55 protein-coding genes, 1 other RNA gene and 1 pseudogene (2 of these 57 only partly in view) are annotated in these 56,047 nt (G+C 64.7%); 36 read left to right on the forward strand and 21 right to left on the reverse strand.

Annotated elements, in window-relative coordinates:
• From mltG to cysE, 21 genes are all read left to right on the forward strand, one after another.
• Positions 1–964, forward strand: the 3' portion of a protein-coding gene (mltG, locus tag H1S04_RS11500) for an endolytic transglycosylase MltG (protein ID WP_181745725.1). It extends 209 nt beyond the left edge of the window; the window shows 964 of its 1,173 coding nt (coding positions 210–1,173); the start codon falls outside the window, past its left edge; its stop codon occupies positions 962–964.
• A 123-nt stretch (positions 965–1,087) separates the two neighbouring features.
• Positions 1,088–1,531, forward strand: coding sequence for a hypothetical protein (locus H1S04_RS11505; protein ID WP_181745726.1), 444 nt, complete (start codon positions 1,088–1,090; stop codon positions 1,529–1,531).
• 322 nt (positions 1,532–1,853) lie between these two features.
• Complete coding sequence (locus H1S04_RS11510) at positions 1,854–2,198, forward strand: permease (RefSeq protein WP_255435589.1); 345 nt, start codon at positions 1,854–1,856, stop codon at positions 2,196–2,198.
• Positions 2,149–3,495 (forward strand): DNA-packaging protein, encoded by a 1,347-nt coding sequence (locus H1S04_RS11515; RefSeq protein WP_181745728.1) that lies wholly within the window; start codon positions 2,149–2,151, stop codon positions 3,493–3,495. Before H1S04_RS11510 ends, H1S04_RS11515 begins: the two co-directional genes overlap by 50 nt.
• Positions 3,496–3,586: 91 nt before the next feature.
• The gene (locus H1S04_RS11520; RefSeq protein WP_181745729.1) at positions 3,587–4,777 is read left to right on the forward strand and encodes a phage portal protein; all 1,191 of its coding nucleotides are present in this window, start codon (positions 3,587–3,589) and stop codon (positions 4,775–4,777) included.
• A gap of 1 nt (position 4,778) precedes the next feature.
• A complete protein-coding gene (locus H1S04_RS11525) occupies positions 4,779–5,009 on the forward strand; it encodes a hypothetical protein (protein ID WP_181745730.1) in 231 nt (76 codons plus the stop codon).
• 48 nt (positions 5,010–5,057) lie between these two features.
• Entirely contained in the window at positions 5,058–5,540 is a 483-nt protein-coding gene (locus tag H1S04_RS11530) for an HK97 family phage prohead protease (RefSeq protein WP_181745787.1), read from the forward strand.
• Between the two features lie 84 nt (positions 5,541–5,624).
• Positions 5,625–6,788, forward strand: coding sequence for a phage major capsid protein (locus H1S04_RS11535; RefSeq protein ID WP_181745731.1), 1,164 nt, complete (start codon positions 5,625–5,627; stop codon positions 6,786–6,788).
• Between the two features lie 137 nt (positions 6,789–6,925).
• Complete coding sequence (locus H1S04_RS11540) at positions 6,926–7,531, forward strand: head-tail connector protein (RefSeq protein WP_181745732.1); 606 nt, start codon at positions 6,926–6,928, stop codon at positions 7,529–7,531.
• The gene (locus H1S04_RS11545; RefSeq protein WP_181745733.1) at positions 7,531–7,866 is read left to right on the forward strand and encodes a head-tail adaptor protein; all 336 of its coding nucleotides are present in this window, start codon (positions 7,531–7,533) and stop codon (positions 7,864–7,866) included. The genes H1S04_RS11540 and H1S04_RS11545 overlap by 1 nt, the downstream gene beginning before the upstream one ends.
• Positions 7,863–8,282 (forward strand): DUF3168 domain-containing protein, encoded by a 420-nt coding sequence (locus H1S04_RS11550; RefSeq protein ID WP_181745734.1) that lies wholly within the window; start codon positions 7,863–7,865, stop codon positions 8,280–8,282. The genes H1S04_RS11545 and H1S04_RS11550 overlap by 4 nt, the downstream gene beginning before the upstream one ends.
• 12 nt (positions 8,283–8,294) lie before the next feature.
• Entirely contained in the window at positions 8,295–8,708 is a 414-nt protein-coding gene (locus tag H1S04_RS11555; protein ID WP_181745735.1) for a phage major tail protein, TP901-1 family, read from the forward strand.
• A complete protein-coding gene (locus tag H1S04_RS11560; protein ID WP_181745736.1) occupies positions 8,708–9,025 on the forward strand; it encodes a gene transfer agent family protein in 318 nt (105 codons plus the stop codon). Before H1S04_RS11555 ends, H1S04_RS11560 begins: the two co-directional genes overlap by 1 nt.
• A complete protein-coding gene (locus H1S04_RS11565; protein ID WP_181745737.1) occupies positions 9,022–9,246 on the forward strand; it encodes a rcc01693 family protein in 225 nt (74 codons plus the stop codon). The genes H1S04_RS11560 and H1S04_RS11565 overlap by 4 nt, the downstream gene beginning before the upstream one ends.
• Positions 9,224–9,874 carry a phage tail tape measure protein gene (locus H1S04_RS11570; RefSeq protein ID WP_181745738.1) on the forward strand — a complete coding sequence of 217 codons (651 nt, stop codon included), beginning with the start codon at positions 9,224–9,226 and terminating at the stop codon, positions 9,872–9,874. Before H1S04_RS11565 ends, H1S04_RS11570 begins: the two co-directional genes overlap by 23 nt.
• A 6-nt stretch (positions 9,875–9,880) precedes the next feature.
• Positions 9,881–10,510 (forward strand): DUF2460 domain-containing protein, encoded by a 630-nt coding sequence (locus H1S04_RS11575; RefSeq protein ID WP_181745739.1) that lies wholly within the window; start codon positions 9,881–9,883, stop codon positions 10,508–10,510.
• Positions 10,511–10,560: 50 nt separating this feature from the next.
• On the forward strand, positions 10,561–11,376 hold the full coding sequence (locus tag H1S04_RS11580) for a DUF2163 domain-containing protein (RefSeq protein WP_370470443.1): 816 nt from the start codon (positions 10,561–10,563) through the stop codon (positions 11,374–11,376).
• Positions 11,369–11,800 (forward strand): peptidase, encoded by a 432-nt coding sequence (locus tag H1S04_RS11585; protein ID WP_181745741.1) that lies wholly within the window; start codon positions 11,369–11,371, stop codon positions 11,798–11,800. Before H1S04_RS11580 ends, H1S04_RS11585 begins: the two co-directional genes overlap by 8 nt.
• 14 nt (positions 11,801–11,814) lie before the next feature.
• Positions 11,815–15,678 (forward strand): glycoside hydrolase TIM-barrel-like domain-containing protein, encoded by a 3,864-nt coding sequence (locus H1S04_RS11590; protein ID WP_181745742.1) that lies wholly within the window; start codon positions 11,815–11,817, stop codon positions 15,676–15,678.
• A complete protein-coding gene (locus H1S04_RS11595) occupies positions 15,678–16,391 on the forward strand; it encodes a DUF2793 domain-containing protein (RefSeq protein ID WP_181745743.1) in 714 nt (237 codons plus the stop codon). The genes H1S04_RS11590 and H1S04_RS11595 overlap by 1 nt, the downstream gene beginning before the upstream one ends.
• Positions 16,392–16,443: 52 nt before the next feature.
• Entirely contained in the window at positions 16,444–17,289 is an 846-nt protein-coding gene (cysE, locus tag H1S04_RS11600; RefSeq protein WP_181745744.1) for a serine O-acetyltransferase, read from the forward strand.
• Here the strand turns inward: cysE and H1S04_RS11605 are convergent.
• The 3 genes from H1S04_RS11605 to ade all read right to left on the reverse strand — a co-directional run bounded on the left by H1S04_RS11605 (position 17,286) and on the right by ade (position 20,258).
• The gene (locus H1S04_RS11605; protein ID WP_181745745.1) at positions 17,286–17,963 is read right to left on the reverse strand and encodes an NAD-dependent deacylase; all 678 of its coding nucleotides are present in this window, start codon (positions 17,961–17,963) and stop codon (positions 17,286–17,288) included. The genes cysE and H1S04_RS11605 overlap by 4 nt on opposite strands.
• Positions 17,964–18,263: a hypothetical protein gene (locus tag H1S04_RS11610; protein ID WP_181745746.1), complete on the reverse strand. Its 300-nt coding sequence runs from the start codon at positions 18,261–18,263 to the stop codon at positions 17,964–17,966.
• Between the two features lie 306 nt (positions 18,264–18,569).
• On the reverse strand, positions 18,570–20,258 hold the full coding sequence (ade, locus tag H1S04_RS11615; RefSeq protein WP_181745747.1) for an adenine deaminase: 1,689 nt from the start codon (positions 20,256–20,258) through the stop codon (positions 18,570–18,572).
• A 208-nt stretch (positions 20,259–20,466) separates the two neighbouring features.
• Between ade and lepA the strand changes: the two genes are divergently transcribed.
• Positions 20,467–22,263 (forward strand): translation elongation factor 4, encoded by a 1,797-nt coding sequence (gene lepA / locus H1S04_RS11620; protein ID WP_181745748.1) that lies wholly within the window; start codon positions 20,467–20,469, stop codon positions 22,261–22,263.
• An 8-nt stretch (positions 22,264–22,271) separates the two neighbouring features.
• Positions 22,272–23,480 carry a hypothetical protein gene (locus tag H1S04_RS11625; RefSeq protein ID WP_181745749.1) on the forward strand — a complete coding sequence of 403 codons (1,209 nt, stop codon included), beginning with the start codon at positions 22,272–22,274 and terminating at the stop codon, positions 23,478–23,480.
• Positions 23,481–23,644: 164 nt separating this feature from the next.
• Here the strand turns inward: H1S04_RS11625 and H1S04_RS11630 are convergent, their stop codons facing one another.
• Together H1S04_RS11630 and H1S04_RS11635 are read right to left on the reverse strand one after the other, a co-directional pair.
• The gene (locus H1S04_RS11630; RefSeq protein ID WP_255435590.1) at positions 23,645–24,025 is read right to left on the reverse strand and encodes a transposase; all 381 of its coding nucleotides are present in this window, start codon (positions 24,023–24,025) and stop codon (positions 23,645–23,647) included.
• A gap of 39 nt (positions 24,026–24,064) precedes the next feature.
• Complete coding sequence (locus H1S04_RS11635) at positions 24,065–24,838, reverse strand: alpha/beta fold hydrolase (protein ID WP_370470444.1); 774 nt, start codon at positions 24,836–24,838, stop codon at positions 24,065–24,067.
• Between the two features lie 70 nt (positions 24,839–24,908).
• On the opposite strand from H1S04_RS11635, the gene H1S04_RS11640 reads away from it, so the two are divergent.
• From H1S04_RS11640 to H1S04_RS11650, 3 genes are read left to right on the forward strand one after another with little or no spacing between them, the layout of a single operon-like run.
• Positions 24,909–25,292 carry a hypothetical protein gene (locus H1S04_RS11640; RefSeq protein ID WP_181745751.1) on the forward strand — a complete coding sequence of 128 codons (384 nt, stop codon included), beginning with the start codon at positions 24,909–24,911 and terminating at the stop codon, positions 25,290–25,292.
• A gap of 59 nt (positions 25,293–25,351) precedes the next feature.
• Entirely contained in the window at positions 25,352–26,665 is a 1,314-nt protein-coding gene (gene miaB / locus H1S04_RS11645; protein WP_181745752.1) for a tRNA (N6-isopentenyl adenosine(37)-C2)-methylthiotransferase MiaB, read from the forward strand.
• Entirely contained in the window at positions 26,665–26,997 is a 333-nt protein-coding gene (locus H1S04_RS11650) for a multidrug efflux SMR transporter (RefSeq protein ID WP_181745753.1), read from the forward strand. The genes miaB and H1S04_RS11650 overlap by 1 nt, the downstream gene beginning before the upstream one ends.
• 18 nt (positions 26,998–27,015) lie before the next feature.
• Here the strand turns inward: H1S04_RS11650 and H1S04_RS11655 are convergent, their stop codons facing one another.
• The 4 genes from H1S04_RS11655 to H1S04_RS11670 form a co-directional block, all read right to left on the reverse strand.
• Positions 27,016–27,474, reverse strand: coding sequence for a DUF4177 domain-containing protein (locus H1S04_RS11655; RefSeq protein ID WP_181745754.1), 459 nt, complete (start codon positions 27,472–27,474; stop codon positions 27,016–27,018).
• 63 nt (positions 27,475–27,537) lie between these two features.
• Positions 27,538–28,044, reverse strand: a complete 507-nt coding sequence (locus H1S04_RS11660; RefSeq protein ID WP_181745755.1) for a hypothetical protein — start codon at positions 28,042–28,044, stop codon at positions 27,538–27,540.
• A complete protein-coding gene (gatB, locus tag H1S04_RS11665; RefSeq protein ID WP_181745756.1) occupies positions 28,041–29,555 on the reverse strand; it encodes an Asp-tRNA(Asn)/Glu-tRNA(Gln) amidotransferase subunit GatB in 1,515 nt (504 codons plus the stop codon). Before gatB ends, H1S04_RS11660 begins: the two co-directional genes overlap by 4 nt.
• A gap of 68 nt (positions 29,556–29,623) precedes the next feature.
• The gene (locus H1S04_RS11670; RefSeq protein ID WP_181745757.1) at positions 29,624–30,082 is read right to left on the reverse strand and encodes a hypothetical protein; all 459 of its coding nucleotides are present in this window, start codon (positions 30,080–30,082) and stop codon (positions 29,624–29,626) included.
• 169 nt (positions 30,083–30,251) lie between these two features.
• Here H1S04_RS11670 and H1S04_RS11675 point away from each other — a divergent pair, with 169 nt between their 5' ends.
• The gene (locus H1S04_RS11675) at positions 30,252–30,887 is read left to right on the forward strand and encodes a transglycosylase SLT domain-containing protein (protein ID WP_181745758.1); all 636 of its coding nucleotides are present in this window, start codon (positions 30,252–30,254) and stop codon (positions 30,885–30,887) included.
• Between the two features lie 33 nt (positions 30,888–30,920).
• On the opposite strand, the gene H1S04_RS11680 is transcribed toward H1S04_RS11675, so the two are convergent.
• Complete coding sequence (locus H1S04_RS11680; RefSeq protein WP_181745759.1) at positions 30,921–32,303, reverse strand: M20/M25/M40 family metallo-hydrolase; 1,383 nt, start codon at positions 32,301–32,303, stop codon at positions 30,921–30,923.
• A 155-nt stretch (positions 32,304–32,458) separates the two neighbouring features.
• Between H1S04_RS11680 and hemA the strand changes: the two genes are divergently transcribed.
• On the forward strand, positions 32,459–33,688 hold the full coding sequence (gene hemA / locus H1S04_RS11685) for a 5-aminolevulinate synthase (protein ID WP_181745760.1): 1,230 nt from the start codon (positions 32,459–32,461) through the stop codon (positions 33,686–33,688).
• A 114-nt stretch (positions 33,689–33,802) separates the two neighbouring features.
• Complete coding sequence (locus H1S04_RS11690; protein ID WP_370470445.1) at positions 33,803–35,089, forward strand: helix-turn-helix domain-containing protein; 1,287 nt, start codon at positions 33,803–33,805, stop codon at positions 35,087–35,089.
• 82 nt (positions 35,090–35,171) lie between these two features.
• Here the strand turns inward: H1S04_RS11690 and hemN are convergent, their stop codons facing one another.
• On the reverse strand, positions 35,172–36,530 hold the full coding sequence (gene hemN / locus H1S04_RS11695) for an oxygen-independent coproporphyrinogen III oxidase (RefSeq protein WP_181745761.1): 1,359 nt from the start codon (positions 36,528–36,530) through the stop codon (positions 35,172–35,174).
• A 38-nt stretch (positions 36,531–36,568) separates the two neighbouring features.
• Between hemN and fnrL the strand changes: the two genes are divergently transcribed.
• Entirely contained in the window at positions 36,569–37,333 is a 765-nt protein-coding gene (gene fnrL, locus H1S04_RS11700) for a transcriptional regulator FnrL (protein ID WP_181745762.1), read from the forward strand.
• On the opposite strand, the gene H1S04_RS11705 is transcribed toward fnrL, so the two are convergent.
• The 4 genes from H1S04_RS11705 to H1S04_RS11720 all read right to left on the reverse strand — a co-directional run bounded on the left by H1S04_RS11705 (position 37,334) and on the right by H1S04_RS11720 (position 41,110).
• A complete protein-coding gene (locus tag H1S04_RS11705; protein WP_181745763.1) occupies positions 37,334–38,014 on the reverse strand; it encodes a M48 family metallopeptidase in 681 nt (226 codons plus the stop codon).
• Between the two features lie 136 nt (positions 38,015–38,150).
• Entirely contained in the window at positions 38,151–39,332 is a 1,182-nt protein-coding gene (locus H1S04_RS11710) for a VWA domain-containing protein (protein WP_181745764.1), read from the reverse strand.
• 3 nt (positions 39,333–39,335) lie between these two features.
• Positions 39,336–39,506, reverse strand: a complete 171-nt coding sequence (locus H1S04_RS11715) for a hypothetical protein (RefSeq protein WP_181745765.1) — start codon at positions 39,504–39,506, stop codon at positions 39,336–39,338.
• The gene (locus tag H1S04_RS11720) at positions 39,503–41,110 is read right to left on the reverse strand and encodes a 2-isopropylmalate synthase (RefSeq protein ID WP_181745766.1); all 1,608 of its coding nucleotides are present in this window, start codon (positions 41,108–41,110) and stop codon (positions 39,503–39,505) included. Before H1S04_RS11720 ends, H1S04_RS11715 begins: the two co-directional genes overlap by 4 nt.
• Positions 41,111–41,227: 117 nt before the next feature.
• Between H1S04_RS11720 and H1S04_RS11725 the strand changes: the two genes are divergently transcribed.
• Positions 41,228–42,898, forward strand: coding sequence for an NAD+ synthase (locus H1S04_RS11725; RefSeq protein ID WP_181745767.1), 1,671 nt, complete (start codon positions 41,228–41,230; stop codon positions 42,896–42,898).
• 52 nt (positions 42,899–42,950) lie between these two features.
• On the opposite strand, the gene H1S04_RS11730 is transcribed toward H1S04_RS11725, so the two are convergent.
• A complete protein-coding gene (locus H1S04_RS11730; protein ID WP_181745768.1) occupies positions 42,951–43,817 on the reverse strand; it encodes an alpha/beta fold hydrolase in 867 nt (288 codons plus the stop codon).
• A 235-nt stretch (positions 43,818–44,052) separates the two neighbouring features.
• On the opposite strand from H1S04_RS11730, the gene rnpB reads away from it, so the two are divergent.
• The 3 genes from rnpB to rpmG all read left to right on the forward strand — a co-directional run bounded on the left by rnpB (position 44,053) and on the right by rpmG (position 46,262).
• Positions 44,053–44,418, forward strand: an RNA gene (gene rnpB / locus H1S04_RS11735) — RNase P RNA component class A.
• A 914-nt stretch (positions 44,419–45,332) separates the two neighbouring features.
• On the forward strand, positions 45,333–46,010 hold the full coding sequence (locus tag H1S04_RS11740; protein ID WP_181745769.1) for a helix-turn-helix transcriptional regulator: 678 nt from the start codon (positions 45,333–45,335) through the stop codon (positions 46,008–46,010).
• Positions 46,011–46,094: 84 nt separating this feature from the next.
• Positions 46,095–46,262, forward strand: coding sequence for a 50S ribosomal protein L33 (gene rpmG / locus H1S04_RS11745; protein WP_011750518.1), 168 nt, complete (start codon positions 46,095–46,097; stop codon positions 46,260–46,262).
• 134 nt (positions 46,263–46,396) lie between these two features.
• Here rpmG and lnt read toward each other — a convergent pair whose 3' ends face one another.
• Positions 46,397–47,914 carry an apolipoprotein N-acyltransferase gene (gene lnt, locus H1S04_RS11750; protein ID WP_181745770.1) on the reverse strand — a complete coding sequence of 506 codons (1,518 nt, stop codon included), beginning with the start codon at positions 47,912–47,914 and terminating at the stop codon, positions 46,397–46,399.
• 487 nt (positions 47,915–48,401) lie between these two features.
• A pseudogene (locus H1S04_RS11755) lies at positions 48,402–50,063 on the reverse strand (DEAD/DEAH box helicase); the annotation flags it as partial.
• Positions 50,064–50,293: 230 nt separating this feature from the next.
• Here H1S04_RS11755 and H1S04_RS11760 point away from each other — a divergent pair.
• Positions 50,294–52,189 carry a sodium:proton antiporter gene (locus H1S04_RS11760; protein ID WP_181745772.1) on the forward strand — a complete coding sequence of 632 codons (1,896 nt, stop codon included), beginning with the start codon at positions 50,294–50,296 and terminating at the stop codon, positions 52,187–52,189.
• A 102-nt stretch (positions 52,190–52,291) separates the two neighbouring features.
• Positions 52,292–53,914, forward strand: a complete 1,623-nt coding sequence (locus tag H1S04_RS11765) for a DUF4139 domain-containing protein (RefSeq protein ID WP_181745773.1) — start codon at positions 52,292–52,294, stop codon at positions 53,912–53,914.
• Positions 53,915–54,015: 101 nt separating this feature from the next.
• Here the strand turns inward: H1S04_RS11765 and H1S04_RS11770 are convergent, their stop codons facing one another.
• The 3 genes from H1S04_RS11770 to tkt all read right to left on the reverse strand — a co-directional run.
• Positions 54,016–55,017 (reverse strand): lysophospholipid acyltransferase family protein, encoded by a 1,002-nt coding sequence (locus tag H1S04_RS11770; protein WP_181745774.1) that lies wholly within the window; start codon positions 55,015–55,017, stop codon positions 54,016–54,018.
• Complete coding sequence (locus H1S04_RS11775) at positions 55,010–55,894, reverse strand: DMT family transporter (RefSeq protein WP_255435592.1); 885 nt, start codon at positions 55,892–55,894, stop codon at positions 55,010–55,012. Before H1S04_RS11775 ends, H1S04_RS11770 begins: the two co-directional genes overlap by 8 nt.
• A 94-nt stretch (positions 55,895–55,988) precedes the next feature.
• A protein-coding gene (gene tkt, locus H1S04_RS11780; RefSeq protein WP_181745789.1) for a transketolase crosses the window boundary here: on the reverse strand, positions 55,989–56,047 show its 3' portion. 1,960 nt of this gene lie beyond the right edge of the window; the window shows 59 of its 2,019 coding nt (coding positions 1,961–2,019); its start codon lies off the right edge, out of view; the stop codon is at positions 55,989–55,991.

Raw genomic sequence — 56,047 nt, forward strand, 5'->3', positions numbered from 1 at the left:
CCGCGCCGGCGCCGATGCGGCGGGCAAGGCGCGCGACCTGAAATTCGGCTCCTATCTGGTGCCGCCGGGCGCCAGCATGGCGCAGATCGTCGATGTGATTACCGCGGGTGGCCCGTCCACCTGCGGCACCGAGGTGATCTATCGCGTCGGGGTGCGCGCCGATTCGGTGGTGCTGCGCGACATCAATCCCGCAACCGGTGCCTATGAGGAGCGGGTGAAATACGACCCTGCGACCGAGAGCATCCCCGAGGCGATCGTTCAGGCCGAGGCCAAGCCCGATGCGCGTCTGCGCGTGGCGGTGGCCGAAGGCGTGACCAGCTGGCAGGTGGTCGAGGGGCTGAAGCGCGCCGATTTCCTGTCGGGCGAGATCCGCACCGTTCCCGCCGAGGGCATGCTCGCGCCCGACAGCTATGAGGTCGCGAAAGGCGCCGACCGCGCCGCCTTGTTGACCGAGATGCAGAACCGTCAGGCAGCGATCCTGCAGAGGGCATGGGATGCGCGGCCGTTCGGACTGCCCTATCAGTCGCCCGAGGAGGCGCTTATCATGGCCTCGATCGTGGAAAAGGAAACCGGCATTCCCGATGAGCGTGCCGCGGTGGCCAGTGTTTTCGTCAACCGTCTGGAGGCGGGCATGCGGCTGGAGACCGACCCGACCGTCATCTATGGCGTGACCGAGGGCCGGGGCGTCCTGGACCGGGGGCTGCGCCGGTCGGAACTGCAGCGCAAGACCGACTGGAACACCTATCAGATCGACGGCCTGCCGAAGACGCCGATTGCCAACCCCGGCAAGGCCGCGATCGAGGCGGCGCTGAACCCGGCCGACACCGAATATGTCTTCTTCGTCGCCGATGGCTCTGGCGGACATCAGTTCTCGCGCACGCTGGAGGAGCATAACGCCGCCGTCGCCCGCTGGCGCGAGATCGAGGCCCGGCAGGGCGCGGCGCAGGACGGCTCGGGCGGTTAGGGCGCGCGGAACCCCTGCTGGATGCAGACAAATTGGACGCCCCGCACGGAACCTCCGGGCGGGGTTTTCTGTTGTCTGTCGTCACTTCCGACGATGTTCGTCTTTCGATCCAGGAGATCCCCGATGAAACTTTCCGACATGTTCGCCAGCCTGTCGCGCAGCGCCCAGGACTTTGAGAAGAAGATCGATGTCTGGCAGGCCGACCTGAGCAAGAAAGGCAACGACCTTGCCGAAAGTGCGAAGAAATGGCGCGAGCAGGCCCAGCAACGCCAGTCGGATCTGAACGACCAGATCAACAAATACTTCGACGACGCGGATGAGAAGGTCAAGGCACAGTGGAGCGAAGCCAAGGCCGAATGGGACAGCCAGATCGCCACGCTGCGGGACAAGGCTGAAGATGTCCGCAAGAAGGCGGTGGCGATGAATGCCGAAGATACCGCCGACTGGTACGAAGCCTATGCTGCCAACATGGTGTCCTATGCCCAGCAGGTTCAGGATGAGGCCAGCAACGCCGTTGCCTCGGCCGCCGAGGCCCGCGCGAAGGCAGAAGAAGCCAAGAAGGCCTGATCGAGATCTGCCTGTTGCATCGTTTTCGCGCGCCCTCGGGCGCGCGATTCTGGTTGGAACAGGGGTAGATCCGGGGCTGGTGTTGCGCTGTTGCGTCTGCGTTCGCAAGGGGCGTTGCGTGTCTTAACGCATTGCTATTACGCGTGAATTTTTCGCTTACGCTGCAGCCTCCGGTTTAACCGTTGACTTACCGAACGCCCTAAAGTAGAAAGTTTACATGCTGGGAGAAATGGGCAAGCCGCCGGGTCGCTGACCTCGGGCGGCTTTTTTGTTTCTCGGCTCGTGCGGACAGATCACGAGGGCGGGGCATGGCTGAATGACAATGAATTTCGATCCGGGGTCGGAACTGGCGGAGGGGCCGTTCCTGCCCCAGACCGCAATGGAAACCATCGACATCGCCAGCGGCGTCTTTCGGGACGCCGCTGAGGACTTGGAACGGCTGCGGCGCAAGCTGCGGGCGGGCGACATGGGCGAGTTGAAAGACGCCGCCGCCATGGCGCGCAGCCTGCGCAATGCGACGCAGCAGATGCTCGAGGAAAGGAACAAGGTTGACAAGCTCCGTAAGGAAATTGCCGGGGGCGTCGGGGACGGCAGTTTCGACCTGGACGCGGCCCGAGATGAAATCGGGCGCCGCCTGGCTTGCCTCCGCCGCGCCGGAGGAAGTTGACGACTTTCTGTCGGGCCTGAGCGACAATGCGCTGGCGAGCCTGCCATGGATTTTCGAATTCTGGGCGCTGCCGCATCAGTTGCCGCCGAGCGGCGACTGGAAAAGCTGGGTCATCATGGGGGGACGTGGCGCGGGCAAAACCCGCGCCGGGTCGGAATGGGTGCGCCGCAAGGTCGAAGGAGCGACCCCCGCGACGCCGGGCGAGTGCAGTCGCGTGGCGCTGATCGGCGAGACCTTTGACCAGATCCGCGAGGTGATGGTCTTCGGCGATAGCGGAATCCTGGCCTGTTCGCCCCCGGATCGGCGTCCGGTCTGGGAGGCCTCGCGCCGGCGGCTGGTCTGGCCCAATGGGGCGACCGCGATGGTGTTTTCTGCGCATGAGCCCGAGGCGCTGCGCGGGCCGCAATTCGACGCGGCCTGGGTGGACGAACTGGCCAAGTGGAAAAAGGCAGAAGATACCTGGGACATGCTGCAATTCGCGCTGCGGTTGGGGAGGCATCCGCAACAGGTGGTGACGACGACGCCGAAGAATGTCGAGGTGCTGAAGCGCATCCTGCAAAGCGCCTCGACGGTGACGACCCATGCGCCGACGGATGCGAACCGGGCCTATCTGGCGGAAAGCTTCCTGGCGGAGGTCGAGACCCGTTACGGCGGAACGCGACTGGGCCGGCAGGAACTGGAAGGGCTGCTGCTGGAGGATGTCGAGGGCGCACTGTGGAGCACACCCATGATCGAGGCGGCCCGGGTGGACCGGATGCCCGAACTGGACCGGGTGGTGGTGGCGGTCGATCCGGCGGTGACCGGCGGGGCGGCGTCGGACGAATGCGGGATCGTGGTTGCGGGCGTGGTGGCCCGTGGCGCACCGAAAGACTGGCGGGTTTATGTGCTGGAGGATGCCTCGGTGCGGGGTGGGCCGACGGAATGGGCGCGGGCGGCGATCGCGGCGATGGACCGCCACAAGGCCGAGCGGCTGGTGGCGGAGGTCAATCAGGGGGGCGATCTGATCGAGAGCGTCGTGCGCCAGATCGATCCCCTCGTGCCGTTCCGGGGCCTGCGGGCCGCGCGCGGCAAGGCGATCCGGGCAGAGCCGGTGGCGGCCTTGTATGAACAGGGCCGCATCAAGCATCTGCGCGGGCCGTCGCTGGGGGTGCTGGAGGACCAGATGTGTCGCATGACGCTGCGCGGCTACGAGGGCAGGGGCTCTCCCGACCGGGTGGACGCCCTGGTCTGGGCGATCCACGAACTGATGATCGAGCCGGCGGCGGGCTTCCGGCAGCCGATGATGCGCAGCTTGTGAGGCCGCCCCGAAAGAGGGGATATTTGAACCAGAATGAAAGGGCTGCCCCACGGGGCGGCCCTTTTCGCATCGACAAGCATGGAGGCGAGGCATGGCGTTTCGTTTGTTTTCCCGGCCGCAGGACAGCGTGCCGGTGATCGAGAGGAAGGCGAGCGCCACCGGGCGGGTCGCGGCCCTGGCGGCGGGGACCGGGCGGGTCGCCTGGTCGGCGCGCGATACCGGCACGCTGACGCGGGGTGGCTTCATCGGCAATCCCGTGGGGTTCCGGGCGGTGCGCCTGATCGCCGAAGCGGCGGGCGCGGTGCCGCTGATCTGTCAGGATCGCGCGCGGCGCTATGACGCCCATCCGGTGCTGGAGTTGCTGCGCCGGCCCAATCCGGGCCAAGGCCGGGCCGAGTTGTTCGAAGCCCTGTTCGGGCAGATCCTGCTGAGCGGGAACGGCTATCTGGAAGCGGTGGGCGTGGCGGCCGAGGGTCTGCCGGCGGAGCTGCATGTGCTGCGCTCGGACCGAATGAGCGTGGTGCCGGGGGAGGATGGCTGGCCCATCGCCTTCGAATATGCGGTGGGCGGCCGCAAGCACCGTTTCGACATGACCGGCAGCCACGATCCGATCTGCCATATCAAGAGCTTCCATCCGAGCGATGACCATTATGGCCTGTCGCCCCTGCAGGCGGCGGCAGTGGCAGTCGATGTGCATAACAGCGCCTCGGCCTGGTCGAAGGCGCTGCTGGACAATGCGGCAAGGCCCTCGGGCGCGATCGTCTATAAGGGGCCGGACGGGCATGGGAACCTGTCGGCAGAGCAATATGACCGGCTGGTGATCGAGATGGAGACGCATCATCAAGGCGCGCGCAATGCCGGGCGACCGATGCTGCTGGAAGGGGGGCTCGACTGGAAGCCGATGGGGTTCTCGCCCTCGGACATGGAGTTCCACGAGACCAAGCAGGCGGCCGCGCGGGAAATCGCGCAGGCCTTCGGCGTGCCCCCGATGCTGATCGGCATTCCGGGCGACGCGACCTACGCCAATTATGCCGAGGCGCATCGGGCCTTCTATCGCCTGACGGTGCTGCCGCTGGTGACGCGGGTCGCGGCCTCGGTCGCGTGGTTCCTGTCCGAGCATCTGGGCGCCGAGGTCGATCTGAAGCCGGACCCCGACCAGATCCCGGCACTTGCCGAGGAGCGCGATCAGCATTGGGCGCGGGTGGGCGCGGCGAGTTTTCTGACCGATGCCGAGAAGCGGGCGGCGCTGGGATTGCCGACCCTGCCCACCACGGAGGAATGAGATGGAAGGGTCGCGCTTTACCGAAAGCTTTGATCCGCATCATCACCGTTTCGCGGCGCAGGAGCGGGTGATGGCCCTGCAATTCGGCGCCGTGGACAAGCGGCTGGAACGGATCGAGGCACTGATCGAAGGGCTGGAGAAACGGCTTTGGATGACCGTTTACGGCGTCGTCGGGGTGATCCTGACGCAGGCCGTACAGTCGATCCTCGAATTTACACCGAAGGGAGGCTGACAGGTGGACAGCGGTCTGGAGTTGAAATTCGCCGGCGGCAAGCCGGTGATGACCGGGGGAGCGGTCATCGAAGGCTATGCGAGCCGCTTTGGCCTACCCGATCAGGGCGGGGATATTGTGGCGAAGGGCGCGTTCGGCGCCTCGCTGGCACGGCTTGCCGCCAAGGGCTGCAAGGTGCGGATGCTGTGGCAGCACGATCCGGCCAAGCCCATCGGTGTCTGGGACGAGATCCGCGAGGACGAGACCGGGCTGTGGGTCAAGGGGCGGCTTCTGTCCGAGGTGTCGCTGGCGCGCGAGGCGGCGACGCTGATCGACGCGGGCGCCATCGACGGGTTGTCGATCGGCTATCGCACGATCCGGGCCGAGAAGGACCGGCAGGGACGCCGCGTCCTGACCGAGGTGGAACTGTGGGAGGTGTCGCTGGTCACCTTCCCGATGCTGCCCGAGGCCAAGCTGGGTCGCAAGGACACCGAGGATACACGAGATTTCGCAGCGGCCCTGATCGCCGCGACGAAGGCGCTGCGGGACTGAGCCCGCAGGCCCATGGGTTCGGGTCGGGCATTTCCCCGCCCGCGCAACCGGGGTTCGGCCCCGATCACCGATGAGGAGACGCTGATGAGCGAGGTCAAGACCGGGGCAGTTCCTGCCCCCGGTGAGCTGAAGGCTGCGCTGCTTGGGTTCGTCGATGAACTCAAGAGCTACCGGCAGGATATCCAAAAGAAACTTGATGCACAGGATGATCGCATGAGCATGTTCGAACGCAAGAACGCCTTCCGCGCCCGCAGCCCACTGTCGACGGAGGCCGCCCCGGAGGTGCCCCACCAGAAAGCCTTCGATGCCTATCTGCGCAATGGTGACGACACCGGCCTGCGCGGCCTGGCGATCGAGGAGAAGGGCATGACCGCGGCCAGCGACGGCGGCTTCCTGGCCGCGCCGCACGTGGCGCAGACGGTACAGAATTCGCTGTCCAACGCGGTTTCGCTTCGGGCGCTGGCCAATGTGGTGACGGTTGACGCGGGCAGCTATGATGTGCTGGTCGACCGGGACGACATGACCACCGGCTGGGCCAATGAAACCACCGCCGTTGCCAGCACCTCGGCCGGTGTCGAACGTATCTCGATCCCGCTGCACGAGCTGTCCGCGATGCCGAAGGCCAGCCAGCGTCTGCTGGACGACGCCGCCTTCGACGTGGAAACCTGGCTGGCCGGTCGGATCGCCGACAAGTTCACCCGCGCGGAGGCCCATGCCTTCCTGCGCGGCGACGGGCTGGACAAACCCACGGGGCTGCTGAATGTGCCTTTCGATGCGACCGGTGCAGGCTCGATCTTCTCGATCGGCGAGCTGAAGACCGGCGTTTCGGGCGCCTTCGGCACCAATAATGCGGCCGAGAAGCTGATCGATCTGGTCTATGCGCTGCCTGCCGCCCATCGCGCCAATGCGACCTTCGTGATGACCTCGAAGACCGCCGCGACCGTGCGCAAGCTGAAGGATGCCGATGGCCGCTTCATCTGGGCCGACAGCCTTGCCGCGGGCGAGCCGGCGCGTCTGCTGGGCTATCCTGTAATGCTGGCCGAGGAGATGCCGGAAATCGCCGCCGATGCGCGTGCGATCCTGTTCGGCGATTTCAAGGCTGCCTACACCATCGTCGAGCGCCCTGACCTGCGCGTGCTGCGTGATCCGTTCTCGGCCAAGCCGCATGTGCTGTTTTATGCCACCAAGCGCGTCGGTGGCGGGCTTGTCGATGGCCGCGCCGTCAAGGCCCTGAAGTTCGGCGCCTGATCTCAGGCGTTCGAGGGCCGCGCCGGCCGCACCACGCCGGCTCAGCAACTGTCCGCGCATGCCCGGGGGGCGTGCCGGCGCGGCTTTTTCCTGTGAACAACCGGCCAGATTGGTCCGGCTCGGACGGGAGGTTCGGGATGATACTTGTCGAGGAGACGACACCGGCGGATGCGGCGCTGCCGTTGGCTGAATTGCGCGCGCATCTGCGGCTTGGCTCCGGGTTTGAACTGGCCGCGAACGCCGAGGAGGACCGCGCCCTCGCGGGGTTTCTGCGCGCCGCCATGGCCACAATCGAGGGCCGCACCGGCAAGGTGCTGTTGCGCCGCAACTATCGCATGGTGTTGGACGACTGGCGCGATGAGCGTGGGCAGGCATTGCCGATGGCGCCCGTCAGCACCGTCAGTGCGGTCGAGATCGAGGCGGCAGATGGCACCCTGCACGCCGTTCCGGTCGAGCGCTGGTCGCTGGTGGCCGACAGCATGCGCCCGGTGATCCGCCCCCGTGGCGGGCTGTTGCCGGCGGTGCCGGAAGGCGGCAGCGCGGTGGTTCGTTTCGCCGCGGGTTTCGCGGACAGCTGGCAAGGGGTACCTGCCGATCTGGCTCAGGCGGTGCTGATGCTGGCGGCCCGCTATTACGAGGACCGCAGTGACGATGGCGCGCGCCATTCATTGCCGATGGGTGTCAGCGCGCTGATCGAGCGTTGGCGCGCCGTTCGGGTCCTGGCAGGCCGGGGGGCACGGTGATGCCAGTCCCGAAAATGACCGTGCCGCTGGTCCTGGAAACCCGCGAACGCCAGGCAGATGGGATGGGGGGGCACCGTACGGTCTGGCGCGCCCTGGGGGTCGTCCATGCGCATATGGACAGCGGCAGCGGCCGGCAACGCGGTGCCGAGGCCGGGCCTGAAAGCATCGTCGGCTGGGCCATCACGCTGCGCGGCTTCCCGGCCGGCGATCCGCGCAGGCCTTCGTCGGGGCAGCGGCTGCGGATGGGCGCCCGCGTCTTTCGCATCGACGCCGTCGCCGAAGCCGACCCGCTGGGCCGTCATCTGCGCATCTTCGCACAGGAGGAATCCGTATGAGCTATCAGGCATCGGTCGCCCTTCAGGGCGCGGTCTATCTGGCCTTGCGCACCGATCCGGCGCTGTCCGCGCTGGTTGGCGATGCGGTCTACGACGCCATGCCGGTCGCGGCGCCCAGCGGGGTCTATGTCTCGCTCGGCCCCGAGGAGGTGGTCGATCTGTCCGACAGCGGCGGGGCGGCGGCGCGGCACGATTTCGTCGTCTCGGTCCTTGCGGGGACGGATGAGACGGCCGGATTTCGCGCCGTCAAGGAGGCCGCGATGGCCGTCAGCGCGGCGCTGGAGAGCACCGATCTTGTGACTGACACAGGCCGTATCGCCGGGCTGTGGTTTCTGCGCGCCCGCGCCAAGCGGGTGCAAAATGGCGCTGAACGGCGGGTCGATCTGACCTTTCGGGCGCTGATGGATCTGGCTTGAGGAGACGACAGGATGGCGGTTCAAAACGGACGTGATCTGCTGATCAAGATGGACATGACCGGCGCGGGCGAGTTCGAGACCGTGGCGGGCCTGCGCGCCACGCGGATCGGCTTCAACGCCGAAACGGTCGACGTGACCAGCCTGGAAAGCGAGGGCCGCTGGCGCGAGCTGCTGGGCGGCGCGGGTGTGCGCTCTGCCTTGATCTCGGGGTCCGGGGTGTTTCGTGACGCGGCGACCGACGGTCGTGCCCGGCAGGTCTTCTTCGATGGCGAGGTGCCGAAATGTCAGGTCATCATCCCCGATTTCGGCATCATCGAAGGGCCGTTCCAGATCACCTCGCTGGAATATGCGGGCAGCCATAATGGCGAGGCAACCTACGAAATCGCCCTGGCCAGTGCCGGCGCGCTCATCTTCGTGTCGCTGTGATGGTGAACCCGTTGCGTGGCGAGGTCGAGATCACGCTGGACGGCGTCACTCATTCCGCGCGCCTCACGCTGGGCGCGCTGGCAGAGTTGGAGGCGGCGCTGCAAACCGGCTCGCTGGTGGAGATGGCGGCGCGGTTCGAGGAAGGGAAGTTTTCGGCTTCGGACGTGGTGGCGGTGATTGTGGCGGGGTTGCGCGGGGGTGGCTGGCGCGGCAAGCGCGATGACCTGCTGTCGGCGGAAATCGACGGTGGCCCGGTGGCGGGGGCACAGGCGGCAGCCCGGCTGCTGGCCCGCGCCTTTGCTGTGACTGCCGGATGAACGGCCTCGACTGGCAGGGCCTGATGCGGGCGGGGATGGCCGGACTGGGCCTGACCCCGGAACAGTTCTGGTCGCTGACCCCGGCCGAGTTGGCCTTGATGCTGGGCGTCGATCCCACCGCCGCCCCGATGACGCGATCCCGGCTGGCGGCGCTGTCGCGCGCCTGGCCGGATCGCCCCCCGACAAAGGAGAAGGAAGATGGCGGACAAGAGCGGATTTGATCGCGAAGGTGATGAACTGGAGCGACAATTCGACAGATCGGCGCAGATAACGGCCTCGTTTTCGGCGGAACTGGGCCGGATGCAGCAATCCATGCTGCAAACCAGCCGCGAGGCCGATGCCTTCGCCAATGGTGTCGGCGGCGGCCTGAAACGTGCCTTCGACGGCATGATCTTTGATGGCATGAAACTGAACGATGCGCTCAAGGGGATTGCGCGCGGCATGGCTGACACCGCGTATGCGATCGCCATGAAGCCGATCAAGGATGCGGTGACAAACGCCATCGCGCAAAGCATCGGCGGGGGCGATGCGGCGGCCTTCGCCAAGGGCAGCGCTTTTTCGCAAGGCCGTGTCACCGCCTTCGCCAAGGGCGGGGTGGTCAGTCAGCCCACGCATTTCCCGATGCGCAGCGGCACCGGTCTGATGGGCGAGGCCGGACCCGAGGCGATCATGCCGCTGACGCGCGGCGCGGATGGCCGGTTAGGTGTTGCGGCCTCTGGGTCTGGGGGGCGTCCAGTCAGCGTCAACATCACCGTCAACACGCCGGATGTTGCGGGTTTCGCCCGCAGCCAAAGCCAGATTGCCGCCCAGATGGGGCGCATTCTGGCCCGCGGCCAACGCAATCTGTGAGGCGGCATGTTCCACGATATACGATTTCCCGCTACTCTCTCTTTCGGCTCGGTCGGCGGCCCCGAGCGACGCACCGAGATCGTCGCGCTGACAAATGGCTACGAGGAGCGCAACACGCCCTGGGCACATTCGCGGCGTCATTACGACGCGGGCCTCGGGCTGCGGGCGCTTGACGACATAGAGGCGCTGATCGCGTTTTTCGAGGCGCGCTGCGGCCAGCTTCACGGCTTTCGCTGGAAGGATTGGGCGGATTACAAAAGCTGCGCGCCAAGTGGCACCCCGGAATACAGCGATCAGTTGCTGGGGCACGGTGACAGTGCAACCACGACATTTCAGCTGGTCAAAGCCTATGCCTCGGGTCCGGGGCGTTATCTGCGGCCGATCCGCAAGCCGGTGCGCGGCTCGGTATTGGTCGGCCTGGGGGGCGAGGAGCAGCGCGAAGGGCTGGAGTTCGAGATCGACTATACCAGCGGGATCATCACCTTCGCCACCGCGCCGGGCCGGGGGGCGGAGATCACCGCGGGTTTTGAGTTTGACGTGCCGGTGCGCTTCGCGACCGACCGAATCGCGGTTTCGGTCGCGTCCTTCCAGGCGGGGGAAATGCCGCAAGTTCCGGTGATTGAGGTGCGCGAATGACCACGACGTATATCGCGCGCGCATGGGCGATTACACGCCGCGACGGCCTGATGCTGGGCTTTACGGACCATGATAGCGAGCTGACCTTCGCCGGCATCCGTTTTCGTCCCGATGCAGGGATGATCGCGCATGCGGTGGTTCAGGGAGCCGGCCTCTCGGTCGATAATACCGAGGCGATTGGCGCGCTGTCCGATGGCGCCATCGAGGAGCGCGACATCATCGCCGGACGCTGGGATGGGGCAGAACTGCGGCAATGGGAAGTCGACTGGTCCGATCCCGCCCAACATCGCCTGATCTTTCGCGGTCACTTGGGCGAAGTCACACGGGCGGGGGGGGCGTTCAAAGCCGAATTGCGCGGGTTGTCCGAACCGTTGAACCAGCCGGTCGGAAGGGTTTTTCACCCGCGATGCAGCGCGATCCTGGGAGATGCAGCCTGCAAAGTGAACATGAACCGGCCCGGCTTGTTCGGCGAGGCCGCCATTACCTCGGTCGAGGGAGGGAGCTTTCAGCTGGCGGGGCTGGCGGGCTTCGATGATCGCTGGTTTGAGCGGGGTCGCCTGATGGTGATTTCCGGGGCAGCTGTGGATATTGGCGGCCACATCAAGAATGATCGGGCAACGCCGAATGGTGGGCGCGAGGTCGATCTGTGGACGCAGACCGCGATGATGCCCGCTGTCGGCGACCGGGTCAGGCTATATGCGGGCTGCGATAAATCGGTGGCTACCTGTCGGCTGAAGTTCCGAAACTTCCTGAATTTTCGTGGCTTTCCGCATCTGCCGCAGGAGGACTGGCTGATGGCGCCGGGCAAGGACATTCCGCGCTCGGGCACGTTCAAACCGTTTGGGGAGTTGGGTGATAATGGTTGATCGGGGTGCTGAAGTCCTGCGTATCGCCCGTGGCTGGATCGGAACGCCTTACTTCCATCAGGGCGCCTCGGCCGGGGTCGGGACCGATTGCCTCGGCCTGATCCGCGGGATCTGGCGCGAGCTTTATAGCGCCGAACCCGAGGAGGCCCCGGCATATACGCCCGATTGGGGCGAATATGGCCCATCCGAAATCCTGCTGGCGGGGGCGCAACGCCATCTGCTGCCCGATGACGGGGGCGAGCGGATCGGGCAGGTCCTGCTGTTTCGGATGCGGCCGGGCGCAATCGCAAAACATCTGGGCGTGGTATCGGCGGTGGGGCAATCCGCCGCCTTCATTCATGCCTATGACCGCCATGGCGTCACCGAAAGTCCGCTTTCGGCGCCCTGGCGACAGCGGATCGCCGCGCGTTTCCGTTTTCCCTGAAAGAGGAGAAATTCATGGCCACCATCGTCTTGTCTGCCGTGGGCGCCTCGATCGGCGCGGGATTCGGCGGGACCATCATGGGCTTGGGCGGTGCCGTCATCGGGCGCGCCATTGGTGCCACGGTTGGGCGTATGATCGACCAGCGTCTGCTGGGCGCAGGCGCGCAAGCAGTGGAGACCGGGCGCATCGACCGGCTACGGCTTCAGACCACGGGCGAGGGTGTTTCGATTCCCCGCCTTTGGGGACAGATGCGTATTCCGGGCCATGTGATCTGGGCTGCCCCTTTGACTGAAGTGAGTTCGCGCCAAGGCGGCGGGAAGGGGACCGGACCACGGGTCACCAATATCTCGTATCGTCTGAGCTTTGCAATTGCGCTGTGCGAGGGGCCGATTCTGGGAGTTGGCCGGGTTTGGGCCGATGGCGAGGAAGTGTCGCCCGCCGATCTCAACATGCGCGTCTATACGGGCGGCGACGACCAATTGGCCGATCCCTGCATCGCCGCGCATGAGGGGGCCGCCGCGCCCGCCTATCGCGGCACGGCCTATGTGGTGATTGAGGAGTTGAACCTGGAGCCGTGGGGCAACCGCATGCCGCAGCTGAGCTTCGAGGTGACTTGCGCGGCGCGTACAGGCGGAGGGCTTTGCGACCAGATTGAAGCCGTCGCCATGATCCCCGGCACCGGCGAGTATTCGCTGGCGACCACGGCGGTCAGCTATGACCTCGGCTTCGGCGAGGCGACGCCGGCCAACAGCGCCACGATGCTGGCGCCAACCGATTTCACCGCCTCAATGGATATTCTGGGGCGCGAATTGCCGCGCGTCGGATCGGTTTCGCTGGTGGTTTCATGGTTTGGCGATGACCTCCGCGTCGGGCATTGCAGTCTGCGTCCGAAGGTCGAGGACGCCGGTCGGGACGGTGATCAGATGGGCTGGCGTGCGGGCGGCATCGGTCGCGCCGCTGCGCAGGAAGTCGCGCGCAAGGATGGCCGTCCGATCTATGGCGGCACACCGGCCGACGGCTCGGTAATCGAAGCCTTGCGCGCCATTACCAATTCCGGGCGCAAGGCGGTATTCTATCCCTTTATCTTGATGGAGCAACTTGCGGGCAACGGCCGCCCGGATCCCTGGTCGGGGGCTGAACATCAGCCCGTCATGCCCTGGCGCGGCCGCATCACCGCCGAGATCGCGCCCGGTCGTGATGGTAGCCCTGATGGCACCGCAGCCAACGTGTGGCATGTCAGGAGCTTTTTCGGCGCCGCCGCTCAAACGGATTTCGCCGTGGAGGATGGCCGCGTGAACTATACCGGCCCCGAGGAGTGGAGCTATCGCCGCTTCATCCTGCATTATGCGCATCTCTGTGCGCTGGCAGGCGGCGTTGATACCTTCCTGATCGGTTCCGAAATGGTCGGTCTGACCCAGCTGCGCGGTCCGCAGAACAGCTTTCCAGCGGTGGAGGAATTGCGCCGGCTTGCCGCCGATGTTCGGGCGATCCTCGGGCCCGAGGTCAAGCTCAGCTATGCGTCGGACTGGTCGGAATATTTCGGCTATCACCCGGGCGGAGGGGAAGTTTTTTTTCACCTCGACCCGCTTTGGGCCGACCCGAACATCAATTTCGTCGGCATCGACAATTACATGCCGCTTTCAGATTGGCGCGAGGGCGAGGCGCATCTGGACGCCGATTGGCGCCGCATCGACGCGCATGGCTATCTGGAATCGCAGGTGGCCGGTGGTGAAGGTTACGATTGGTATTATGCCGATCTAGCCCACCGCGACGCCCAAATCCGAACGCCGATCACCGATGGCGCGTATGACGAACCGTGGATCTGGCGTTACAAGGACCTGGCGAATTGGTGGGAAAATCGCCACCATGACCGTCCGGGCGGCGCTCGGGCGGGGCACGCATCACCCTGGGTGCCGCGCTCGAAGCCTATCTGGTTCACCGAGATGGGCTGCGCGGCTCTGGACAAGGGGACCAACCAGCCGAACAAATTCCTCGATGCGCTGAGTTCGGAATCGCAACTGCCGCATTACTCGACGGGGCGGCGCGATGATGCGACGCAGGCGGCCTATATCCGGGCGATGACGCGTTACTGGGGCGATCCGGCGAACAACCCCATCGGCAGCTATGGGGGGCGCATGATCGATATGTCGCGCGCTCATGTCTGGTGTTGGGACGCGCGACCATTCCCCGCTTTTCCCGGGCGGGAAGACCTATGGTCGGACGGCCCGGCATGGGATCGCGGCCATTGGCTGAATGGTCGCGCAGGCGCGGTGCCGCTGGCATCGGTGGTGGCGGATATCTGCGCGGCGGCAGGGGTCATCTCGTTTGATGTCTCGGGGCTTTCGGGGGTCGTGCGCGGCTATCTGGCGGCTGCGGGGGAAACACCGCGCCAGTCCCTGCAGCCGCTGATGCTGGCCTATGGCTTTGATGCGGTCGAGCGCGAAGGGATGCTGCGCTTCGTCATGCGTGACGGCCGCGTCACCGCCGCTGTCAGCGAACCGGAACTGGCCGAGCAGGAGGATGGCGCTCATGAAACCGCGCGCGCGGCCGAGGCCGAAATGACCGGCCGATTGCGGCTGACCCATGTGGCCATCGGTGATGCCTATCCGACCTCGACCGTCGAAGCGTCCTTGCCGAATGACGCCTCGGCTGCGGTATCTGACAGTGAAATCCCGCTGTTGATGACCGTGCCCGAGGCGCGCGCCACCGTCGAGCGATGGCTGGCGGAGTCGCAACTGGCCCGCGATACTATCCGGTTTCGGCTTCCCCCGTCCCTGGGCAGCCTTGGGCCGGGGGACGTGATTTCCCTGACCCGCCGCGGCGACAGCGCGCCCAGGCGCTGGCGCATCGATCGGGTCGAGCGAGCTGGTGCGGTAACCGTTGACGCGGTGATGACCGAGCCGGGGATCTATCGCCCTGCCGATTTTCTGGAAGGCGGTATCAGCGTGCCCCGTTATCGGCCTCCCATGCCGGTCTGGCCTATCATCATGGACCTGCCGTTGATGTGTGGGAGCGAGGTGCCGCATGCGCCGCATCTGGCCGTGGCGGCGAATCCGTGGCCCGGCTCGGTCGCGGTCTTCGGATCGGCCAGCGAGGACAGCGACTTTGCGTTGAACGTGACGCTGCCGCGCGGGGCGATGATCGGAGTGACCGAAACGGCGCTGAGCCATGCACGTGCCGGGCTGATTGACCGCGGAGCCGGGCTTCGCGTCAGTTTCGGTTCGGGCGCCTTGGCGAACGTGTCGATGCAACAGCTGCTGCAAGGGGCAAACCTGGTCGCAATCGGGGATGGTACGAACGAGAATTGGGAAATATTCCAGTTCGGACGGGTCGAGCAGTTGTCTCAGCGGTTATGGGTGCTGCATGACCGCCTGCGAGGCCAGTTCGGCACCGATGCCTTCATTCCGGCGGAATGGCCAGCGGGATCCAAGGTGGTTCTGCTGGACGGGGCCCCAAAGCAGTTGGCGTTGGATCCGGTGACGCTGGGTCAGCGGCGATATTGGCGCATCGGACCCGCGCTGCGGGCGCCGGACGATCCAAGCTATCGTCTTCGTGTCTCGGCAACCAAGGGCGCAGGCTTGCGGCCGCTATCGCCATGCCATCTGCAGTTGTCCGGCGACCGTCTGACATGGATACGTCGGACGCGGCTTTCGGGAGATCGCTGGGATCTGCGTGAGGTGCCCTTGGCTGAAGCGCGCGAGGCATATCTCGTGCGTGTCAGTGCCGCGGGCGTGATGCGTGAGTTCGAGGTGACCAAGCCAGAACTCATTTTGCCGCAAGACGTGCTGACCAACCTGGGCCAGGGCGGACCGACAATCTCGGTCGCCCAAATCTCCGACGAATACGGCCCCGGCCCTTCAATTACCAGGAGCTTCTGATGATCGATCAAATCACCTCTCGCCTGTCGTTGCCGTTGGTCCAAGCGGCGCAGGCGCAAAAGCATGTCACCGTAAACGAGTCGCTTGCGCGACTTGACGGTCTGGTGAATCTGGTGCTGTCCAGCCTTTATCGCAACACGCCGCCAGCCGCGGTCGTCGATGGCGCTTGTTATGCTGTTCCGCCCGGCGCTACTGATGCCTGGGCCGGGCAGGCGGGGCGGATCGCCATCGGCAGCAATGGTGGCTGGGTTTTTGCCGAATCCCATGCGGGGATGAAGGCATTTGTGACCGATATCGGCGTTAATGCCGTATTCGACGGCAATATCTGGGTTGAGGGTGCGCTGACACTGGGCGGCTTCGGGTCGGCACTGGTTGCACGTACCGCTGAAGTCGAGGTGATACTGACTGCCGGAAACAGCGTGACGACCGATCTGTACATCCCCAATTCGGCAATGGTGATCGGTGCGACCGCACGTGTCACCGAGGCGATGACCGGCACGTTGACCAGTTGGCGGATGGGGACGGACGGGGCGCTTGACCGCTTCGGTTCGGGGTTGGGTACCCAGGAAGGCTCGTGGGCACGCGGGATGCTGTCACAACCATTCACCTATTGGACCCCGACGCCGATTATCCTGTCGGCGACGGGAGGTGAATTCGCTTCGGGACGGCTGCGCGTTGCGGCCCATTGGCTTGAGCTGACCACGCCGCGCTGACGGGTTCCCTGCGCGCCTCCTTTGCGCTAGTTTCTGCAGAAAGGAGGTGGCCATGAACAGCCCCGCTATACCATTGACCACCGTTGCGGCGCCTGTGGGTGGCGCAGCGCTTTGGCAGCAGATCTGCGCTGAGGCACGTGATGCGATCAAGACCGAGCCTCTGCTGGGTGCCTTGATCCATGCCGGCCTTTTGCATCACGAAAACTTGCAATCGGCGCTGGCGTATCGCTTTGCGATGAAGCTGTCGTCGGGCGAGATGTCCGAACAGCTCCTGCGCGAAATTGCCGATACGGCTTATGCCGCGCGACCCGAGTTGATCGCTGCGGCCGAGGCCGACCTGCGCGCCGTCTATGAGCGTGACCCGGCAACGCATCGTCTGTTGCAGCCGCTGTTGTTCTTCAAGGGCTTTCAGGCGCTCCAGGCCTATCGGATCGGCCATTGGCTTTGGACCGAGGGCAGGCGGGACATGGCCTATTTCGTCCAGATGCGTTGTTCGGAAGCCTTTGGTGTGGACATTCATCCGGCTGCGCGTGTGGGCAAGGGGATCATGATGGACCACGCCCATTCCATTGTTATCGGTGAAACGGCGGTGGTCGGGGATAATGTCTCCATGTTGCACTCGGTCACGCTTGGCGGGACCGGCAAGGCCGATGGCGACCGCCACCCGAAGATCGGCAATGGCGTGTTGATCGGTGCTGGGGCAAAGGTGCTGGGCAATATTACAGTGGGGCGCTGCAGCCGCATCGCGGCTGGCTCCGTCGTCTTGAACGACGTGCCGCCCTGCAAGACGGTCGCCGGAGTCCCCGCCCATATCGTTGGCGATGCCGGTTGTACCGATCCCGCATTCGCCATGGATCACCTGATCGACGTTACCGAGGTGGAGGCGGGGGGGGCCTAACCCAGCCGTCCTACCCACTCCGGTACGATCTGCGTTGCCGGCCCGATCAAATGCTCATGGAAATCGCGACTGACAGCGGACCGGTCAAGGTTCAGTTCCACGCAATGCGCGCCGCTGCGGCGCGCCTGATGGCCGAAACCGGCTGCGGGATATACCTGGCCTGAGGTGCCGATGGCGGCAAAGATCTCGGCCTGTTGGATCGCCTCCCATATCTGTTCCATATGATAGGGCATTTCGCCGAACCAGACGATATCGGGACGCGCAGCGGCAGTGCCGCATGCGGGGCAGAGCGTTTTCCTGTCTGTCTCCATCGGGCTGGGCCAGCGATGGCCGCAGGAGGCGCAGAGCGAACTGGCCAATTCCCCATGCATGTGAATGACGTTGGAGGAGCCGCCGCGTTCGTGCAGATCGTCAACATTCTGCGTGACCAAGGTCAACTCGTGTCGTGCCGCCAGATCCGCCAATGCGCGATGGGCGGCGTTGGGCTCGGCCTGGGCAGTAGCGGCGCGGCGGGCGTTATAGAAGCGGTGGACCAAGGCCGGGTCGCGTATGAAGGCTTCGGGCGTGGCGACATCCTCGATCCGATGGTCTTCCCACAACCCGTCTTCCGCGCGAAATGTGCGCAAGCCGCTTTCGGCCGAAATTCCCGCGCCGGTGAGGACAACGATGCGCATTCAGCGACAATAGGCCTCGGCCGTGCCAGCGAAGGCCTTGTAGCGTGCCCAGAATGCGTTGTCGGCGTCGCGTTTGGACATGCGGACGACTTGTGCCTTGTGCGGATCGCGGAAGAACGAGGCGGCCAGCCGCTGATCCGAGCGTGACAGCGTCTGGTTCGCGACCTGCTGGACGCAGCTGCACAGCGCCGGCTGGCGCGCGCCACGTTCGGACCGGACGCAGGCGCTGTCGATGGGCCCAGCTATGGCTAATGGCGTAGTCAGAATCACCGCAGCTGCGGCGATAAGAATGCGATTCATCTCTGTCTCCTCGGGTCTGCCTGATGCCTTGTCGGCTTGTTGGGGGCTGGCATTGCCACGCTCCTGTCCACAAAATCTAGCAAGAATTTCGATCTCGCTCAATATTTTGCTGTGTGCAGGCGTCGCGCCTGTGGCGGGGACGGACCCAATATCTGGTGTCACGCAGGGTGGGGTGTGAAGCCTGCCTGACGAATCACGTCATGGGCCCGAACGTGGTCGAGCCTATCCACAATGACCACCCGCCGATCGAGGTCGATCGGTTTCTCCATGATGGGGATCTGGTCGAACGGCGATCCCGTTGCGGTGTCATCCGATCAAGGCAAAGCGGTCCACGTCCACCATGCCGCGATCGGTGATCTTCAGATGTGGAATGACCGGAAGGGCGAGGAAGGCGAGCTGAAGAAATGGTTCGTGCAGGACGATGCCCAGTTCGCGCGCCGCACCACGCAACGCAATGAGCGCGTCACGAACCTGATCAAAGCCTTGATCGCTCATCAAGCCGGCGATCGGTAGCGCGAGTTCGGCCTTCACTTCACCCTGATCCACCACAACGAAGCCGCCGCCGATCTCTGCCAGACGCCGGGCAGCGATGACCATGTCGTCGTAGTCCATGCCGACGAGTGCGACATTGTGGTGATCGTGGCAGACGGTCGAGCCGATGGCACCGGATCTCATCCCGAAACCGCGCGCGAAACCATTGGCGACATTTCCGTTTTTTCCGTGTCGTTCGACCACGGCAATTCGCGCCAGATCGCGGGACGGGTCCGGTCGTCTGTCACCATCGGTCGGAGCGATCTCCTCGACCAGATGATCGGTCAGGATGCGGCCCGGTTGGATGCCGATGATCGGGGTCGCGCCCGCACCGGGCAACCGAAAGCTGCCGGCGTCCAGAGGTGGCAGATGGACGGAATCCAGCCCCACTGCGCCGCGCATCGCGCGGCCGTCGAACGCCATGGGGTCAACGGGCACACCGCCGCAGATCACCCTGCTGATGGCGCAGTTTTCCACCCCCGACAGCACCACGATATCGGCGCGTTTGCCCGGGGCAATCTGGCCGCGATCCTTCAGGCCGAAAGCCTCGGCAGCCGAAAGGGACGCGGCACGATAGACCGCAAGCGGGTCGCAGCCACGCGCGATCAGCCGGCGGATCATCGCGTCGAGATGCCCTTCCTCGGCGATGTCCAACGGGTTTCGGTCGTCGGTGCACAGACACATATAGGGTGCGGTCAACGGGGTCAGGACCGGTGCCAGCGCGTCGAGATCCTTCGAGACCGAGCCTTCGCGGATCAGGATCCTGATCCCCTTCTGCAGTTTCTCAATCGCCTCGCCAGCCGTTGTTGCCTCGTGTTCGGTGCGAATGCCGGCGGCAATATAGCCGTTCAGATCACGCCCCGATAAAAGCGGTGCGTGTCCGTCGATATGGCGCCCTTCGAAGGCATGCAGCTTCTCCATACAGGCAGGATCGCGGTCCAGCACGCCGGGATAGTTCATGAACTCCGCAAGGCCGATCACCGCGGGATGATCCGCCAGGGCCAGCAGGTCCGCCGCCTCCAGCGTCGCGCCGGAGGTTTCCATCGGCGAGGACGGCACGCAGGATGACAGGTTCACCCGCAGGTCCATCAGCATATGGCGCGACGCGTCGAGGAAATAACGGACCCCCTCGACGCCGATCACGTTGGCGATCTCGTGCGGATCACAGATGGCTGTGGTGATGCCCCGCGGGGTGACGCAGCGATCGAATTCCAGTGGGGTAAGGCAGGAGCTTTCGATATGCAGATGCGTGTCGATGAAGCCCGGCACCAATGTCGCGCCGGCCACGTCGATTTCCCGCCTGCCCTGATATTCCGCGCCGATCCCCACGATCATGTCGCCGCAGATCGCCACGTCACCGGTGATCCGTGCGCCGGTGACCATGCACCAGACTGTGCCGCCCTTCAGCACCAGATCGGCCGGCACCTCGCCCCGGCCTTGCGCTATGCGATCTTCAATGGACATTGAGGTCTCCTGCTTTGGGCTATGATCGACCGGCGGCGGCGCGGCGTAAAGGCTGACTATGCCGAGCCGGGGCGCTGAGGCAATTCCTCCGAGCGCCTGGGGTGGCGGGATGCCTCGGCCCCCGGCGAGGGCGCCCCCCACAGAAATCGCGCTCAGCTCATGCACGCAGCCCCTTCCAGCGCCCTTTGCGCGCCTGTATATGCGGCGCATGACCGACCTTGATCTCATCCGCAATTTCTCCATCGTGGCCCATATCGACCACGGCAAATCCACGCTTGCTGACCGGCTCATCCAGATGACCGGAACAGTGGCCGAGCGCGACATGAAAGAGCAGTTGCTCGACAGCATGGATATCGAGCGCGAGCGAGGCATTACCATCAAGGCCAACACGGTGCGGATTTCCTATCCGGCGAAGGACGGCAAAACCTATATCCTGAACCTGATCGACACCCCCGGTCATGTCGACTTCGCCTATGAGGTCAGCCGTTCGATGCGGGCCGTCGAAGGCTCGCTGCTGGTTGTGGATGCCAGCCAGGGGGTCGAGGCGCAGACGCTGGCCAATGTCTATCAGGCGATCGATGCCGGCCACGAGATCGTGCCGGTGCTGAACAAGATCGACCTGCCCGCCGCTGAACCCGAGCGGGTGAAAGAGAATATCGAGGATGTGATCGGCATCGATGCTTCCGACGCGGTGCCGATTTCGGCCAAGACGGGGCTGGGCATCCCCGACGTGCTGGAAGCCATCGTCACCCGTCTGCCCGCGCCCAAGGGAGACCGCGACGCGCTGCTGAAGGCGATGCTGGTCGATTCGTGGTACGATGCCTATCTGGGCGTCGTGGTGATGATCCGCGTCATGGATGGCGTGATCCGCAAGGGCGATCAGGTCAAGATGATGCAGACCGGCGCCACCTATCGGCTGGACAAGCTGGCCGTGCTGACGCCCGCGATGAAGGACATTGCCGAACTGGGGCCGGGTGAGATCGGCGTCTTCACCGCCTCGATCAAGCAGGTGCGCGATACCCGCGTGGGCGACACCATCACCCACGAGAAAAAGCCCACCGCCACGCCCCTGCCGGGCTTCAAGCCCGCGCAGCCGGTGGTGTTCTGCGGCCTGTTCCCCGTCGATGCCAATGATTTCGAGGCCCTGCGCGATGCCATCGAAAAGCTGGCACTGAACGACGCCTCCTTCAGCTATGAGATGGAAACCTCGGCCGCGCTTGGCTTCGGCTTCCGCTGCGGTTTTCTGGGCCTGCTGCATCTTGAAGTCGTCCGCGACCGGCTGGAGCGGGAATACGACCTCGACCTGATCACCACCGCGCCTTCGGTGGTGTTCAAGCTGCACATGAAGGACGGCGAGGTGCGCGACCTGCACAACCCCGCCGACATGCCTGACCTCACCTATGTCGACCATATCGAGGAACCGCGCATCAAGGCCACGATCATGGTGCCCGATGAATACCTGGGCGATGTGCTGAAGCTGTGTCAGGACCGTCGCGGCATCCAGATGGACCTGACCTATGCCGGTAATCGGGCCATGGTGGTCTATGATCTGCCACTGGCCGAGGTGGTGTTCGATTTCTACGACCGGCTGAAATCGGTGACCAAGGGCTATGCCAGCTTCGATTACCAGATCAGCGGCTACCGCGAGGATTTCCTTGTGAAAATGTCGATTCTGGTTAATGACGAGCCGGTCGACGCGCTGTCGATCATGGTCCACCGCGACCGCGCCGAGGCGCGGGGCCGGGTCATGGTCGAGAAACTGAAAGAGCTGATTCCCCGCCACATGTTCAAGATCCCGATCCAGGCCGCCATCGGTGCCCGCGTGATCGCCCGCGAAACGCTGAGCGCGATGCGCAAGGACGTGACCGCGAAATGCTATGGCGGCGACGCGACCCGGAAGAAGAAGCTGCTGGAAAAGCAGAAGGCCGGGAAGAAGAAGATGCGCCAGTTCGGGAAGGTCGAGATCCCGCAGACGGCGTTTATTCAGGCGTTGAAGATGGAGTGAGGGACCCAATGCGGTACAAAGCTAAGGAGGTCTTTGTTGCGGGTGGCATGCCCACGATTACCTATGTTGGTAGGGCAGATCTTTCTTTAGAGAAGGATCTTCGATCAGAGCTACGCGAAGGTTATAAGGTTATCTCTGTTACCGGACCCACCAAGTCGGGAAAAACTGTATTGACCAGACATGTCCTCGGAAGGGACAAGAGTATTACCGTCAATGGCGGACAGGTTAAAGATAGCGCCGAGCTTTGGTCTGATTTGCTTGGGAAGCTCTCCCTTCCCAGTGAAATTGAAACCAGCAGGGATAAAAAATATTCTGCAGGATTGCGCTGGATAATTTCGGCGCAAAGACAAGTGGCTAACGGTGAAAAGCAAAAATTTACTCAAGCTCATAAAACTAATATTTTAGAGTATATGAGGTTAAGCGATCTGACACTGGTTGTAGACGATTTTCACTATATGAACACTGATCTTCAACGTGATGTGATCAGGACTTTGAAATCTGAAGTGTTTGATGGCTTAACCGCAGTCCTAATTGCCGTTCCTCATAGGGCATTCGATGCGATCGGGGTTGAGCGAGAGATGGAGGGCCGGTTCGCGCACATCGAAATTCCTGTTTGGGATGAGAAAGAGCTCATCGAAATTTCAAAAGCAGGGTTTCCAAAACTAAATATGAACGTGAAGTCTGGAGCTATAGACCGATTCGCGCGCGAATCTCACGGCTCCCCGCTTTTGATGCAGCGGTTCTGTTCTAGACTATGCGCTCACTATGAAATCGGCGAATCTCTGCCTAAGCTGCGTGAATATAATCCTTCCGAAAAGACCTTGGAAGATATTTTTGTTTCCGTCGCTGAGCAGTTTGGTCTACCAACTTTTCAAAAACTTTCTAGGGGACCTCAATCTAGATCGAAGCGAATTGATCGGGAGCTGCGAGATGGCAGCGGCACCCTGGATCGATATGAGGCAGTTCTGCGTGCAATTGCGATGACCGGTCCGAAGGAAAAAGTTCATTACGACGAAATTCGAGATAAACTTAAGTTGCTTCTCGATGAAGGATCGGTGCCTCAGAAGCACGAAGTATCGGCCGCTTTGGGGCACATGACAGGTATTGCGAGGGACCAGATTGCTGGCGAGCCTGTATTGGAGTGGGCCGATGATTATCTCTATCTAACGGACCCATTTTTGATCTTCTATATGCGTTGGACGCAGCAAGCGTCATAGCCAGCGAGCGTAGGGTGCGTGCTCGCACGCACCATTCCCACCTCGCTGCCTAATAGTGCGTGTAAACACGCACCCTACATCCGCTCCATATCTCGATGATACGACGAATACGGCCAGTTCTCCGGCCGCCCGGCAAACCCATGCTTCACCGGGCTCCACCAGCATTAGTGCAGATGCGCCGCCATATCCTCTTCATCTCGGATGTGATGCTCCCAGAACCGCCTCTGCCAGATGCCCAGTTCGTGCCGCCGCACATGGCTTTCCCGCCGCGCCCCGACCCACAAACCCCGAGAGAACCGTGCCTTGATCAGCCGCCAACGTGTCGAATAATCCGTATCTCCCTCGGGCAGCGTCCAGATGCAATGCAGGTGATCCGGCAGCACCACACATGCGGCGATTCCGAACGGCCGTTCGGCGCGGGTTTGCGCAACCGAGGCCTTCAGAAGGCCGACATGATCCACCAGCAGCGATCCGCCACGCCCGGCCAACGTTACGGTAAAGAAGATCGCAGTTCCGGGCAGGCGTAGGCGGAGGTGGCGGGACATGCCGCAGCCTCGCACACACCCATTAACGTCTGGTGAAGATCACCCCAAAAACTCCGCCACGGTATCTGCAACCAGCTTCGGCTCCTCGGCATGCAGCCAATGGCCGCTGCGGGGGATATAGCGCAGGTCGGCCTGCGGGAAATACGCACGGATCTCGTCCGCCGCCGCACCTGGCGCCGCGTAGTCGGACGCCCCGCCGGCCAGAAACAGCGCCGGGCCGGTGAAGCTCCCCTTGGGCAGCCCCTCCGGCCAACTGGTAATCAGGGCCATCTGGTCCGACAGCACCGCAAGGTTCAGCTTCCATTGCGGCGGCTCGGCTTTCAGATCAAGGCTTTGCAGGAAAAACGCCCGCACACCCGGCTCATCCACCGATTCGGCCAAACGGCGATCCGCCTCGGAGCGCAGTTTTATTCCCGCCAGATCCAGTCCCTGCATCGCATCGACATAGCGCTGCTGGCTGTGGCCATACGCAATTGGCGCTATGTCCAGCACCACCAGCCGCCGAACCAGCTCGGGCCGCGTCAGGGCCAGCACCATCGCGGCCTTCCCGCCCATTGAATGCCCAGCGATGTCGACCACGCCGCCATGGGCAGCGATCACCTCCGCCAGATCACCCGCAAGCGCCGGATAGGAGTGATCCGCATCGCGCGGGGAATCGCCGTGATTGCGCATATCGACCGAGATGACCTTGCGCGTCCCCTCCAGTCGCCGCGCCAACCCGCCGAGGTTCTTGGCCGACCCGAAAAGCCCATGGACCAGCAGCACTGGCGGCTGGGTGGTATCGTTACCGGAAATGATTGTGTTCAGCATCATCCGCGAAGTCTAGCCGCACTGGAACGCCCCCGCCAGCCCGTCTATGCTGCCCCCCGACAGGAGGACTGCGATGACACCCTTGAACGTGCGAAGCTGGGCCGAGGAAGTCGCCGTGCTGATGGCCACGAGGCTCGGCGGTGCGCGCCGGGGCGAGAGCGTGAATCTGGACCGGATGATCCGCCGCAAGGGGGGCGCCCTGCCGCGCGGTTTGCGCAAGAAGGCGATCATCCTGCGCGATGCCGAGGCCGTCACCAATGTCCCCAAGATCGCCCGTCAGACCGATTTCAGCGCCGCAGCCCAGGCCCATGCCGATCTGGTCGCCTATCTGAAACCCTTCGGGCGGATCACCCGCATCCAGGAAAAGGCCACGAATTTCGCCGCCTCGGTGGTGTTCGGCCTGCTGGTGCTGGGAATACTGATCGTCTGGGTGCTGGTGTCGCAGGGGCATCTGTAAGCGCCGCTTTGCTTTGCCGCCGCTTTCGGATATGAGGCGCGCTTGCAGAGGAACGCGACATGGCCGAACCCAAGAAGCTTTTTATCAAGACCTACGGCTGCCAGATGAACGTCTATGACAGCTCGCGCATGGCCGAGGCGATGGGCGAAGACGGCTATGTCCTGACCGAAAATCAGGCCGAGGCGGATATGGTGCTGCTCAACACCTGCCATATCCGCGAGAAGGCGGCCGAGAAGCTGTATTCCGATCTGGGCCGGCTGAAACCCTTCAAGGCCGAAAAGCCCGATCTGAAGATCGCGGTCGCGGGTTGTGTCGCACAGGCCGAGGGCGAGGAGATCGTGAACCGGATGCCGCTGGTCGATCTGGTTGTCGGGCCGCAAAGCTATCACCACCTGCCGGCGATGGCGCGCGGCGAAGGCCCGCGTGTGCTGACCGAGTTCCCGGCCGAGGACAAGTTCGACCACCTGCCGCAAAACCGCGCCACCCGCCGCGCGCCGACCGCATTCCTGACCGTGCAGGAAGGCTGCGACAAATTCTGCGCCTTCTGCGTGGTCCCCTATACGCGCGGGGCCGAGGTCTCGCGCCCGGTCGACCGCATCCTGAAGGAAGCCCGCGATCTGGTCGCGCGCGGCGTGCGCGAAATCACGCTGCTGGGGCAGAACGTCAACGGCTGGCACGGCTTGGGCGATAGCGGGCGGGAATGGCATTTCGGTCGCCTCATCCGTGCGATTGCGGAAATCGACGGGCTGGACCGCATCCGCTACACGACCAGCCACCCCAATGACATGACCGACGATCTGATCGAGGCGCATGGGGCGGAACCCAAGCTGATGCCCTATCTGCATCTGCCGGTGCAGTCGGGGTCGGACCGGATTCTGAAGGCGATGAACCGCAGGCATACGGCGGTGGATTACCTGCGCCTGATTGAGCGTATCCGCGCGGCGCGGCCGGATATTCTGCTGACCTCCGACTTCATCGCGGGCTTCCCCGGCGAGACCGATCAGGATCACGCCGACACGCTGAAGTTGATCGAGGATGTCGGCTACGGCACCGCCTTCAGCTTCAAATATTCGCCGCGCCCCGGCACCCCGGCGGCGGGGCGCGAATGCGTGCCAGACGCGGTGGCCGATGCACGTCTGCAGGAAATGCAGGCGCTGCTGAACCGCCAACAGAAGGCCACGCAGGATGGCATGATCGGGCAGCGCGTCAATGTGCTGTTTGAAAAATCGGGCCGTGAGGCGGGGCAGATGATTGGCAAATCCGACTATCTCCATTCGGTCTTCGTCGCGGCATCGGACATCCAGGCCGGCGATCTGCGCGAGGTTGAGATTACCCATTCCGCGACCAATTCCTTGGGCGGAAGGCTGATCTGATGCCAAGCTGGGTTTGGCTGGGCGGGGCAATCGTCCTTGAGGTGATCGGAACCACCGCGCTGCAACAATCGGCGCAATTCACCCGCATCGTGCCGACGATGATAATGGCGGTCTGCTATGGGCTGGCCTTTTACGCATTGTCGGTCGTGGTCCAGAACATGCCGATGGGGGTGGTCTATGCGATCTGGTCGGGCGTGGGCATTGCGCTGATTTCGCTGATCGGCGCAGTGTTTCTGGGGCAGCATCTGGACCGGGCCGCGGTGGCGGGGATCGCGCTGATCGCCTCGGGCGTGGTGGTAATCAACATGTTTTCGGGTTCCGGCCCGCATTGACGGGCCGGCCAGTCCCGATCAGGTCTTGTCTTCAGTCGGGAGCTTGGCCGCGCGCATCGGCTCCGAGAAGATCGGTGAGGCGGCAGGGCCAGCAGATGATGCCGCTTCGGCTTCGATCTCAGGCTCGGCGCGCTTCGCGGCTGCCTCGGAAAGTCCCCCCCCTGTTGCCGCCGCTGGCGTCGCCGGGGCGGCGATGACGCCCTTGGCCTCGGCCTCGGTCAGCGCGCGGGGTTTCACCGTGGCGGCTTTCGGGCGGCGGAAGATCAGCAGATTGTGGAACAGTGTCGTGCGTCCGGTCAGACCGCTGCGTTCCTCCGATGGCAGAGTCTCGGCGCGCAGATATTCCCAGCCATCCGCCGCCATGCGATTGATTTCCTCGGTTAATGTCAGCGCGTAACGCTCGGACGGGGATTTGGCGGCCTTCGACTTCTCGCTGCGGAGCGGCGCGGGAATGGCGGTATATTCGAACGAGTTCATGCTTCTTGTCCCTGTCCTGTTGCCGTTTTCATAGGGCAGAAGCGCGGGGCTTGACCAGTCCCGTCAGCGCCGATCGGCGGAGTGGCGCATCATCCGGTCGCGGATCCAGACCCCCAGCGACAGGCCAATCTCGGTCTGGATCAGGCAGATGATGAAATTGAGGGCAATCGTCAGGAACAGCGTCGGCAGGGCGCGGGGCAGCATCGTGCCGGCAAGGTTCAGAATGGCGGGCCACGCGGCCGTCAGGGGATGTCCTTCGGCTTGAAGCGCGAGGGCGGCCGTCGCGAGGGGCAGCAGGGCGGTGGCGGCGAACAGAAGATAGGCCATGAGCCGGCTATAGGGCCGGCGGTTGGCCCAGTCTGGCCGCGCGGGCAGTGTGCCCCGCCACAAGGTGCCGACAACGGCGGCCGCCAGAACCGGCACGGCCATGAAGGCCAGACGGCCAGCGATCTGCGGCAGTCTGGCGTCGAAAATGGCGAACCGCCAGACCAGCAGCAGGGCGGGCAGTGCGATCAGCAGGAACAGCCCCGCCCACCGCCACTTGCCGGGTTGCGCGGTTGCCGCCGTCACAGCCCCAGCTTTTTCGCCACCAGATCGTTGACTGCCGCCGGGTTGGCCTTGCCGCCGGTTGCCTTCAGCACCTGACCGACGAACCAGCCGGCCAGCTTGGGATTGGCCTTGGCTTTCTCGACCTGCGCCGGATTGGCGGCGATGATCTCGTCCACGGCGGCCTCGATAGCGCCCAGATCCGTAACCTGCTTCATGCCGCGCGCTTCCACGATCTCGGCCGGATCGCCGCCTTCGGTCCAGACGATTTCGAACAGATCCTTGGCGATCTTGCCCGAAATATCGCCCTTGGCGATCAGGTCGATGATCCCACCGAGCTGGGCGCCGGTCACGGGCGAGGTTTCCACCGTCAGCGCTTCCTTGTTCAGCCGACCGAACAGCTCATTGATGACCCAGTTCGCGGCCATCTTGCCGTCGCGACCCTGCGCCACGGCCTCGAAATAATCGGCATTCTCGACCTCGGCGGTCAGCACGCCCGCGTCATATTCCGACAGACCCAGCACCTGCACGAAACGCGCCTTCTTCGCATCCGGCAGTTCCGGCAGATCGGCCTTGATGTCGTCCACCCAGGCCTGCTCGATCTCAAGGGGCAGCAGATCGGGATCGGGGAAGTAGCGATAGTCATGCGCTTCTTCCTTCGACCGCATCGACCGGGTCTCGCCCTTGTCGGGGTCGTAAAGGCGGGTTTCCTGCACGATCTTGCCGCCGTCCTCCAGGATGGCGATCTGGCGCCGCGCCTCGTATTCGATGGCCTGCTGAATGAAGCGCAGCGAGTTCATGTTCTTGATCTCGCAGCGCGTGCCCAACACGCCGAAATCGCCGGTTTCCATGAAGCGTTCGTAATCGCCCGGCTTGCAGACCGACACGTTCACGTCGGCGCGCAGGTTGCCGTTCTGCATGTTGCCGTCGCAGGTGCCCAGATAGCGCATCACCTGACGCAGCTTGGCCACATAGGCGGCGGCTTCCTCGGGGCCGCGAATGTCGGGGCGACTGACGATTTCCATCAGCGCCACGCCGGTGCGATTGAAGTCCACGAAGGACATGTTCGGGTCCATATCGTGGATCGATTTTCCGGCATCCTGTTCCAGGTGGATGCGCTCGATCCGCACGCGGCGGGCGACGCCGGGGCCCATGTCGACGATGATTTCGCCTTCGCCCACGATGGGGTGATAAAGCTGGCTGATCTGATAGCCCTGCGGCAGATCGGGATAGAAATAGTTCTTGCGGTCGAAGGCCGAGGTCAGGTTGATCGCCGCGTTCAGCCCCAGCCCGGTTTTCACCGCCTGCTCGACGCAGAATTCATTGATGACCGGCAGCATGCCCGGCATCGCGGCATCCACGAAGGCGACATTGCTGTTCGGTTCCGCCCCGAAAGTCGTCGAGGCGCCCGAGAACAGCTTGGCGTTCGAGGAGACCTGCGCATGAACCTCCAGCCCGATCACCAGTTCCCAGTCCGATTTGGCCCCGGCGATGCGCTTGGGTTCCGGCGTGGTGAATTCGAGATGGTCGAGCATGTCATTATCCTGTCTGGTCGCGCCAGTTTCTAAGCCGCGCGCGGCCTGCGGGCAAGGGGCGAGGGGGATCAGCGCAGCTTCAGGATGCGCGCAATCTCCTCCAGCGCGTCACGCTGCCGGTCGTTCAGTCCGCCTGTGCGGCTGCCAACCGTGTTCAGGATCGGCAGAAGCTGCTGGAAAGCGCCCGCGTCCAGCTTGCCCAGCCGTTTCGTCAGCCGGGTGATGGCGGGTTGCGGGCCTTGGCATTCGCCGATCAGCCAGCGGCCGAGGATCAGCATTTCGTCGGCATCGTCGCGGGGCAGGGCCAATTGCTGCGACAGGGTTTTCGCCAGCGCATATTGATCCTCGCGCGCGGGCAGGCCGCCCAGTTCGAGAAAGGCCAGCGAGATCGTGGCGATGGCCAGCTTGGGGTCATCGACGCCGTCGACCGGATGGGCATTGGCGCGTCGGCGAAAGCCCAGACGGCGCGGGGCGTTGATCAGATCACTTGCAACATTGCCAATTTCGCGCGCTGCTTCACGAGCCATGGTCAGGCGCCAGCACCAGACACCTATGGCACTAATGACACCAAGGATAACGAAAAGCATGACGCTCCCCAACTCTTTACCAAATACGGGTATTCACAGCGATAACTATCGTCTAGCGGGTCTGCAAAGGCAATAATTGCAAGCGTGGATGATGCGTAACTTGGTGAAAATGGCCGTTCTGGCTGCGGGCCTCTTGGTGGCGGCGTGTGACAGCGCCAGCATCGGCAAGGCGGCTGTGGATGCGCCGACGCTGAATGCGGGCCAGCCCGGTCTGACCCGCAAGGCGATCTCGAAACTGCCGGGGGCGGCGCCGCTGCCCGCCATGCAGTGGGACGGGCGCGACAGCAGCGCCGAATGGACCGATGCGACGCTGGCGGCGCTGGATGCCGAGGGCGCTATATTGATGTCGCGCGTCCCCTCCGATGTGATGGAGTTCTGCCCCTCCTATGCCAGTCAGAGCCCGGCTAATCGCAAGGCCTTCTGGGCGGGGCTGTTGTCGGCGATGGCGCGATATGAAAGCGGCCACAACCAGCGCGCCAAGGGCGGTGGTGGCCAGCATCAGGGGCTGATGCAGATTTCGACCTCGACAGCGCAGAATTTCGGCTGCGGTGGCTCCATGCTGGACGCCAAGGCGAATATGGCCTGCGCGGTCAGGATCGCGGCGACGCAGATCGGCAAGGACAATGCGATTGCGCGCGGCAACGGCGGCTGGCGCGGCGTCGCGCGCGACTGGATGCCGCTGCGCAACAAGGCCAAACGGGCCGAGATCGCCGGCTGGACCAGCAAGCAGTCCTATTGCAGATAGGTTGAAAAGGGGCGCCGCAGCGCCCCTTTCAGCTTAGCGCAGCTTGGCGAGGATGCGCGCCCAGCTGCGCGCGCCCTTGGCGAAGCTTTCGACATCGTATTTCTCGTTCGGCGAATGGATGCGGTCGTCATCCTTGGCAAAGCCCACCAGAATCGTGTCCATTCCGAGGATGCGCTTGAAATCCCCCGCGATCGGGATCGAGCCGCCCATGCCGATGAACACCGCCTCGCGGTCCCATTCCTCGCCCAGAGCCTGCTTGGCCGCCGCGAATGCGGGGTCCGAGGTGTCCATGACCGCCGCGGGCGAGCCGCCATGCTCGTGAAACTCGACCGTGCAGTCGGTGGGCACGAAGCGGGCGACATGGTCGCGGAAGGCGGCGCGGATCTTCACCGGGTCCTGGGTGCCGGTCAGGCGGAAGCTGACCTTGGCGCGTGCCTCGGCCGGCAGCACGGTCTTGAAGCCGTCGCCGGTATAGCCGCCGCTGATGCCGTTGATTTCCGCCGTGGGCTGGTTCCAGACCATTTCGAGGCCCGTGCGGCCCTTCTCGCCGATGGGCTGCTTCAGGCCGACGCGGGACAGGAACTCCGAGGCATCGAACTTCAGCGCCTCCCAGTCGCGGCGCAGGTCGTCGGACAGGTCTTCGACGCCGTCATAGAAGTCGGGCAGGGTGATGCGGCCGTTCTCGTCCTTCAGCGTCGAAAGCGCGTTGCACAGAATCTGGATCGGGTTGGCGGCGAGGCCGCCGAAGCTGCCCGAATGCAGGTCACGGTCGGCGCCGCGCACGACGATCTCCTCGCCCAGCAGGCCGCGCAACTGGGTGGCGATGGCGGGGCGGCCATCGGCGGCGCGCCCGGTGTCGCAGATCAGCGCCAGCGATTGCGACAGTTCGTCACGGTTCGCCTCCAGAAACGGCACCAGCGAGGGCGAGCCGGACTCCTCCTCGCCCTCGAACAGCAGGGTCAGGCCGCGCGGCAGTTCCCCATGCACCGCCTTCCAGGCGCGGCAGGCTTCCACGAAGGTCATCAACTGCCCCTTGTCATCCGAGGTGCCACGGCCGCGGATGATCGGACCGTCGGGCGTGTCCTCGATCCGGGGCTCGAAGGGCGGGTTGTCCCACAGGTTCAGCGGATCGACCGGCTGCACGTCATAATGCCCATAGAAAAGCAGCGTCTTTTCAGCGTCTTCCGGGCTGTGGGCGACCACCATCGGATGGCCCTCGGTCTCGCGGATTTCGGCGGCGAATCCGACCTCGCGCAGCTGGTCGGTCAGCCAGGTGGCGGCGTCGAATACATCGCCGTCATGGGCCGGATCGGTCGAGATCGAGGGGATGCGCACAAACGCCATCAGCCGGTCGATCGCATTGGGCAGATCGGCGTCCAGGCGGTTCAGAACTTCGTCGAGCTTGGGATCGGTCATGGCTTTCCTGACTGTTTTACTTAGGTATAACCTGCGGAAACATGGGGATAATTTCGGAAATTTGCCCTGTAACTCGCGGCGATTGACCCTTATCAATGTGGGGTCCGCTTGATCTGACATGATCGCCCCCAGCAAGCAAGGCAAGGGACCCCGCGATGAATTACGACGCCGCACTCGACCAGGCTATCGGCAAGCTGCATGATGAAGGCCGCTATCGCACCTTCATCGATATCGAACGCCGCAAGGGGGCTTACCCGCACGCGGTCTGGACCCGTCCCGACGGGACCGAACAGCAGATCACCGTCTGGTGCGGCAATGATTATCTGGGCATGGGCCAGCACCCGGTCGTGCTGTCGGCCATGCATGAGGCGCTGGATGCCACCGGTGCGGGCTCGGGCGGCACGCGCAACATTTCCGGCACCACCGTCTATCACAAGAAGCTGGAAAGCGAGCTGGCCGATCTGCACGACAAGGAAGCGGCGCTTGTCTTTTCCAGCGCCTATATCGCCAATGACGCGACGCTGTCGACGCTGCGCAAGCTGTTCCCCGGCCTGATCATCTATTCGGATGCGCTGAATCATGCCTCGATGATCGAGGGGATCAAGCGTTTCGACGGCGCCAAGCGCATCTTCCGCCACAATGACGTGGCCCATCTGCGCGAGCTGCTGGAGGCCGACGATCCCGAGGCCCCGAAGCTGATCGCCTTCGAATCGATCTATTCCATGGATGGCGATTTCGGCCCGATCGCGGCGATCTGCGATCTGGCCGACGAGTTCAACGCGCTGACCTATCTGGACGAGGTCCATGCCGTCGGCATGTATGGCCCGCGCGGTGGCGGCGTGGCCGAGCGCGACGGGCTGGCGGGCCGCATCGACATCTTCAACGGCACGCTCGGCAAGGCCTTTGGCGTGTTCGGCGGCTATATCGCTGCAAGCGCCAAGATGGTGGATGCGATCCGCTCCTATGCGCCGGGCTTCATTTTCACCACGTCGCTGCCGCCGGCGGTGGCGGCCGGGGCTGCGGCCTCCATCGCCTTCCTGAAAACGGCAGAGGGGCAGAAGCTGCGCGACATGCAGCAGCTGCACGCCCGCATCCTGAAGATGCGGCTGAAGGGACTGGGTATGCCGATCATCGATCACGGGTCGCATATCGTGCCGGTTCATGTCGGTCACCCGATCCATTGCAAGGCGCTGTCCGACATGCTGCTGAATGATTTCGGCATCTATGTGCAGCCGATCAACTTCCCGACCGTGCCGCGCGGCACCGAGCGGCTGCGTTTCACGCCCTCGCCGGTGCATACGCCCGACCAGATCGAAACCCTGGTGCACGGAATGGATGCGCTCTGGGCACAGTGCAAACTGAATCGTTCTGCTGCCGTAGCGTGACCTTGCTGACGGGGTGAACCCCTCTCGCGTCTGTGATAACCTTGTCTTAACTAAGGTGTGCAAAGTTGCGATTCGCGCAACATGCATGAGGCAGAGAATATAGGACAGGCGTTGATGATCGGGCTGCCGGCTAAATCGTCGTCACAACAGGGCCTCGGTTCCGAGGTCGATTTGGAGGGCATGGATTCGCCGTTGGGCGACATCATGCGGGGAGAGCGGGCGACGATGGGCAAGTCGTTGCTGGACGTGCAGCGCGAGCTGCGCATCCGCGCGAGCTATATCGCCGCCATCGAAAATTGCGATGTCTCGGCCTTTGACGCGCCCAGTTTCATCTCGGGTTATGTCCGGTCCTATGCGCGCTATCTGAAGATGGACCCCGACTGGGTCTTCCGCCGCTTCTGCGCCGAATCGGGTTTCTCGCCCACCCATGGCATGGCCCCCGCCGCCTCGGGTCCAAAGCCGCAGCGCCGGCCCTCCGACCCGGCCGAGGCGCTGGCGAATCCGCGTGCGCTGTTCATTCCCCAGCCCGAATCCTTCTGGTCTTCGGTTGAACCACGCGCGATCGGGTCTCTGGTGGTGCTGATCGCGCTGGTGACCGGGCTTGGCTATGGCGGCTGGTCGGTTCTGCAGGAATTGCAGAAGGTGAACCTGACGCCGGGCGATCAGATACCGGGCGTCACCGCCGCGCTCGATCCGGCCGAGGCGACCTCGCAGCCGATCCTGGAGGAGGGGGAGGATCTGGCCCTCAACCTGCCCCAGCCCGAGGGAATCGACCGCATCTATCGCCCTCAAGTGCTTGAAGTTCCGGTCTTGACGGCGCGGGATGGTCCGATCGCCTCGATCGACCCCGAACTGCCGCCGGCGCCGCCCGGCACCCTGATCGCGGCGCAGGACGCCCCGGCGGGTGGCGTGCCCCCCGTCGCCGTCGAGGGGGCGGGCCGGGTGCTGGCAAGATCCACCGATTACGGCCCGCAACTGCCTGCCGATCAGATGGCGGTGCGCACCGTCGCGCTGGATGCGCCCGAGCTGGAACTTCTGGCGGTCCGGCCTGCCTGGGTGCGCGTCACCTCGGCGGATGGCACGGTGCTGCTGGAAAAGACCATGGATGCGGGCGAGCGGTTTGCCCTCCCCAAGCTTGAATCGCCGCCGGTGCTGCGCGCGGGCAATTCGGGCGCCATCTATTTCGCCGTCAATGGCCGCACCTATGGCCCCGCCGCGCCGGGCGCGCAGGTGGTCAAGAATGTCGAGCTGTCACCCGCCAGTCTGACCGCCAGATATGTCTTTGCAGATCTGTCGAAGGACGAGGATCTGAAGAAGATGGTCGCCATGGCCTCGGCCGATCCGGCGCTGATCCAAGGCGATGCGGCCGATTCGCAGCCGGTCCCATTGGGGCAGCAATAACCCGCAAGCGATGGATATTCATGCAGAAAGGCCCATGCTTCTGGCACGGGCCTTTCTTCCTAAGCGCTCAGCTCGCAGGGGTTCAGATCGCAGTTGAATGCCCGGTTGCCGCCATGTCATAGGCGTCCAGCCGATGGGCGATCATGCGTGTCAGCGGGCGCGCCTGCAGCGGGATCTCCAGACTGCCGTCGGGGGCGATCCGCACCATGGATCCGAAATGAGCGGCGATCGGGGCGAAAAGCTGCGTCAGCGCCTCGGAGCCGAGACCAAAGCGCGCGCCCATCTCGGCAGCGTCGATGCGGAAATCGCACATCAGCGCCTCGATCATGCGGGCGCGCCACTGATCTTCGGCGCTGAACACATGCCCGCGCGTGACCGACAGCCGCCCCTCGCGGATGGCTTTGGTATGGGCGCCGGTGGCGGGTGCGTTCTGCGCGAAACCCTGCGGATAGCGCGAGATGGAGGACGCCCCCAGCCCGACCAGCACTTCGGCCTGATCTTCGGTATAGCCCTGGAAGTTCCGCTTCAGCCGCGCAGCCTTCTGGGCCGTGGCCAGACCGTCATCGGGACGGGCGAAATGGTCGATGCCGATCTCGGCATAGCCATCCGCCAGGAACAGCTTGCGCGCGGTATTGAACAGGTGCAGCCGCGCCTCGGGCGAGGGCAGCGCCTCGGAAGGGATCATCACCTGTCGCTTGGCCATCCAGGGCACATGCGCATAGCCGTAAAGCGCCACCCTGTCGGGCGACAGCGCCAGCAGCTTCTGCACCGAATCGGCGATCCGCGGACCATCCTGATGGGGCAGCCCGAACAGGATATCGGCATTGACGCTGGCCACGCCACGGGCGCGGATCATCTCGACCGCTCTGGCAGTGATCTCGAAGCTCTGGTCGCGGCCGATGGTCTTCTGGATCTCGGGGTCGAAATCCTGCACACCGATGCTGGCGCGGGTCAGCCCGGCCTCGGCCAACGCGTCCATGCGGGCATCGTCGATCTCGTTCGGGTCGATCTCGACCGAAAACTCAGCCCCTTCGGCCAGCGGAAAGGCCGCGAAGACGGCGCCGGCGAGGCGGCGCATCATGTCGGGCGGCATCAGCGTGGGTGTGCCGCCGCCCCAATGCAGTCGGGACAGCCGGATGCCGGGGGCCAGATTGGCCTTCAACAGCTCCAGCTCGGCCAGCAGCACATCTGCATAGGCGCGCACCGGATCATCCGATTGCGTGCCCTGGGTGCGGCAGGCGCAGAACCAGCACAGCCTGCGACAGAAGGGCACATGCATGTAAAGCGAGATCGCCGAACCCGCCGGAATGGCGGCCTGCCAGACGGCGACTTCGTCTGGCCCCACCGCAGGTTTGAACTGGGTGGCAGGCGGATATGAGGTGTAGCGCGGCACACGTGCGTCAAACAGGCCCAGCCGCGAGAGTTGCGATTCCTGTGTCATGGGCGTAACAATACGACTTCCTACAGGATAGCTCATTGATGCATGTCAAGTTGAACCCGGTCGAAAGGCCCTCGACACAGGTAACGCTCAGTTGCGACGACTGCCCGATCCGTTATCGGGCAGTCTGCGCGAATTGCGAAGCGGGCGATCTGGAGCGGCTGGAAGCGGCGAAATACGACCGCAGCTATCAGGCCGGGCAGGTGATCGTCTGGGCAGGGGAGCGGATGGACTTCGTGGCCTCGATGGTCAGCGGCGTGGCCAGCCTGACGCAGGCGCTGGAAGACGGGCGCACCCAGATGGTGGGCCTGCTGTTGCCCAGCGATTTCCTGGGCCGTCCGGGCCGCGAAACGGCCCCTTATACCGTCACTGCGGTGACGGACGTGTCGCTGTGCTGCTTTCGCCGCAAGCCTTTCGAGGAGATGATGGCGCATAATCCGCGCCTTCCCGCCCGGCTTCTGGAAATGACCCTGGACGAGTTGGACGCCGCCCGCGAGTGGCTGATGCTGCTGGGCCGCAAATCCGCGCGCGAGAAGATCGCCTCGTTCCTGTCCATCCTCGCCCGCCGCGAGGCATCGCTGCGGCATGAGCGTCCCAGCGGCGAGATCGAATTGACCCTGCCGCTGACGCGCGAGGCCATGGCCGATTATCTGGGACTTACGCTGGAAACGGTCAGCCGGCAGATGTCGGCCCTGAAGCGTGACAAATTGATCGAGCTGCGCGGCAAACGCGGCGTGGTGCTGGTCGATTACGAACTGTTACTTAGCGAAAGCGGCGACGACGCCGATGGCGGTCTGGTGCACTGATCAGCGCCAGCGACGGCGATTGGCCTCGATCGCGGCGATGCGTTTTTCCACATGCGGGTGTGACAGCAGCCAGGCTGGCGCGACGTGTCCGCGCGCGCCGGTCAGCTTTTCCAGCTTGCGAAACAGCGAGACCTGAGGTTCGACCCCGATGCCCGACTTGACAAGCAGGGCAGTCGCGAAGCGGTCGGCCTCGAATTCGTCCTGCTGCGACAGGCGCGCGGCTATGGCGCTCAGCATCAGACCGATCAGCCACGGCCCGATGAAGGGCAGAAAGCGCCCAACCGTCATCAGCAGGACCGAGCGAATGACATTCTGCCCCGCAAAATCGATCATTCGCCGCTTGCTGTGGCCATGGGCGACATGGCCCAGTTCATGCGCGACCACGCCCGAGATCTCCTCGGGCGTGACCTCGCCCTTTTCCATCCGGTCCAGAAAACCGCGGGTGATGAAAATGCGCCCGTCCGGCGCCGCCAGTCCGTTGACGGCGGGAATTTCATAGACATGCGCGCGGATGCGCGGCAGCTCCATCGCCGCGCCCAGACGATCCAGAAGCGGGTTCAGCCGGGCGTCGTTCAGGGGCGTCGAACGCTCGTTCAACTCGCGCTTCAACCGCCAGACGGAAAAGAACCACATGGCAAGCGCATAGGCGAGGATGAGCAGAAGCGGCAGGAATTTGACCATGTCCCAGATGTGGGCCAGCCGTCGTCGTCGATCAAGGGCAAAGCTTTGGGGATGTTCAGATCTTGGTCCCCTGAACAGCGAGGAGGGGACGAGCGTTCCTCGCCTCTCTCCGGCGCGCAAATACCTTGCCTGCGCGTCAGCCCAGCAGCCGCATCGCGCGGGTCAGGCCGTCCAGCGTCAGCGGCATCATCCGGTGGCCGGTGATCTCGTCGATCATGCGGATCGACTGGGTATATCGCCAGTAATTCTGCGGCACCGGGTTCAGCCAGACATGATCTGGCCAGGTTTCCAGCGCCCGCTTCAGCCACAGCTCGCCCGGTTCGGCATTCCAATGCTCGTTGGCGCCGCCCGGCACGGCGATCTCATAGGGCGACATCGAGGCGTCGCCGACGAAGATGCATTTATAGTCGCGCCCGTAACGGTTCAGGATGTCCCAGGTCGGCGTGGTTTCGGTCCAGCGGCGGCGGGAATCCTTCCAGACCGATTCATACAGGCAGTTATGGAAGAAGAAGTGCTCCATATGCTTGAACTCGGCGCGCGCGGCCGAGAAAAGCTCGTCCACGATGCGGATATGGTCGTCCATCGACCCGCCGACATCCAGAAACAGCAGCACCTTCACGGCGTTTCGCCGCTCGGGCCGGGTCTGGACGTCGATAAAGCCGTGATCGGCGCTGGCGCGGATGGTGGCGGGCAGGTCGAGTTCTTCGGCCGCGCCATGACGCGCCCATTGCCGCAGGCGTTTCAGCGCCACCTTGATGTTGCGCGTGCCAAGCTCGACGCTGTCGTCGAAATCGCGGAACTCGCGCTTGTCCCAGACCTTCGCGGCCTTGCGGTGGCGCGATCCTTCCTGTCCGATCCGCACCCCTTCCGGGTTATAGCCATAAGCGCCGAAGGGCGAGGTGCCCGCGGTGCCCACCCATTTGTTGCCGCCCTGATGACGCCCCTGTTGTTCGGCCAGCCGCTGACGCAGCTTTTCCATCAGCGCCTCGAAACTGCCGGTGGCCTCGATCTCGGCCTTCTCGGCATCGGTCAGCAGCTTTTCGGCCAGCTTTTCCAGCCAGTCGCGGGGCAGGTCGATCTGGTCCACCAGCGCCCCGATGGGGATCTGTTCTACGCCCGCGAAGCTTTCCGCGAAGGCGCGGTCGAAGCGGTCGATATGGCGTTCGTCCTTCACCAGTGCACTGCGGGCGAAGTGATAGAAATCATCGACATTCGCGCCTGTCACCCCGGCGGCCAGCCCGGCCAGCAGGTCGAGATATTCCCGCAGGCTGACCGGCACGCCCTGACGACGCAGGCTGTCGAGGAAGGGCCGGAACATCGTTCAGGCCACGGCGGACCGGGCGAGGAACACCGTCACGATCAGCCCCGCCACCATCAGCGCCAGCATATGCGCGAAGGCCCATTGCAGTCGGTCCTTGGTATTGCCGCCGACGCGCCCGGCGCGGAACCAGCCCAGAGCGAAGCCCAGAATCATGCAGGCGAAAATGATCATTGGGCAGGCTCCGTTTCGGTGTCGACAGGCAGGGCCGGGTCAGCGGCCGGGGCAGGGGTTGCAGGCGTGGCGCCGCTTTCGGCGGGCAGATCAGGCGTTTCGGTCGCCGCGTCGGCAGCTTGCGGGCCGGGTGGCGGGGCAACCCCGGATGCGGCTTCGGATGCGTCGGGGCCGGGGCCTTCGGTGGCGACAGGGCCGGGCTGGCTCAACCGGTTCTGGTCCCATTCGCCCGAGGCGATCTCGCCGGTCGCATAGCGCATGACGCCCTGGCCCTGGCGCTTGCCGGCCACGAAATTGCCGGTATAGGTGTCACCCGTCGCATAGGTGGCGACGCCTTCGCCGTCGATCTCGCCGCCTTTCCAGCCGCCTTCATAGATGAAGCCGTCGGTGGTGGTCAGCTTGCCCTGACCCTCGCGCAGGCCAGCCACGAATTGCCCGGTATAGACGGTGCCGTCGGGGTAGGTGGCCTGCCCCTTGCCATCGCGCTGCCCGGCCTTCCATTCGCCATTATAGACATAACCGTCGGGATAGGTCATCCGGCCCTGGCCCTCGATCCGGGCATCCTTGAAGCCGCCCTCGTAGATCATGCCATTGGCGTAGGCTGCGCGACCCTGACCCTGGATGACGCCCGCCTGCCAGTCGCCTTCATAGGTGGCGCCGTCGGGATAGGTGATCTTGCCGGTGCCATCCGGCTGGTCGGCGGCCATCTGGCCTTCGTAGACCGATCCGTCGGGATAGGTGATCTTTCCCGTGCCCTGCATCTGCCCGGCGACCCACGAGCCGGCATAGACATAGCCGTCCGTGCCGGTGAAGGTGCCGGTGCCGTCGCGCTTGTCGTCGCGGAACTGGCCTTCGTAGACATCGCCATTGGCATAGGTGGCACGGCCCTCGCCCTCGCGCTTGCCGGCGCGCATCTGGCCTTCGTAGCGGTCGCCCGACTGCTGCACCAGCGCGCCCCGGCCCGACATCTGGCCGGCCTCCCAGACGCCATCATAGACGAGGCCGTCCGGCATGGTCAGCTTGCCACGCCCGGCGCGCTGCCCGGCGAGCATCTGGCCTTCATAGACCGCGCCATCGGGATAGGTGATGCGGCCCTGGCCTTCCTTGGCGCCGTTCACCCAGTCGCCGTCATAGCGGTAGCCGTTGGGCTGGGTCAGCACGCCCTTGCCGTGATGCATGGCATTCTGGAAGCCGCCCTCGTAGCTGGCGCCATTGGCGTATTTCGCCACGCCCTGTCCGGTGATCTGGCCGTTCACCCAGTCACCCTCATAGGTGCCCCCATCGGCATAGGTGATCTTGCCCTTGCCGTTGGGTTTGCCCTTGGCGAAGGTGCCTTCATAGACCGACCCATTAGGGAAGCGCGCGCGCCCCTGCCCGAGGATCTCGCCCTCGACCCAGTCGCCTTCATATTCGTAACCCGAAGGCAGCGTGTATTTGCCGCGCCCGTGCTGTAGCCCGCCCCGGAAGGTGCCGGTATAGACGCCGCCATCGTCATAGGGCTTGGTCACGACATTGCCGGGGGCCGCCCCGGTCGGGATGTTCGTGTCCTGCGCCAATGCCGGCGCCGCCATCGCCAGAATGGCCGCCGCGAGTGCTGCCTTCATGCCCGCCTCCGTTCTTTGCCACCCCGTTTAACCGAGAAGGACCCGCAGCGCAAAGCCTGCCGTTCCCCTCGGCTGCGGGCTGCGCTATGGCTGGCGCAGGCGAATGAGGGAATGACCATGACCGACAAGATCCGCATCACCCTGGCGCAGCTGAACCCGACGCTCGGGGATCTGGAGGGCAATGCCGCGAAGGCGCGATCCGCATGGGAAAAGGGCAGGGATGCGGGGGCCGCCATCGTCTATCTGCCCGAGATGTTCATCACCGGCTATCAGACCCAGGATCTGGTGCTGAAAAAGGGATTTGTCGATCATGCCGTGGCCCAGGTCGAGGCGCTGGCACGCGAATGCGCCGACGGCCCGGCGCTTGGCATCGGCACGCCCTGGCGGTCCGAGGGCAAGCTCTATAACGCCTATTTCATCTGCGAAGGCGGCCAGATCACCGCCCGCGTGCTGAAACACGAACTGCCGCACAAGCAGTTGTTCGACGAAATGCGGCTGTTCGATGTCGGTCCGATCTCCGGCCCCTACAGCATCGGGGGCGTGCGTATCGGCAGCCCGATCTGCGAGGATGCCTGGTGGCCGGATGTGGCCGAGGCGTTGGAGGAATCGGGTGCGGAAATTCTGGTGGTGCCGAACGGCTCGCCCTATCACCGCGGCAAGCTGGACCTGCGGATGGGCCATATGGTCGCCCGCGTGGTCGAGAACCGGCTGCCGTTGGCCTATCTGAACTCGGTCGGGGGGCAGGACGACCAGATCTATGACGGGGCGAGTTTCGTGCTGAATCCCGGCCCCGATGGCGGCGCCGAAAAGGTTGTGCAGTTTCCGCCCTTCGACGAGGTGGTCGAGCATGTCGACTTCATCCGCACCGGCAAGGGCTGGCGCGCTCTGCCGGGACGGATGGACGATCAGCCCGACGAATGGGAACAGGATTACCGCGCCATGATGACGGGCCTGCGCGATTATCTGCGCAAGTCCGGCTTCAAAAAGGTCGTGCTGGGCATGTCGGGCGGGATCGATTCGGCGCTGGTGGCGACCATCGCCGCCGATGCGATCGGGCCGGAGAATGTGCGCTGCGTGATGCTGCCGTCCGAATATACCTCGCAGGCGAGCCTCGACGATGCGGCGGATGCGGCCGGACGGTTGGGGGTGCGGCTGGATACGGTGAAGATCGACGGTGCGCGCGATGCCGTTTCGGACGCGCTGGCGCATCTGATGGAAGGCACCAAACCGGACGTGACCGAGGAGAATATCCAGTCCCGCCTGCGCGGGCTGATGCTGATGGCGATTTCCAACAAGTTCGGGGAAATGCTGCTGACCACCGGCAACAAATCCGAGGTCGCGGTCGGCTATGCCACCATTTATGGCGACATGGCGGGCGGCTATAACCCGATCAAGGACCTGTACAAGACCCGCGTTTTCGAAACCTGCCGCTGGCGCAACAGCCATCATCGCGGCTGGATGATGGGACGCAAGGGCGAGGTGATCCCGCCCCAGATCATCACCAAGCCGCCGAGCGCGGAACTGCGCCCCGACCAGAAGGACAGCGATTCGCTGCCGCCCTATGACGTGCTGGATCAGATCCTGTTCGGGCTGGTCGAGGAGGATCTGTCGCTGAAGGATCTGGTGGCGCGCGGCTTCGACGCGGCGACGGTGAAGAAGGTGGAGAAGCTCCTTTATGGCAGCGAATGGAAGCGCTATCAGGCCGCGCCGGGGCCGCGGATCTCGACCAAGGCCTTCTGGCTGGACCGCCGCTATCCGCTGGTGAACCGCTGGCGGGATGAGTTGTAGACCCTCCGCGGGACAGGCCCACGATGGGGACGGCACCCCCGGGGCCGTCCTTTCAGCAATGATCCGTGAAAAACTTCTCCAGATGTCTGGCAACGGCGTCGGGGGCTTCTTCGGCCATATGATGGCCGCTCATGATCCTGGCCTCATAGACCAGTCGGTCGGACCAGTCCGCCCATGGCTCTGCCGGATCGCCGTAGAGATGTTCCATATCGTCCAGGGCCGACCACAAAAGCCCCAATGGACATGCAAGACGACGCCCCGCCTTTTTGTCCGCTGCATCATCGGCATGATCGAATTCCAACCCGGCCCGGTAATCCGCCAGCATGCCGCGCACCACGGCGGCGTTCCGGGTGGCGGCAAGATAATCAGCCCGGTTGGCCTTTCCGCGCGCGGCATCCGGCGGGTACCACAGATCGGGATCCGCGCGGATTGCGGCCTGTGCCTTTTCGCTCTGGGCAAAGAAAAACCAATGCCACCAGGCTTTCGCAAAACGCCAGTCGGCGCGAGTCAAAGCCTCGTAGATCGGAACGCCGTCCATCACGACAAGGCACGTAACACTTTCAGGAAAATCCATCGCCAGCCGGAATGCACGGTAGGCACCACGATCATGGCCGGCCACGCCGAATCGCTGATAGCCGAGGGCGGACATGCAGGCGTGCAGGGCCTTCGCCTTTGCACGTCCCGAACTCTGCGCCACCGTTATCGGCTGATAGCTCTGCCCGAAGCCGGGCAGGTCCGCGCAGACGACGGTGAACTTTCGGGCAAGCGACGGGGCCACCTCATACCAGGTGGTATGGGTTCTCGGATGCCCATGCAGAAGAAGAAGGGGGAACCCGGACCCGCCGATGCGCAGGCGGATCATCCCGGCGGGCGTCTCGACCCGCTTTTCTGCAAAAGTTCGGAAAAAATCGTCAGCCATGGGGTCATCGGCGCTGGGTTTCTCGCACGCGAAACCTCGGATCACCCCAGATGTTCCGCCGCTTGCCAAAGTTCGCCTTGCAATGGGCAAATCGCCGACAACGCGCGAACCCTTCCCTGGAACCGCGCACCGGTGTCAAAGCATCCTGTGTGAAATGCCCCATGCCCCATGTCCCATGTCCCATAATTTTTCGCCGCCTTGACCCCTGCCGCGAAACCCCTCATATCCCCCTTGCGCGGATGGCCGGATGACCGCGGCGAAAGTCGAGGAAAGTCCGGACTCCATAAGGTGACGGTGCCGGGTAACGCCCGGCGGGGGCAACCCCAGGGAAAGCGCCACAGAGAACAGACCGCCTGTGCCCGCACAGGTAAGGGTGAAACGGTGGGGTAAGAGCCCACCGGGGCGGTGGCAACACGGCCCGCATGGCAAGCCCCACCGGGAGCAACGCCGAATAGGGATCTCGCGCCGGCAACGGCAGCGCCACCTTGCGCCAGAGGTCCGGGTTGGCGGCTTGACGCGCGCAGTAATGCGCTGCGCAGAGGAATGGTCATCCAGAGGGGCAACCCTTGGACAAAATCCGGCTTACAGGCCATCCGCGTGTTTCGTTCAGGTCGATGAAAGGTCGTCCATGGACGGGTCATGAGCCGCCGGGCGATCTGTACAACTGAGCAAGGAAAGTCACCAAAAATGTCTGATCAGAAAGATACAATAGATTGGGGAAAGATACTGCCAGAGTACAAGTGGATGGCGCGAAACAGCCAGTTCCGCGGCGTCAACAGAGTAGCACTTTATAAGAAGAAGCCTGTGAGACGCGGAGGGAAGTGGTTTAGTGCGGACGAAACTCGCGGCTGGCGTGATGTAAGAAAGTCAGACAATTTCAGGATGGGAACCTGCGATTGGTCGGAAAGCCTGGTTGAACGACCTGATTCATAAAGCGGCCAAGCGACCATCAAAAATGCGCAAGCCATTGCTCCGCAGCGTGATGGGTGCCGGTCGGTTTCACCTTCCGTGACGATCTTTCGCGCGGTAGGCAATGATATGGGAAGATTTTTGCCCCTGTCCGACCGGACCGCCGGCCCCGGTCCGCCGCTCTGACGTTCCTCCGCAGTTCCCAGCCGTCGCCGCCCTGCCGTCCTCCGTCAGCCACGCCGGGCGCGGCTGTCCTCCGGTGCTTCTCGCGCCGGATGACGCTTTTGCGCAGCGCGAAGTCGTAATTCTCAGGCCCCAACGGATCGGCGCCCAACCGCGCGCGGTCAGCTTCGTATGCCGCAAGACTCGGGATGTTGTGGACGCCTTAAGACAGCGTCGCGGACCCCTCATGCGGGGCGTGATCGCCGATGAGGTCGGGGCCATTTCGTGGAAGGCATCGCCTCAATTACGGGCATGGTGCTCAAACTGGGCCTTCCCCTCGGATCGATCCGATAGCGGATTCGGCAGTCGGCATGGGATCCCCAGAAGCCCATCGCCGGCCTCTAACCCGTTGCCACATAATAATGTTACGACTATCATCGAAATATGAAGGACGGCCCCGACATCGCTCGTATCGCCGCGCTGATCGGTGACCCCGCCCGCGCCAACATGCTGATGGCGCTGATGGAGGGGGGGGCGCTGACAGCCACCGAACTGGCCCAGATCGCGGGCGTCACGCCGCAAACCGCCAGTGCCCATCAGGCGCGTCTGGCCGAGGGCGGATTGATTCGCCAACGCAAGCAGGGCCGCCACCGCTATGCCGAACTGGCCTCGCCGCAGGTGGCCGCCGTGCTGCAAGCGCTGATGGGTCTGGCCGCGGCCAGCGGCCATCTGCGACAGCGCCCCGGTCCGCGCGACGCCGATCTGCGTCGCGCGCGCATCTGCTACGATCACCTTGCGGGCGAGATGGGCACGCAGATGTTCGATGCGCTGCTGGCGCGCGGCCACCTGATCCGCCGCGACGAGGAACTCGACCTGAGCGAGGAGGGCGCGGCTTTCGCGCGGGAATTCCTTGGCTCCGATCCCGAGCCGCAGTCGCGCGCGCCCCTGTGCCGCGAATGCCTGGACTGGAGCGAGCGGCGCTCGCATCTGGCGGGCCGTCTGGGACGGGCGATGCTGGCGCGGATGATTGCGCTCGGCTGGGCGCGGCGCGTCGAGGACAGCCGGGTGATCTGCTTCACGGGCGAGGGAGAAAGGCAGTTTCAGGCGTTGTTTTCCAGTTGACACCACGGGCCGGGACGCTAAAAGGCGGCTTCCAAGACATTTCGCGGTGGCCCTTCCGGCGCCGCCGCAGCAGGAGCAAGAACAATGGCGAAGCCGACGACGATCAAGATCCGTCTGAACTCGACGGCCGGGACCGGGCATTTCTACGTCACCAAGAAGAACGCCCGCACCATGACCGAGAAAATGACGGTCAACAAATACGACCCGGTTGTGCGCAAGCATGTCGAATACAAGGAAGGCAAGATCAAGTAAGATCGCGCCCTCCGTTGGACTGAATGAACCGCGCCCCGGCGCGGTTTTTTCATGTCGACGCGGTGAAGTGGATATTTGTACCAGAGTGAGACCTTCATTCTGGTTCAAATATCCCCGCCGGAGGCAGCTGGCGTCTATGCGGAAAAGCGCTTGCGCCGGCACGCGCTCAGCAGGGCCGCGAATGCCGCCATCAGCACCGGCCAGTTGCCGAGCCGCATCCAGGGCGTTTGCGGCAGCGGCGCGGGCAGGGCGGCGTCGATATGGCCGGTGGCGCCCAGCGGAAGGTCGGCGGTGATGCGACCCAGCGGGTCAATGGCGGCGGTGATGCCGGTATTGGCGGCACGCATCAGCGGCAGGCCCGATTCGATGGCCCGCAGACGCGCCTGCGCCAGATGCTGATAGGGGCCGGAAATGGTCCCGAACCAGGCGTCATTGGTCACCTGCAGCAGCCATTCGGCGCCCGACACGGCGCGCAGGTGCTGAGAAAAGATCGCCTCATAGCAGATCAGCGGCTGCACCGGCGGCAGTCCTTGCGGGGTCATCACCTCCGCGCCCGGTCCGGCGGTGTAGCCAAATCCCTGCTGGGCGGCGAAGGCGCTGATGCCCAGCCGCGACAGCGCATCACCCCAGGGGACATATTCGCCGAAGGGAACGAGGTGGAACTTGTCATAGGTCTGGGTGACGGCGCCGCCCGGTGCGACCTCGACCAAGGCGTTGAAATAGCGGGAACCCTCGGCGCGCTGAATACCCATCAGCACGGGCGCCCCGGCAGCCTCGCTGAGGACGGGCAAGGCTTCCGCCGCCTGATTCAGCAGGAAGCTGACGGCGGTTTCGGGCCAGATCACCGCATCTGGCCGCGGGCCATCCGTGGGCGCGGCGCTTTCCGTCAGCAGCCGCTCCCAGAAGATCTGCGCCCATTCGGGGTTCCATTTCAGCGCCTGCTCAGCATTGGGCTGAACCAGCCGCAGGACGATGCCGCGGTCCGAGACGGGCGTGTCCAACCGGTTCAGACCGGCGACCCAAAGCGTGGCGACCAGCAGCGTTGACAACACCAGTCCCGGCCAGGCGCTGCGCGGTTTGAAGGGCGAAAGCCGCCAGAAGGCCAGCGGCAGGGCGGCCGTGCAGACGGTAATGGCCGACAGGCCGATGGCGCCGATATAGGCTGCCGATTGGGCCACAGGCGTGCCGACCCAGACATGGCCCAGTTGGGCCCATGGCAAGCCGGTGAAAATCCAGCCGCGCAGCCAGTCCGACAGCACCAGACCGGCACCGAAAGCCATGGCGCGGCCCTGCCATCCCGGTGCGAAACGGCCGGCGATCCAACCGGGCAAGGCCCAGAACAGGCCGCCCCCGATCGCCAGAAAGATCAAGGCGAAGGGCGCCATCCAGCCGTAGATTTCGGGTTCGATCAGGAAGGGCTCGACGATCCAGCTCATCGCGAGGGCGAAATAGCCGGCCCCCGCCGCGCCCGCGCGCCACGCGGCGATCCGGCCATTCGCGGCCCGGCCGACCCGCCAAAGGATGGCCGCGAGCGCGAGCAACGTCGCCGGCCACAGCCCCCAGGGTGCCTGCCCAAGCGCGGCAATGGCGCCAAGCGCGATATCGCCGGCCAGGCCGAACAGCACCCGGCGCTGCGGAGCGGCGGCGATCATGGCGGCGTCGTCAGCCTTCGGCCGCGTCCGGCGCCACCTCAGGGGCCGGGGCTGGCGCCTTGCGGGCGCGGGGACTGCGCTTTTTCGGGGCGGGTTTGGCTCTGCCTTCGGCCTCGGCCGGCGCTTCCGCAGGTGCCTCGGCGGCCTCGGCGGCTTTGGCCTTGCTGCTGCGCCGCGTGGCCACCTGTTTGCGCTTGACGGGTGCCTCCTCGGCGGCGGCATCGGCCGCAGTGTCGGTGCTCGCCCGGGCGACCTCGCCCGTTTCAGCCGGCTTGGATGCGGCCGCCTTGCGGGAGCGGCTGCGCGTGGCCTTGGGTTTGGCCGCGACCGTCGGTTCCTCCTCCACCGTTTCAGGCGCGGCGGCAGGGGCGGCATCTTCGGCCGGGGCGATGGTCTCGGCGACGACTTCGATGGCGATTTCGGTCACGACGGGTTCGGAGGTCCCGGCTTTGCGGCGGCTGCGGGTCCGCGTGCGGGCGGGCTTGATCTCCTCCGCAACGGTTTCGGGGGCCGCCTCGATGATCTGCTCGGCCTCGGCCCGCTCGATCGCCTCCTCGGTCGCGGCGAGGGCGGCTGCGAAGCTTTGCAGCATGAATTCGGGTACATGGTCGCCCATGCCGCGCACGGCGCTGCCATGGTCGCGACGGTCGCCCCGGCGCCGATCACTGCCGCGATCCTCGCGGATGTCGGCGGCGCGGCCCTCGGGGCGGCGATCGTCGCGGCCCCCACGACGATCATCGCGGCGATCATCGCGCCGATCATCCCGGCGGGGCTCCTTGCGGTCGTCGCGGCGATCTTCGCGGCGGTCGTCCTGGCGTGGGGCTTCGGTGCGAACCTCCTCGCGCTGCGCATCGCGGGTGATGGCCTCGGCCTGGGTCTCGGCGCGGGGGGCGTCCTCGCGGCGGTCGCCCCGGCGCGAGCGGCTGCGCGATCCCTTGCCATTGCGAACTTCATCGCGGCGCGGGCGGGGCGCCTGCGTGGCGGCATCCGACAGCGCGAAGCCTTCCGGGGCGGCGACGCGGGGCAGGGCGTGTTTCACCAGATGCTCGATGGCGGTCAGATATTTCTCATCCGCGGGCGTCGCAATGGAATAGGCGGTGCCCTGACGGCCGGCGCGCCCGGTGCGCCCGATCCGGTGGACGTAATCCTCGGCATGGCTGGGCAGATCGAAGTTGAAGACATGGCTGACGGCCGGAATGTCGAGGCCCCGCGCCGCCACGTCCGACGCGACGAGGAAACGCAGCGAGCCGTCGCGGAACGCATCGAGCGTGCGCATGCGCTGCGACTGATCCAGATCGCCGTGAATGGGTGCCGCGTCGAAACCGTGCGCTTTCAGCGACTTGGCGACGATATCGACTTCGGTCTTCCGGTTGCAGAAGATGATGGCGTTTTTCAGCGCATCGCCTTCGGCGACGATCAGGGCACGCAGCAACTCGCGCTTCTGCTTGGCGGTCTGGTCTTTGCGCGTAGGCGTGATTTCGACCAGATTCTGGGTGATCGTCTCGCTGGTGGTGGCCTGCCGCGCGACCTCGATCCGTTCCGGCGTGTGCAGGAAGGTGTTGGTGATGCGTTCGATCTCGGGCGCCATGGTGGCGCTGAAGAACAGCGTCTGGCGGGTGAAGGGGGTCAGCTGGAAAATCCGCTCGATATCGGGGATGAAGCCCATGTCGAGCATCCGGTCGGCCTCGTCCACGACCATGACTTCGACGCCGGTCAGCAGCAGCTTGCCGCGTTCGAAATGGTCCAGCAGCCGGCCCGGCGTGGCGATCAGCACATCGACGCCGCGGTCGATCAGCTTGTCCTGCTCGCCAAAGCTGACGCCGCCGATCAGCAGCGCCTTGGTCAGACGGGTATGCTTGGCATAGGTGTCGAAATTCTCGGCCACTTGGGCGGCCAGTTCCCGCGTCGGGCACAGCACCAGCGAGCGCGGCATCCGCGCACGGGCCCGGCCACGCGACAGGCGGGTGATCATCGGCAGCGTGAAGCTGGCGGTCTTGCCGGTGCCGGTCTGGGCGATCCCCAGCACGTCGCGGCCTTCCAGCGCGGGGGGAATCGCACCCGCCTGAATCGGCGTGGGCGTTTCATAGCCCGCTTCGGCCACCGCCTTGAGAACCTTGGGATCGAGTTTCAGATCGGAAAATTTGGTCATTTGCGTCCATTTGCCGCGCGTTTTGCGCAGATGAAAAAATGGGACGCCGTTCCACGCCCCTCGTCTGTTCGCCGGATGCGAACGCGGGTTGCCTAGCGCAATAGCCCCCAGCCGTCAATCTTAACAGAAAAAACCGCAAGCTGCAGCGAGACTTGCATCAAAAGCGGAACAGAATCGGCGCAGTAGTGGTTGCGCCCCGATTGTCGTGCGGATTGACCTAAGGATTTTGAATGGCTGTCTCCTCCGAAACCGGGCTGAGCCCGGTCGAGGCCTTCGCGCTTGTCGGTGTCGTCGGCGTCGGCGCGCAGTGGCTGGCATGGCGCTTCCGGCTGCCGGGCATCGTGATGATGCTGACCGCGGGCCTGATCCTCGGGCCATTCACCGGCATCTTCGTGCCCTCGCGCGATATCGGGCCGCTGGTCGGGCCGATGATCTCGCTCGCCGTGGCGGTGATCCTGTTCGAAGGCGGATTGACGCTGAATTTCAAGCAGTTGGAGGATGCCGCCCCAGCGGTGCGACGGCTGGTCGTGATCGGCGCACCGCTGGGTTGGCTGCTCTCCTCGCTGGCGCTGGCGCTGATCGCGGGGCTCAGCTGGCAATCGGCCATCGTCTTCGGCGGGGTGATGATCGTCACCGGGCCGACGGTGATCGCGCCGCTGCTGCGGGCGGCTCGGCTGCACAACCGGCCCGCGCAGATGCTGCAATGGGAAGCCATCGTGAACGACGCGGTGGGGGCGCTGGTGGCGGTGATCGCCTTCGTCTGGGTGATGGTCAGCCAGCAGGAACTGGGTGCGGTCGAGGCGCTGTGGACCGTGGGGCGCGGCATCGGCTTCGCCACGCTGGTCGGATTTGGCGCCGGGCTTGCGGTGGTCAAGGCGTTCCGGGAATCACTGGTGCCCGAATACATGAAGGTGCCGATGCTCTTCGTGCTGGTGCTGGCGGCCTTCGCGCTGTCGGATTCGGTGCTGCACGAATCCGGTCTGCTGGCGGTGACGGTCATGGGGCTGATCATCGCCAATGCCGATCTGCCCTCCTATACCGAGATCTACCGCTTCAAGGAGCAGGCGACGACGCTGCTGCTGTCGGGGGTGTTCATCCTGCTCGGCTCCAACGTCAAGCTGTCGACACTGAACCTGCTGGACTGGCGCTCGGGCCTGTTCATTGCGGCGGTGATCCTGCTGGTGCGGCCGGCAACGGTGCTGATCTCGCTTGCGGGAAGCCAGATCCCGATGAAGGAGCGGCTTCTGGTCGCCTTCACCGGCCCGCGCGGGGTGGTGCTGCTGGCCATTTCGGGGCTGTTTGCGGAACGCCTCGTCAGCGAGGGGATCGAGGATGGCGCGGTGCTGGCACCGCTCGCCTTCGCATTGGTGGTGGCGACCGTGGTGCTGCATGGCTTTACGCTGAAACCGGTTGCCGCGCGCCTCGGCCTGACCTCGGGCGGGGCGCCGGGGGTAATCATCGTCGGCGGCTCGGCCTTCGCCGCCGGGCTGGGGAGGGCGCTGGAAAATGCCGACGTGAAGGTGCTGGTGACCGACCCCAACCGCGGCCAGCTGCGCGCCGCGCGCGAGGCGGGCCTGCCCACCTATTACGGCGACATCCTGTCCGAGGCCGCCGATCACGGCGTCGAGTTCATCGCCTATTCCACGATCCTCGCGGCCTCGGACAATGATGCCTACAACACGCTGGTGGCGACCGACCTTGCGCCCGAATTCGGCCGCGACGCCATCTGGCAGGTCGCCCGCGCGCGTGAAGATCACGCCCGCCACGCGCTGCCCAGCCAGTTGGGCGGCCAGGCGCTGAATGGCGGCCGCACGCTGGCGCAATATCTCGACCTGCTGGCCGAAGGCTGGACCTTCCGCACCACCCGCCTGACCGAGGAATATACGCTGGAGAAGTGGCATGCCGCACGTGAAGGCGCGCTGCCGCTGGCGGTGATGCGCGATGGTCGGATGTGGTTCGTCGGCCGCGACGAGGAACTGTCGGGCCGCCCCGGCATGCGCATCATCTCGTTGATCCCGCCCGAAATCGCGGAACGGATCCGCCGCGAGGCCGAGGAAGCGGCAAAAGAACGCGAGGCCGCCCGCGCCCTGCGCAAGGGCGAGGATGATCCCGGCGAGTCGGACTGACAGCTACCTCTGACGGTCACGCGAATGTCCGGCGCCGCGCCGCGCGGCGCTTGCCAACCCCCGGCAGCCTGCGGCACTCTCCCCGAAAATGCGGAGGACTTCATGCGTTTTCTCTTGTCCACGGTTGCCATCATCGTCGCCGCGCCCGCGCTGGCGGACACGTTTGAAACCCCCGCTCCGGTGAGGGCGGCGACACTGTATCCCGATGGCGCCAGCGTGACCCGCGAGGCCCGGCTGGACCTGCCTGCGGGTGCGCATCAACTGGTCATTCCGGGCCTTCCCGCCGACACCGACCCCGCGAGCCTGCGCGTGGCGGCGGAAGGGGCTGTGATCGGCGCGATCAGCCTGCAGACGGGCCGGGCATTGCCTGACGGCGCGCCCGAAAGCCAGGCCATCAAGGATGCCCGCGCCGAGGTCGATCGGCTGGAGCGCGTGCTGCGTGACCGCGATGCTGCTGTCGCCGCGATCCGCGCCGAGGCTGACGCGTCGGAGGATCTGCTGTCCTTCCTGCGCACGCTGGCCAGTTCCGACAATGCCGCCACCGGCGATGTGGCGGGGCTGACCGATATGGTGGCGGCGCGGATGCTGGCCGCCCGCCGCGCCGGGATCGAGGCCGAGACCCGCGCCCTTGCCGCCGAACAGGGCCGTGCCGAGGACGAGCGTCTGCTGAATGACGCCAAGGCCCGTCTGGCAGCCTTGCAGACCCCGCAGGGCGATCAGGCCGCGCTTGTGCTGGCTGTTGAAGGGCAGGGCGTGCCTGCCCGGATCACGGTGACCTCGAATGCCTATAATGCCGGCTGGAGACCGGTCTACGACCTGCGGCTGGACCAGCAGGCCGGCACGCTGGTGCTGGAACGCGGGCTGATGGTGGCGCAGAGGACGGGCGAGGATTGGTCGGATGTGGCGCTGACCATGTCGACCAGCCGCCCCTCGGGGCAGTCGACGCCCAGCGAGGTTTATCCGCGCATGGTCAGCGCCTATGATCCCAGGGACCGGATGGCACGGACCGCTGCACCGGCACCGGCGATGAAAGAGGAGAGCTTTGTCGCCCCGGTGACGGAAGTCGAGCCGGTCGTGCTGGATGCGGCCACCGTCGATTTTCAAGGCGCGACAGCTGTTTACCGCTATGGGGCGCCGGTCGATCTGCGCAGCGGCGTCGATGCACTGCGCCTGAAGCTGGACAGCCGCGATCTGCCGCTGGACGCCCTGGTGGCCGAGGCGGTCCCCGCCTATGACGAGGTCGCCTATCTGGTTGCCGACACGAAAAACCCGCTGGCCGAGGTGATCCTGCCCGGCCCCGCGACCTTGTATAATGACGGGGTCATGGTCGGAGAGATGGATCTTGAGCTGACGGCAGCGGGCGACGAAATTCATGTGGGCTTCGGCCCCGTCGACGGGATCGTGCTGGATCGCCGCACCCCCGACCGCGAAAGCGCCGAGGGCGGCCTGATCCGCCGCGATGCCTCGCAGACAGAAACTGCCGTGCTGGAGGCAAAAAACCTGACCGGGCGCGACTACAGGCTGCGGCTGATCGACCGGGTGCCGGTGTCGGAGCAGAAAGAGGTCGTGGTGGATTGGAACGCCTCCGTCGATCCGACCGAACAGGACCCCGATGGCAAGCGGGGTGTGCTGGTCTGGGAAAGCGATCTGGCGGCGGGCGCCACGCAGGAAATCACCCTGGAAACCCGGATCCGCTGGCCGGATGGCTATGTGCTGAGCGACTGATCCCCTGCCCGGAACGGAGGCCATGCCCGGAAGGTGGGCCGCGCATGGGTTCTCGGGGTTGCGTGCTGTGGGTGTCGCGGTCTGGCAGGGCGCGTCCCTGATCAGGCGGGCTTGTCGGCAATCGGCAGCGCGCCGGCCTCAGCGCCGCGCTTTTTCCAGCGGCGGTGAACCCAGAACCACTGTCCCGGATTGGCGCGGATCTGCGCCTCCAGATCGTCGTTCAGCGCCTGCATCATGTCCTGCGGCGTGGAATGGGCGATGGGCTCGCGGACCTCGACCTTGAAGCTCAGCCCATCGGGCTGGCGCACCCCGGCGATGGGGATCAGCAAGGCATCATAGCGCAGCGCCAGCTCGGCCGGGGTCAGCACCGTCCGCGAGGGGATGCCGAAGAACTCCAAAGTCGCGCCGTCATGGATGAACTGGTCGAAACCAAGGGCCAGCATGCCGCCCCCGCGCAGAAATTTCAGCATCGATGCGAAACCCGAGCGGCCGCGCGGAAAGATCGGCTCGGCGATGGCGCGCATGGCGGGGATGTAATGGGCGTTGAAGGCCGGGTTGTTCATCGGCCGATACAGCGCCCCCACCGGCCAGTCGCGCGCCGCCAGTGCCGCCCGCATGGCGTCGTAATTGCCGAAATGCGCGCAGGCGAGGATGACCGGACGGTCGGTGGCGGCGGCTTCCTCCAGCGCGGCAAGGCCGGGGCCGGTCAGCGGATCATGGTCGCGGATGCGGGCGGTGAATTCCTCGCCCGAGTAGATCTCGGCCATGGAGCGGCCGGCATTGTTCAACACCTCGCGGGCGATCCGCTTGCGGTCGGCTGCGGACAGATCGGGCATGGCGAGCGCCAGATTTTCGCGCGCCCGCCGCGACCAGCCCGCGACAGGACCCAGCACATGTGAAAAGAACCAGCCTACCAGCGGGATGCGGCGGTCGTAGGGCAACAGCCGCGCCAGCCCCATGACGCCCAGAAAGGCCGCATTGGCGATACGGTCGGTGAATTCGATCGGGTCATCCTCGGACCGGCGCTTCTTCCGGCGCCTGCCGCTTGCGGGTTGGCTGGGGGCCGTCTGCGTCGGGTCCTGATGCAGCTGGTCGTCATTCATGCCGGGGCACTTCCTTTCGCGCGGTCCTGTTCTCTCGGGACCAGATATAGAGGCCCGCGATCACGATGATAACCGCCCCGGTCACCGTCCAGCGATCGGGCAGGACGCCCCAGAACAGCCAGCCCCAAAGCGCCGCCCAGATCAGACTGGTATAGCCGAACGGCGCAATGGCCCCGGCCTCGGACAGTGAAAACGCATGAACGATCAGCGCCTGCGAGGCCGCGCCCAGCAGCCCGATGATCACAAACGCCCAGAGATGGTCCATCTGCACCGGCTGCCAGAAGAAGGGCACCAACAGGCTGGTGGCGATGCTGCCGACCAGCACCGACCACACCACCGATGTCGCCAGCGTGTCGGTGCGCGCCATCCGCGTCAGCAGCGCCCCCGCCGCATAGGTGAAGGCCCCGATCAGGGGCAGGATGGCGGCTGGGTGGAAGACCCCCAAGCCGGGCCGGATGATGATCATCGCCCCGACCAGCGCGGCGACGATGCCGAGAATGCGCCGCCAGCCGATCTGCTCGCCCAGAAACAGTCCGGCGCCCAGGGTGATGAGCACCGGGTTGATGTCCATGATCGCGGTCGCCTCGGCGATGCCGATATATTGAAGCGATGTGAAAAACAGCGCTGCCGAGGCCAATTGTGCCAGCGCGCGCCCGAATTGCACCCCCGGTCGGCGCGATCGCAGGCTGGGCAGGAAGCTGGCGCGGAAATACAGCGCCACCACCACCAGATTTCCGATATAGCGCGCCCAGATCACCTGCGGGACCGGGTAATACTGGCCCAGATATTTCGCCGTGGCATCCATCAGCGTGAACAGGAAGATCGCCAACAGCAGGAACAGGATCCCCTGTGCCTGCTCGGGGCTGGACGTGCGCATCTGTGTCGCACTGGGCATCAACAGGAGAAAACCGCAGCGATGTCAAATCGCTGCGGTCCTTTTCTGATACCGCTTCGAGTGGAGCGGCTGCCGCTCACAGCAGCGCTTTCGCCTTTTCGACGACGTTTTCGGGGGTAATGCCGAATTCCTTGT

It is taken from the genome of Paracoccus sp. S1E-3 (assembly GCF_013868135.1).
Taxonomy (GTDB): domain Bacteria; phylum Pseudomonadota; class Alphaproteobacteria; order Rhodobacterales; family Rhodobacteraceae; genus Paracoccus.

Coding starts and splice junctions, on each gene's coding strand:
- H1S04_RS11705 (WP_181745763.1), bottom strand. CDS start 38,014: ATGGTCAAATTCCTGCCGCTTCTGCTCATCCTCGCCTATGCGCTTGCC.
- rpmG (WP_011750518.1), top strand. CDS start 46,095: ATGGCGAAGCCGACGACGATCAAGATCCGTCTGAACTCGACGGCCGGG.
- H1S04_RS11730 (WP_181745768.1), bottom strand. CDS start 43,817: ATGGCTGACGATTTTTTCCGAACTTTTGCAGAAAAGCGGGTCGAGACG.
- H1S04_RS11610 (WP_181745746.1), bottom strand. CDS start 18,263: ATGAATCGCATTCTTATCGCCGCAGCTGCGGTGATTCTGACTACGCCA.
- H1S04_RS11725 (WP_181745767.1), top strand. CDS start 41,228: ATGACCGACAAGATCCGCATCACCCTGGCGCAGCTGAACCCGACGCTC.
- H1S04_RS11635 (WP_370470444.1), bottom strand. CDS start 24,838: ATGATGCTGAACACAATCATTTCCGGTAACGATACCACCCAGCCGCCA.
- H1S04_RS11580 (WP_370470443.1), top strand. CDS start 10,561: ATGCTGGGCTTTACGGACCATGATAGCGAGCTGACCTTCGCCGGCATC.
- cysE (WP_181745744.1), top strand. CDS start 16,444: ATGAACAGCCCCGCTATACCATTGACCACCGTTGCGGCGCCTGTGGGT.
- H1S04_RS11630 (WP_255435590.1), bottom strand. CDS start 24,025: ATGTCCCGCCACCTCCGCCTACGCCTGCCCGGAACTGCGATCTTCTTT.
- H1S04_RS11535 (WP_181745731.1), top strand. CDS start 5,625: ATGAGCGAGGTCAAGACCGGGGCAGTTCCTGCCCCCGGTGAGCTGAAG.
- H1S04_RS11625 (WP_181745749.1), top strand. CDS start 22,272: ATGCGGTACAAAGCTAAGGAGGTCTTTGTTGCGGGTGGCATGCCCACG.
- H1S04_RS11760 (WP_181745772.1), top strand. CDS start 50,294: ATGGCTGTCTCCTCCGAAACCGGGCTGAGCCCGGTCGAGGCCTTCGCG.
- lepA (WP_181745748.1), top strand. CDS start 20,467: ATGACCGACCTTGATCTCATCCGCAATTTCTCCATCGTGGCCCATATC.
- H1S04_RS11680 (WP_181745759.1), bottom strand. CDS start 32,303: ATGACCGATCCCAAGCTCGACGAAGTTCTGAACCGCCTGGACGCCGAT.
- H1S04_RS11570 (WP_181745738.1), top strand. CDS start 9,224: ATGGCGGACAAGAGCGGATTTGATCGCGAAGGTGATGAACTGGAGCGA.
- miaB (WP_181745752.1), top strand. CDS start 25,352: ATGGCCGAACCCAAGAAGCTTTTTATCAAGACCTACGGCTGCCAGATG.
- H1S04_RS11670 (WP_181745757.1), bottom strand. CDS start 30,082: ATGGCTCGTGAAGCAGCGCGCGAAATTGGCAATGTTGCAAGTGATCTG.
- lnt (WP_181745770.1), bottom strand. CDS start 47,914: ATGATCGCCGCCGCTCCGCAGCGCCGGGTGCTGTTCGGCCTGGCCGGC.
- H1S04_RS11530 (WP_181745787.1), top strand. CDS start 5,058: ATGACCGGGGGAGCGGTCATCGAAGGCTATGCGAGCCGCTTTGGCCTA.
- H1S04_RS11525 (WP_181745730.1), top strand. CDS start 4,779: ATGGAAGGGTCGCGCTTTACCGAAAGCTTTGATCCGCATCATCACCGT.
- H1S04_RS11775 (WP_255435592.1), bottom strand. CDS start 55,894: ATGCGCACGTCCAGCCCCGAGCAGGCACAGGGGATCCTGTTCCTGCTG.
- H1S04_RS11505 (WP_181745726.1), top strand. CDS start 1,088: ATGAAACTTTCCGACATGTTCGCCAGCCTGTCGCGCAGCGCCCAGGAC.
- H1S04_RS11560 (WP_181745736.1), top strand. CDS start 8,708: ATGGTGAACCCGTTGCGTGGCGAGGTCGAGATCACGCTGGACGGCGTC.
- fnrL (WP_181745762.1), top strand. CDS start 36,569: ATGCATGTCAAGTTGAACCCGGTCGAAAGGCCCTCGACACAGGTAACG.
- H1S04_RS11520 (WP_181745729.1), top strand. CDS start 3,587: ATGGCGTTTCGTTTGTTTTCCCGGCCGCAGGACAGCGTGCCGGTGATC.
- H1S04_RS11770 (WP_181745774.1), bottom strand. CDS start 55,017: ATGAATGACGACCAGCTGCATCAGGACCCGACGCAGACGGCCCCCAGC.
- H1S04_RS11585 (WP_181745741.1), top strand. CDS start 11,369: ATGGTTGATCGGGGTGCTGAAGTCCTGCGTATCGCCCGTGGCTGGATC.
- H1S04_RS11550 (WP_181745734.1), top strand. CDS start 7,863: ATGAGCTATCAGGCATCGGTCGCCCTTCAGGGCGCGGTCTATCTGGCC.
- H1S04_RS11690 (WP_370470445.1), top strand. CDS start 33,803: ATGATCGGGCTGCCGGCTAAATCGTCGTCACAACAGGGCCTCGGTTCC.
- H1S04_RS11565 (WP_181745737.1), top strand. CDS start 9,022: ATGAACGGCCTCGACTGGCAGGGCCTGATGCGGGCGGGGATGGCCGGA.
- H1S04_RS11575 (WP_181745739.1), top strand. CDS start 9,881: ATGTTCCACGATATACGATTTCCCGCTACTCTCTCTTTCGGCTCGGTC.
- ade (WP_181745747.1), bottom strand. CDS start 20,258: ATGTCCATTGAAGATCGCATAGCGCAAGGCCGGGGCGAGGTGCCGGCC.
- H1S04_RS11640 (WP_181745751.1), top strand. CDS start 24,909: ATGACACCCTTGAACGTGCGAAGCTGGGCCGAGGAAGTCGCCGTGCTG.
- H1S04_RS11740 (WP_181745769.1), top strand. CDS start 45,333: ATGAAGGACGGCCCCGACATCGCTCGTATCGCCGCGCTGATCGGTGAC.
- H1S04_RS11765 (WP_181745773.1), top strand. CDS start 52,292: ATGCGTTTTCTCTTGTCCACGGTTGCCATCATCGTCGCCGCGCCCGCG.
- H1S04_RS11650 (WP_181745753.1), top strand. CDS start 26,665: ATGCCAAGCTGGGTTTGGCTGGGCGGGGCAATCGTCCTTGAGGTGATC.
- H1S04_RS11555 (WP_181745735.1), top strand. CDS start 8,295: ATGGCGGTTCAAAACGGACGTGATCTGCTGATCAAGATGGACATGACC.
- H1S04_RS11655 (WP_181745754.1), bottom strand. CDS start 27,474: ATGAACTCGTTCGAATATACCGCCATTCCCGCGCCGCTCCGCAGCGAG.
- H1S04_RS11590 (WP_181745742.1), top strand. CDS start 11,815: ATGGCCACCATCGTCTTGTCTGCCGTGGGCGCCTCGATCGGCGCGGGA.
- H1S04_RS11540 (WP_181745732.1), top strand. CDS start 6,926: ATGATACTTGTCGAGGAGACGACACCGGCGGATGCGGCGCTGCCGTTG.
- H1S04_RS11510 (WP_255435589.1), top strand. CDS start 1,854: ATGAATTTCGATCCGGGGTCGGAACTGGCGGAGGGGCCGTTCCTGCCC.
- H1S04_RS11545 (WP_181745733.1), top strand. CDS start 7,531: ATGCCAGTCCCGAAAATGACCGTGCCGCTGGTCCTGGAAACCCGCGAA.
- H1S04_RS11710 (WP_181745764.1), bottom strand. CDS start 39,332: ATGTTCCGGCCCTTCCTCGACAGCCTGCGTCGTCAGGGCGTGCCGGTC.
- H1S04_RS11605 (WP_181745745.1), bottom strand. CDS start 17,963: ATGCGCATCGTTGTCCTCACCGGCGCGGGAATTTCGGCCGAAAGCGGC.
- gatB (WP_181745756.1), bottom strand. CDS start 29,555: ATGCTCGACCATCTCGAATTCACCACGCCGGAACCCAAGCGCATCGCC.
- H1S04_RS11720 (WP_181745766.1), bottom strand. CDS start 41,110: ATGAAGGCAGCACTCGCGGCGGCCATTCTGGCGATGGCGGCGCCGGCA.
- H1S04_RS11515 (WP_181745728.1), top strand. CDS start 2,149: ATGAAATCGGGCGCCGCCTGGCTTGCCTCCGCCGCGCCGGAGGAAGTT.
- H1S04_RS11715 (WP_181745765.1), bottom strand. CDS start 39,506: ATGATCATTTTCGCCTGCATGATTCTGGGCTTCGCTCTGGGCTGGTTC.
- H1S04_RS11675 (WP_181745758.1), top strand. CDS start 30,252: ATGGCCGTTCTGGCTGCGGGCCTCTTGGTGGCGGCGTGTGACAGCGCC.
- hemA (WP_181745760.1), top strand. CDS start 32,459: ATGAATTACGACGCCGCACTCGACCAGGCTATCGGCAAGCTGCATGAT.
- hemN (WP_181745761.1), bottom strand. CDS start 36,530: ATGACACAGGAATCGCAACTCTCGCGGCTGGGCCTGTTTGACGCACGT.
- H1S04_RS11595 (WP_181745743.1), top strand. CDS start 15,678: ATGATCGATCAAATCACCTCTCGCCTGTCGTTGCCGTTGGTCCAAGCG.